Source organism: Pseudomonas sp. SDO524_S393 (assembly GCF_054071875.1).
Genome location: NZ_JBSVVZ010000015.1, coordinates 1 through 57,295, shown reverse-complemented (window position 1 = coordinate 57,295; position 57,295 = coordinate 1). Strand labels below are relative to the sequence as shown.

Genomic DNA, 57,295 nt, shown 5'->3' with positions numbered 1-57,295 from the left:
TGGTGACGTTGACGATATGCCCGGCGTTGTTTTTCTCCATCTCGGCAATGGCCAGCTGCGTGATATAGAAGAAGCCATTGAGGTTCACCGACAGGACGTTGGCGTAATCCTCCGGGGTATAGGCGGTGAAGGGCTTGGCGATGAAGATACCGGCGTTGTTGATCAGGCTGTCGATCCGTCCGAATTTGGCCAGGGTTTCGTGGATCACGCGCCGGGCGGTGGCCGGGTCGGCAATGTCGCCGGCGACGGTGAGGATGTCCGGATCGGTGGACGGCTGGATCGAACGCGAGGTGGCGACCACCCGGTAGTCGAGAGCGCGGTAGGCCTGGACCACAGCGGCGCCGATGCCTTGGGAAGCGCCGGTAATGATGACGACTTTACTCATGATGCTTCTCCGGCAGAGGTTTGGGATTTGCGGTATTCAGTGGTGGTGATGCCGGCGTAGCCCCAGTTATCGGTGTCGACTTCTTCGATGACGATGTGGGTCAGGTCCGGGCGTTTGTTGAGGACGCGCTCGAGGGTTTCGGTGAACTCGGCGATGACCTGGGCTTTTTGCTCCCGGGTAACGCCATCACGGGTGATGCGCAGGCTGACAAAAGGCATGGCGGTGGCTCCAGTGGCCGGCTATCTGGATGATGGCCCGGCGGTGAGGCCAATTTAGAAGTTCACTGGAAGGTGAAAAAGGTGGGGCCAGGTACTTCATTAATAACTTGATGTAATGAGTTTCACGGCGCTTCCACAAGTTTTCACAGCAGCTTCGGATGCTGGCTAAGTAATATCCCCTGGTGTTCCCCACAACCCTCAACACGCGTCTTCATGATGCAAGGAGCTTCAATGTCGTGCGTTCCTCCTTCCTGCGGCGGCGGCAGCAAGCCGCCCGCAGCCAGCGGCTCTGGCAGCACCAACAACGCCGATTCGGCGATTGCCAAGATGGAAGCCACGTTCAACATGGCGATTGAGAAGTCGGCAAAAATCACCGAAATCAGCACGGCCAAAAAAGCCGAGCTGGACGCCACCAAACAGCGTCCGCAGAACTGATGCACCCGGCGGCAGCGCACTTGCGCTGCCCGCCCTTTCCTTTCTATCCCAGCCTCGGTTTTTTTCGGTATAACCGTCACGACTTCGCGTTGTGAACGGATGCCCATGAACGCCCTGAAACTGATCTGCCTGCTGGTGATTGTCCCGCTGCTGTTGACCGCGCTCGGCGGCTGGGAGTACCAGCGCGTGGCCGAGAACAGCGCGCAGCTCAGCGATTACAGCGCCAAGGTCACTATCGCCCAACGCCAATTGCGTGCCGTAGCGGCGAACAACCCCAACGCCTTGATCGACGTGGGCGACGAAAAAATCGGCGTAACCGTGGCGCTCTCGCGGCTGGACAAGATCGAGACCGAACTGCCCATGGCGCGGCAGGTTCAGCAGGTATTACGTGGCCTGGCGCCCTGGGTGATGGGCCTGGGCCTGCTGGCCGCGTTGATTGGCACGGCGGCGCTGGCCGGCACCCAGTGGGCGGGCCGGCGCGCGCAGCAATCGCGGGAAAAGTTGTTGCAGGTGTTTTCCCTGGGCAGCCGATGGCTGCCCTATGTGCTGGTCAGCCATGTGGTAGCGATGGCGACCACCGTGGCACTGGCGTTGAGTTACGAAGGCCTGGCGCTGTGGCATATCGGCCGGCTCGGCAGTGGCGAAATCAAGCTGATGGCGGTGCTGGCGGTGATTGCAGCGTTCTGCCTGTATTCGATCTGGCTGCTGCTCAAACAGCTGCGACCCATGCTGACGATGTTCGAGCCCGAGCCGCTCGAGATGTTCGGGTTGGTTGTCACGCCCGAACAGGCGCCGGGGTTATGGGCGCAAGTCCGAAGCCTGGCCAGTCGGCTGGAGGCATTGGCACCGGACCATATCGTGGTGAGCCTTACCCAGGGGTTTTACGTGACTTCCAGCGAGGCGACTGTATTGCCCGCCGAAACCCGTCTGCGCGGGCGCACCCTGCATGTGCCGTTGTTGCACTTGGGCCTGCTGGATCGTGGAGAGGTCGATGCGGTGATCGGCCATGAACTCGCGCACTTCGCCGGGGACGACACCGAATACAGCCTGCGTTTTCTGCCGATCTACGACGGTATCCAGCGCAGCCTGAATGGCTTGTTCACCACCATGCTGTTCAGCGATGCGCTTCAGTCACGGCTGATGCGTCCCGCCTTTATGCTCGGTCTGTTTTTCATCCAACGCTTCGATCACGCAGTGAACCACTGGAGCCGCGAGCGGGAGCTGCTGGCGGATGCCGCCGGCGCTCGGGTAGCGGGCGCGCAAGCGGCGGCGTCGGCGTTGTTGCGGGTAACGGTGCTGCATCACCCCCTGGAAGAGGCCTTGATAGCCCTGTGTGAGAAGGCCATCGCCGAGGATCTGCCCGATGCCACGCTCACCGCTTTGCAGGATTGCGTACTGCAATTTCCGGCTGAAGCACTGGAGATTCATCAACCCCACCCCACCGATTCCCACCCGTCCAATGGCGAACGCCTCCAGGCATTAAGCGTGCACGTAGAGGATGCCGTGCGCATCGCCACGCGCGCGGTCAATACACACACCGCCAATGCGCAGATCGACGCCTGTTTCAGTGCCCCCCACACCGTGCGCGAGCAGTTGTCCCGCGACCTGATTGCCGCGTCGGAGTCCGCCGATGCGGCGCACACTCAAGCGCTGGAGACCCTGGCTGCGTCCGCGCAGGGCGAGCGCAGCCTGCATGAGGGTTTCGGCTGGCGCGGCATGGTGAAAGCCGTGCTGGCGGTGCCTTTCGTGCTGGTCGGCCTGGGGGTGATGGCCCAGCCCTGGCTGGCCCCGGAACGCTTGAAGGGCACGCCTTTGTCGGCCCTCGGGGCGGGTGCGGCGATTGCCGGCATCGCGTTGATTTTTCTGTGGCTGGGGCTGCGCCAATTCAAACGCGCGCCGCAAACGGCACTGCGTCTGACCCCGGAACATTTTGTGTTTGCCAACCTGACCGAGCCGCTGCCCATCGAGCACATCGCCGATGTGAGCCTGCAATTTGCCCAGGGCATTTGGGTCACCGTGGAACTGACGCCGGAGGCGCCGCTGCCAACGCTGCGCAAAACCCCCTTCGGCGTACCGAATGCGCGGGTCAACAAGAAGAAACGCCAGGTGCTGTTGCAGATGGCTCGGCTGTGCATCGATAACCAGAAAATCGAGCCGTATGACGGGTTGTCGCTGATGCTCGATTACGTGCACGCGTCCGCGGCGCGCAAGCTTCTGCTCAGCCGCGAGGGCTGACGCTCGCCCATAAAAAAGCCCCGAACCGGTCGGGGCTTTCAGTGCCTGGCTTCAGGCGCGACGCGCGATCAATCAGAACACGTTGATCGGGTAGTCGGCGAACAGACGGATTTCGTTACCGCCTACGTTGTAGTTGCTGGCGTTGTTGGACACACGCAACCACGACGCACGAGCACGCAGGCTCAGGTCTTTGGCCGGACCGCTCTGGACCACGTACTTGAACTGGTTCCAGATTTCACGCTCGGTGCCGTCGCCACGGTTGGTACCGTCGTCGATGTTGGTGCCGCGCACGTAGGCGATGTTGTAGGTCAGGCCCGGTACGCCGAAGGTAGCGAAGTCGATACCGTAGCCGGCTTGCCACGAACGCTCGTCCTTGCCGTTGAAGTCGGACCAGTAGGAGTTGGCCAGCAGGATGGTGTTGCCGCCGTCGCCGATACCGCCCGCGTTGCGGTAGCCGCCGTACAGGTAGCCGGTGTCACCGGTGCTGCGCTGGTGAGCGATGGTGAAGCTGTGCGGGCCGACGGCCCAGGTAGCGCCCAGGCTCCAGATCTTGTTGTCGCGAGCGTCCGCGTCACCTTGGTTTTCCAGGGCGAAGCTGCGGTCCAGCTTGGTTTTGTAGCCGTTGAAGTCAAAGGTCAGCGACTGTTTCTCTGGCAGGGCCAGCACGTAGTTGACGTTGACGTATTGCTTCTTCAGCACGTCTTGCATGTCGGATGCGTACAGCGCAGCAGACAGGCTTTCGGTGAATTTGTAGCTGCCGCCGATGTAGTCGATGCTTTTCAGGCGACCGCTGTCGGTGCCTTCCATGCTCTTGCGGGCTTCTTTGGTGAAGTGACCGGCGTCCAGTTGCAGGCCGGCGATCTCTTTGGAAACGATCGAGGCACCGGTGTAGGTTTCCGACAACAGACGGGAGTTGTCGTACTGCAGCACAGGCACGGCCGGGAACTGATCACCGTACTTGAGAACGGTGTTGGAAACGCGGAACTTCACGGCAGCGCCGCCCTTGGCCAGGTCGTGCGGAGCCGAGCCAGGGTTGTTGGCAGTGCCGTTACCCGGTTTGAAGAAGTCGATACCGCCAGCGCCGGCACGGCCTTTACCACCGTCCAGACGGATAGCGTACTGGCCGATCACGTCCACACCCACACCGACGGTGCCCTGGGTGAAGCCGGATTCGAACTTGCCGATGAAGCCCTGACCCCATTCGGCTTTGTCTTGCCTGCCGTTCTTGTAGTCACGGCTGATGTAAGCGTTGCGTGCTGCGATGTTCAGGTGGCTGTCATCAACGAAACCCTTGGATTGCTCCTGGTCGTTTGCCATGACTGTCGATGCGCTCAAAATCCCCAGAGCGATCAGACTCATCCGTTGCTTCAACATTTTTTTGTATTCCTTATCACTGGTTGAGTACGCGCTATGACACCAGGCTCCATGTCGCTTTCTGGTGTCGATCCCTTCCGGAAAAAACAAAGCCTGCGGACGACTTTGCAGGCCGCAGGCCTTTTTATTGGAAGAGTCATGGCGGATAGCCACAGGCGTTGGGCGCATCCTAGTCGTGCGTTGAACGATGTGTCAATTTCGTGAATCGTCTGTATTTAGGCGAAAAAATTCTAAGTCGTGTACCCAGACCATTCTGAAAACGACAAAGATTTTTCCTTACCCATGGTTTAAAACATATCTCGTAACACATTTCAAAGTAGATACGTTTGGCAACAGATAACACGCGCAAATGCAAAGTATTACCATTCGCGCGCTAATTTTCTTCCCAAACCTTCTGGATGCATTTTCACATGCCTGCCCCTCGCCTGACGCCCATCTCCCTTGGGCTTTCCGTACTGCTGTCTGCCGGTTTCGCCTGCGCGGCCACCGTCTTGCCCGAAACCTCAATCAGCGCCGAAGCCGACGAAGACGACCCGCGTATCAAGGAAACCAGCACAGCCACCCGCACGGCAACGCCGGTACGCTACGTGCCCCAGGCCATCGATTCGGTGAAGACCGAAAGCCTGCGCTCCTACGGCACCAATGACCTGGGCCAGGCGTTGAGTGGTATTCCCAACGTCAGCAGCGGCGCCGACACGCGCTTCGACAGCCTGCGTATTCGCGGTTTCGACGCGAGCAATGACTTCTACCTGGACGGGATTCGCGACGACAGCCAGTACGTGCGCGATCTGCACAACATCGAGCGCATTGAAGTGCTCAAAGGCCCGGCGGCCGTACTGTACGGGCGAGGCGGTCAGGGAGGGATCGTCAACCGCGTGAGCAAACTGCCGGTCGCCGGCCACAAGTCGAGCATCGAAGCCCAGGGCGGCAGCGATGACTTGCGCAGCCTGTACGCCGACTTGAGCACCGACCCGAGCGACACCCTCAGCCTGCGTCTGAACATGGGCAACCAGGACAACAACAGCTTCCGCGATGGCGTCAGTGGCAATCGCCAACTGTTCGCGCCGTCCATGAGCTGGCAGCTCACCCCGGACCTGAACTGGCTGGTGCAATACGAATACAGCCGCTACAACCGCACGCCAGACCGGGGTATCCCGGGTGTCAACGGTCGCCCGGCCGACGTGGGCCGAGACACCACCTACGGTGACAGCCGCGACTTCATCGACGACAAATCCCAGTCGCTGCGTTCGAGACTCGCCTACGAACTCAACGAACACTGGCAACTGCGCCATACCCTCGGCGTGTTCAAGCTCGATAGCGATTTCGACAACACCTACCTCACCGGCTACACCGCCGCGACCCACCAGGTGACCCGCCAACGCTGGCAACAAGACCTGAACACCCGCAACGTGTTCAACAACGTCGAACTGGAAGGCGGTTTCGACACCTTCGGCCTGGAACATCGCCTGCTCACCGGCCTGGAGCTCGGCAGCCAGCGTCGCGACCCGAAACTCTACACCGCGGCCACCGTCGCCCAGGGTGGCCAGGCCGTGCCGAGCCTGGACCTCAACCGGCCCAACCGCCACCTCAGCCACACCGGGCGCATGAGCCTGTCGAGCAACAACCACACCGAGGTCGAAAGCCGCGCGCTGTACGTGCAAGACCAACTGCGCCTGAACGATCAGTGGCAAGTGCTGGCGGGCCTGCGCTACGACAACTTCGAGGTGGACACCACCAATAAGGTGACCAACGCCCGGCAAGACGTCGAAAGCCACAGCACCAGCCCCCGCATCGGCCTGGTCTGGACGCCGCTGGAAAACCACTCGTTCTATGCCTCGTGGAGCAAGACTTTCTCCCCGGCGGGCGGCGGCCTGATCGGCATCACCCCCAACGCCACGGGCGGCGTCAACGACCTGAGCCCCGAACTGACCAGGCAGAAAGAAATCGGGGTCAAGAGCGACTGGCTGGATGACCGTCTGAGCACCACCCTGGCCGTGTACGAACTGGAACTCTACAACCGCCGCACCAGCGACCCGCTGGACCGTACCATCACCCTGCTCAGTGGCTTGCAACGCTCTCGCGGCGTGGAACTGACCGCCACCGGCAAAATCGTCGGCAATTGGTCGGTGCGCGGTGGCATCGGCTTACAGGACGCCAAAGTAGAGAAGGACAACAACGGCTTCGAGGGCAAACGCATCAGTGACGTGGCCAAGCGCAATGCCAGCCTGTTCATCACCTGGAAACCGGAAATGGGTTGGTACGCCGAAACCGGCCTGACGCTGGTGGGCGACCGCTACGCCGACAGCCTCAACACCGTGGTGTTGCCCGGCTACGGTCGTTGGGATGCACTGGCCGGGTTCCGGCACAAGGATTGGGACGTGCGGGCGGCGCTGAACAACATCGCCGACAAGACCTACTACGCCTCGGCAACCAGCGTGGCGCAGATCCAGCCGGGAGAGCCGCGCAACCTGGTGGTGACAGGCACTTACAATTTCTGACTCACACGCCTTCTACAGGCATCAGTTCAGCAGTTCGCACAACGCGTGCACTTCATCCTCACTGAACAACCCTTGCGGGTAGCGTTCAGTCATCACACTGCGCAGGTCAGTGCCTTGCCTGACCTGTCGCGAACCGTTTGCCTTCAACCAAAGCGCCAGCGCATGGATCGCGTCGCCGTCAACCCGCAGGGGGTGGAACGTGCGCGTGTACATCAGGTTGATATCGGCATTCATTTTCGCGCTCTCTCCTACTGCGTGAGCGGCTAACTTACTCAAGGTTTATGACAGAACGGCGCAGTCTTCACCTTGGGACACTGTGGCAACACCGATACAAGAGCTATGCCAATGTCCCGTGTTTATAGGCATTCGGACACAAAAAAGCCCGCAACCGTGCTGGGCTGCGGGCTTGCTTCGAGCGCTGAAAACCGCTAGCGCCCGGCGACCTTCAAAACGTTGTTACAACTGCACTCAGTTTTTGTGCGGGGCCGGCTGTTGTTGGGTGAGGCAATGGATATTGCCACCGCCCAGTAACAGTTCGCGGCCCGGCACCATCACCACTTCATGCTGCGGGAACAGCGCCTGCAGAATTTTCCGGGCTTGCTCGTCCAGCGGGTCATCGAAACTTGGCGCAATGATGCCGCCGTTGACGATCAGGAAGTTGACGTAGGAACCGGCCAGACGCACCGTCGGGTTGCGCTCCTGGCTGCCGTCCACCGGGTCCACGCCCGCGCACTCTTCCTCAGTGGCGTACAACGGGCCAGGAATCGGCATTTTGTGCACTGTGAACGAGCGGCCCTTGGCATCGGTGCTGCTTTGCAGCACGTCCATGGCTGCGTGGCAGCGCGCATAGTTGGGGTCTTGCGGGTCGTCAGTCCAGGCCAGCAGCACTTCACCCGGGCGCACGTAGCAGCAGAAGTTATCCACATGGCCGTCGGTTTCATCGTTGAACAGGCCGTCCGGCAGCCAGATGATCTTGTCCACCGCCAGGTTGGCACTGAGCACCGCTTCGATTTCGGCGCGGTCCAGATGCGGATTGCGATTGCGGTTCAACAGGCATTCTTCGGTGGTGATCAGCGTGCCTTCACCGTCGACGTGAATCGAACCGCCCTCCAGCACGAACCCTTCGGTGCGGTAACGCGGCGCGCGCTCGATCTCGAGGATCTTGCCGCCCACCTGTGAGTCGCGGTTCCACGGCGCATACAGGCCACCGTCAAAACCGCCCCAGGCGTTGAAGTCCCAATTCACGCCACGCACTTCACCGCTGTCGTTGATCACGAACGTCGGGCCGGTATCCCGCACCCAGGCATCGTCGCTGGACATTTCCACCACACGGATATTCGGCCCATCCAGGCGGGTACGGGCGTTCTCGTACTGGCCGGCGGACACCGCCACGGTCACCGGCTCAAAACGCGCAATCGCCTTGGCCACCGCTACGTGAGCGGCTTGCGCTGGCTTGCCGCCGAGGCGCCAGTTGTCCGGGCGCTCGGGCCAGATCATCCAGGCTTGCGTCTGTGGCGCCCATTCGGCGGGCATGTGAAAGCCATCGGCGCGGGGGGTGCTGTGCAAGGTGGTCATGGCGTTCAGGACTCCGAATGGGGGTAAAGGCCGACTTTATAACGGATAAAAATCGGCTTTAAAAGCAACAAAAGATCATAAAAGATAAATGTGACAGATTTTAATCGATAACAATCGATTAATCAGAGCTGCTCATCCAGCACCTTCGACAGCATGTCGACAAAGAAATCCACGCTGCGCCGTGAAGTGACCATCGGCGGCTTGATCTTGAGGATGTTCAGGTAGTCACCCGTTGGCTGCATGAAAATGCCCAACTCCCGCAGGCGCTCACACAAGCGCGCGGTCTCTTCGGTGGCCGGCTCCAGGGTGTTACGGTCGCGAACCAGCTCCAGGCCCAGGTAAAAGCCAGAACCATGGACCGCACCCGCCAGCGGATGTCGATCGACCAGCGCTTGCAGACGCGCCTTGAAATGCCCGCCCACCACTTGGGCGTTTTCCCACAGTTTTTCTTCCTCCATGACATCCAGCACAGCCATGCCGATGCGGCAACTCACCGGGCTGCCCCCCGACGACGAGAAGAAATACCCCTCGGCCTCCAGCGCCTCGGCGATTTCCCGGCGGGTGATCACCGCGCCCAACGGCTGGCCATTGCCCATGCCCTTGGCCATGGTGATGATATCCGGCACCACGCCTTGTTCTTCGAACCCCCAAAAGAAATGCCCCATGCGGCCATAACCCACCTGCACTTCATCGGCGATGCACACACCGCCCTGGGCGCGGACCAGACCGTACACCTGCTGCAAATAGCCCGGTGGCAGCGAGATGCCCCCGGCGTTGCCGTATACCGGCTCGCAAATGAAACCGGCCAACTGACGCTTGCTCGCGGCGATTTTCGCCAAGTTGTGTTCCACGCTGCGCACATAATCCGGCGCGCTGTCCGGCCCGCGGAACTCACCGCGATAGGTATTCGGCGCAGTCACCGGGTGCACCCAGTCCGGGCGGCTGCTCAGGGCCTGGGGGTTGTCGGCGATCGAGGTGGACACCGCATCCGCCGCTACCGACCAACCGTGATAAGCCTCCAGCACGCTCAACATGTCGCGGCCGCCGCTGTAGGCCCACGCCAGGCGGATCGCCAGGTCATTGGCCTCGGTGCCGCTGTTGACCAGGAACACGCGGTCCATGGAGTCGGGCGCCAGCGCCAGCAATCGTTCGGAAAACTCGGCAATCGCCGCGTAGTGAAAGCGCGAGTTGGTGTTGAGCAGCGACCACTGCCGCGCCGCCACCGCCGCCATGCGCGGATGGCCATGCCCCAGCACCGCCACGTTATTGAGCATGTCCAGGTAGGAGCGGCCCTGCATATCAATCAGATGGTTGCGCCAGCCGCGCTCGATGCGCGGCGGGTCGACGTAATAATGCTTCTGCGAGCGGGCGAAGCTGGCGTCGCGCCGTGCCAGCAAGGCTTCGGGGTCCAGTTCCGGTTCGGCGTCACACGCCAGCCCCAGCAGCGCGGCAGGCGATGGGCAAAGCGCCTGCCACGCCACGGCACGGGAGGGTGTGCAAAAGAGCGGCGCCGGTAGATCCGTGCGGCACAGCTGCACGGTCAGCGGCCCCTCGACCGCGCCGATCACTTGCCCTTTAAGCACCGCCGCGCCGGCTTTTACAGACGCCGACACGCCCCATAGACGCACCGTCGCCTCGCGGCTGTGCACCCGCAGCTCGCCCGTACTCCCTACGTGCACGGTGCCGGCAAATGGTGCCTCGACCACTGCGCCCTGGGGCACGTGCAACTCAACGTGCAAGGGGAACGTCTCCGGCTCACTGGCGCTGTCAGGACGGGTGCGCGACAAACGGTATTGCCCATAGCGACTTGCCGCCAGGCCGTGCATCGCCGCAGCGTCCCGTAACAAACGCTGATCGATGCCTTCCTGTTCCCAGTTACCCGCCTCGAAATGCGGGCTGAGTACGCCCAGGTCGATCAACGCAAACTCGCGCCCTACCAGCCCCGGCAACAAGGGTGCAAATCCCTCGCTGGCTATCGGTGCCAGGGTTTCGCCCACACAGCCGAGGATCGCCGCTTCCATCAGCTCAAAGGGCACCGACGTGGCCACATGGAAGATTTCCCACTCATGCGCGGCGTTTTTCAGCAGGTAAGTGTTATCCGGGTCCAGGCGCTGCTGCTGTTCGCTGCTGAGCACCAGCACCGCCGCACGGGCGACGATCAGCGGCCACAACGCCTGCAACTCTGCGCGTTGCAAGGGGTTGACCGCATGGAAGGCCTGGATCGCCGGCAGGATCGCAAAAGGGTCGCCTTCGGCATGATGCAACAACGCCGCGCAGGTCACCGACAGGTCGGCAATGCGCCAGGTGTGCACCAGGTCGCCAAAATCGATCACTCCCTGAAGCTGCCATTGGCGCTGGGCATCGCGCTGCCACACCACGTTGTCATCGGTGATGTCCATGTGCACGGCCTGCCAGGGCAAATGGTCGACCCATGGTTGCAAACGGGCCTCGACCTGCCCGGCCACTTGCTCCAGCGCAGCACGATGGGGCAGGTTTTCCAGGGTAGCCAGCAGGTGGGTGATCAGGTCCCGGGCGTAGCGCGGGTCCCATTGCAAGGTGCGCTCCAGGCCCGGGTGGGTAAAGTCGGCCAGGGCCAGGCTCATCCGGCCACACAATTCGCCGAAACCTGCGATTACCTCGCGCCCCAGGTGGGGCAGATGGGTCAGGGGTTGGCCGTCGATATAGTCCAGCACCCGCAGGTGCAGGGTCTGGTCCTCGACCGTGACCGTGAGCAACTCCTCACCGTTCAAGGCCTTGACGACCTTGGGCACCCGCACCGCCTGCAGACTGTTGAGCGCTGCGTGCTGGGCCTGCAACTCCACCACCGCGTAATCGCCCCGGCAGATTTTCAGAACGAACGCGCCGCGCGCACTGTCGACCTTGTAATTGAGGTCTTGCTGGCTGCCCAATGACTGCAAAGTGCCAGTCAGGCCGTAGTGCTGCTCGAGAAGTCGTGCCGCCTGGTCGGGGCCTACTTGGGGGCAAGGCAGACTGGCGCGATGGATCAACGTGGCGAGCAGCATTGTGACGACCTCTGTTTTTTTAGGCGTCTATATCGCCATTGTTATGGGGGGTTAAGCAACCCCCTGCGTATCCCGCGCTTGCACCGACCTGTTTCACAACTCAAGCTATGCTTCATTCGCTCAATGTCCGTCTAAGGAAAAGGCCCTCCGACATGCGCATTCTCATCACTGGCGGCGCTGGATTTATCGGCTCCGCCCTGATCCGCCACCTGATCCAACACACCGAGCACGAAGTGCTCAACCTGGACAAACTCACCTACGCCGGCAACCTGGAATCGCTGACCAGCATCGCGTCCAACAGCCGCTATGAGTTCGTGCAGGCCGACATCATCGACCAGGCCACCGTGAGCGCCGTGCTGGCGCGCTTCGAGCCCCACGCGATCATGCACCTGGCCGCTGAGTCCCATGTCGACCGCTCCATCGACGGCCCGTCGGCGTTCATCCAGACCAATATCGTCGGCACCTACAGCCTGCTGGAGGCCACCCGCGCCTACTGGCTCAAGCTGGACGAACCGGCCCGCCGCGCTTTCCGCTTCCATCACATCTCCACCGATGAGGTGTATGGCGACCTGCACGGTGTGGACGACCTGTTCACCGAAACCACGCCCTATGCCCCCAGCTCACCTTATTCGGCGAGCAAGGCCGCGTCCGACCATCTGGTCCGCGCCTGGCATCGCACCTACGGGCTGCCGGTGTTGCTCACCAATTGCTCGAATAACTACGGGCCGTTCCACTTCCCCGAAAAGCTCATTCCGCTGGTGATCCTCAATGCCCTGGCAGGCAAGGCGCTGCCGGTCTACGGTGACGGTTTGCAGGTGCGCGACTGGCTGTTCGTCGAAGACCATGCCCGCGCGCTGCTCAAGGTGGTGACTGAAGGCGTGGTGGGCGAGACCTACAACATCGGCGGCCACAACGAGCAAAAGAACATCGACGTGGTGCGCGGCATCTGCGGCCTGCTGGAAGAACTGGCGCCGAAGCGTCCGGCCGGCGTCGGGCAATTCACCGACCTGATCACCTTCGTCAAGGATCGTCCGGGCCACGACCAGCGTTACGCGATCGATGCCGGCAAGATCGAACGCGAACTGGGCTGGGTCCCCGAAGAAACCTTCGAAAGTGGCCTGCGCAAGACCGTGCAGTGGTACCTCGATAACCTGGAATGGTGCCGCAGGGTCCAGGACGGCAGTTATCAAGGTGAACGACTCGGCAATACCGACCCAAAGGACTTGATCGCATGATGAAGGGAATCGTACTGGCCGGCGGTTCCGGCACCCGTTTGCACCCTATTACCCTGGGTGTGTCCAAGCAGCTGTTGCCGGTGTATGACAAACCGATGATCTATTACCCGATCTCGGCGCTGATGCTGGCGGGTATCAAGGACATCCTGGTGATTTCCACGCCTGTGGACTTGCCGCAATACCGCAACCTGTTGGGCGATGGCAGCCAGTTCGGCGTGCGCTTCACCTACGCCGAGCAGCCATCGCCGGACGGTCTGGCCCAGGCATTCCTGATCGGTGAGGCGTTTATCGGCGATGACCCGGTGTGCCTGATCCTGGGCGACAACATCTTTCACGGCCAACACTTCGGCGACCAACTGCGCGCCGCCGCTGAACGCCCTTCGGGCGCGACCGTATTCGGTTACTGGGTCAAGGACCCGGAGCGCTTTGGCGTGATCGACTTCGACAAGGACGGTCGCGCGCTGTCCATCGAAGAAAAACCGGCCAAGCCCAAATCGCCCTATGCGGTGACCGGCCTGTATTTCTACGACAACGATGTGATCAGGATCGCCAAGGCGGTCAAGCCGTCGGCCCGTGGCGAGCTGGAAATCACCGACGTCAACAACGCCTACCTCAAGCGCGGCGACCTGCACGTGGAACGCTTTGGCCGGGGCTTTGCCTGGCTCGACACCGGCACCCACGACAGCCTGCTGGAAGCGTCGACCTATGTGCAGACCATCGAACACCGCCAGGGCCTGAAAGTGGCGTGCCTTGAAGAAATTGCCTACGAAAACGGCTGGATCGACCGCGATCATCTGCTGGAGCGCGCCAAGTACTTTGGCAAGACCGGTTATGGTCAATATCTGTATTCGCTGGCGGGAGAGAACAAGTGAATGTCGTTCAAACCTCGTTGCCCGGCGTCCTGATCCTGGAGCCCAAAGTCTTCGGCGACGAACGCGGTTTTTTTTACGAAAGCTTCAACGCCCGGGCCTTTGAAGAGGCCACCGGGCTCAAGCGTGATTTCGTGCAGGACAACCACTCGCGCTCGCAAAAAGGCGTGCTGCGGGGCCTGCATTACCAGCTTGAACATACCCAGGGCAAACTGGTGCGGGTTACCGCCGGTGAAGTGCTGGACGTGGCCGTCGACATCCGTCGCAGCTCGCCGAACTTCGGCCAGTGGGTGGGCGTTCGGCTGTCTGCGCAGAACCGCCGCCAATTGTGGGTGCCGGAAGGCTTCGCCCACGGGTTCGTGGTGCTGAGCGACCACGCCGAATTCCTGTACAAAACCACTGATTACTATCAGCCAAGCGCCGAGCGCAGCATTCTGTGGAATGACCCGACGCTGGCGATCGATTGGGAACTCACAGAACCGCCGCAGTTGTCCGCGAAGGATCAGGCCGGCAAGCACTTGATGGAAGCCGACCTGTTCCCATGAAAATCCTCATCACAGGTCAACACGGCCAAGTCTCCCGGGCGCTGCAAGAACACCTCCAGGGCCTGGGCGAACTCATCGTCCTGGGCCGTGACCAGCTCGACCTGGCCAACCCCGACCAGATCCGCCGGCAGGTGCGCGCCCACCGCCCGGGCCTGATCATCAACGCCGCAGCCCACACGGCGGTGGACCAGGCCGAAAGCGAACCGGACGCCGCGTTTGCCATTAACGCCATCGCCCCCGGCGTGCTGGCCGAAGAGGCCAAGGCGCTGGGCATCCCGCTGATCCACTACTCCACTGACTACGTGTTCGACGGCAGCAAGCCTGCGCCCTACCTCGAAGCCGACAGCCCCAACCCCCTGGGTGTCTACGGTCAGAGCAAGCTGGCCGGCGAACAAGCGATTGCGGCAGTCGGCGGCCAATACCTGATCCTGCGCACCAGTTGGGTCTACTCGCTCCATGGCAAAAACTTCCTGTTGACCATGCAACGTCTGTTACAGGAAAAACCGCACATGCGCATCGTTGCCGACCAGATCGGCGCGCCGACCTGGGCCGGGAGCATTGCCCACAGCACCCGCGCGCTGGTCGAGCGCTGGCAGGCTGGCAAAGCCGGCGAATGGGGCGTGTACCACCTCACAGCCCGGGGCGAGACCTCATGGTTCGGTTTTGCCCAGGCCATTGGCGAACACTTGCGTGCCCAGGGCAAGGCGTGTGCCGAGCTGGAAGCGATCCCGTCCAGCGCCTACCCGACGCCCGCGCGGCGCCCGCTGAACTCGCGCCTCGATTGCAGCCGCCTGCAACAGCAATGGCAGGTCAGCCAGCCGCCGTGGCAAGACGCATTGCGCGAGTGCCTTGCACAGCAGCGCTAGGCATAATGCGCCTGTACCCACAGGCGCACGACTCCCATGACTCCATCCCTTCCGCGAAGACCCCGCTGGCGCAGCCTCGCCCTGTTGGCACTGTGCCTGGCGCCGCTGCTGTGGCCGCTGGAGCATCTGGCCGAGCGCTATTACCGCAACGAACTGGCCGGGCAGAACCGCCAGACCCTCGACCTGTACGTCGCCAACCTGCTGGGCACCCTGCACCGCTATGAGGTGCTGCCGCAGATCCTCGGCGATCTGCCCGCCCTGCGCACCGCGCTCGACGCGCCTCAAGTCAGCACCAACCTGGTCAGCGCCAACCTGCTGCTCAAGGATGTGGCGGCGCAGGCCGGGGTGGAAGTGATGTACCTGATGGACACCACCGGCAAGACGCTGGCCGCCTCCAACTGGGACAAACAGGACAGCTTCGTCGGCCGCAATTTTTCCTTCCGTCCTTACTTCAGCGAAGCCATGGCCGGGCGCCTCGGGCGGTTTTTCGGCCTGGGCACCACCTCGGCCAAGCGCGGTTACTTCTTCGCCGCCGCCGTGCGTGATGGCGACAAGATCATCGGCGTGCTGGTGGTCAAGGTCGACCTGGATCACACCGAAAGCCTGTGGGGCAACACTCCGGAACAGCTGCTGGTCACCGACCACAATGGCGTGGTGATCCTCACCTCGCGCCCGCAATGGCGCTTCCGCGCCACGCGACCGCTGACCACCGAAGAACGCCAGGCCATCATCGCCATCCAGCCTTACCCGACCCGCGACCCGCAGCCACTGGCCCTGAGCGCCACGGCCTGGTTGCGCCAATCCACAGCCATCGCCGAGACCGGCTGGAACGTGGAAATCCTGGCGCCTCGCTCGTTGATCAGCCGCCCGGTACGCACCGTGGTGGCGGTGGGTGGCGCGACACTGCTGGTGCTGATGTTGCTGCTGGGCCTGATGATGCAGCGCCGGCGGCACTACCTGGAGCGCATCGCGTTCGAAGCCAAGGCGCGCCGCGAGCTGGAAGCGCGGGTGGTCGAACGCACCAGCGACCTGGAAGGCCTCAACCGGCGACTCAAACAGGAAGTACTGGAGCGTGAACACGCGCAGCAAGAACTGGTGCGCGCCCAGGACGACCTGGTGCAGGCGGGCAAGCTGTCGGCGCTGGGCACCATGTCGGCGAGCATCAGCCACGAACTCAACCAGCCACTGGCGGCGATTCGCAGCTACGCGGAAAACGCCGAGATCCTGCTCGATCACGAGCGCACCGGCGACGCCCGTGGCAACCTCAAGCTGATCAGCGAGCTGACTGGCCGCATGGCCTCGATCATTGCCCACCTGCGCGCATTCGCCCGGCGCGACCGTCATGCCCCGGAGAGCGTCGCCTTGCAACCGGCGCTGGACGATGCACTGGCGCTGCTGGCCAAGCGTCGACGTTCGATGGAAGTCGAGCTGATCCGCGACTTGCCGGAAGCCACGTTGTGGGTACAGGCCGGTGAAACCCGCCTGCGCCAGGTACTGGGCAATCTATTGGCCAACGCCCTCGACGCCCTCACCGAAAAAGGCCCGCCGCGCAAACTCTGGTTGAGTGCCCAAACCACCGAACAGGGCGTCAACCTGTACATTCGCGACAACGGCCCGGGGTTCTGCATGGAAGCCCTGGGACGTGCCAGCGAGCCGTTCTACACCACCAAGACCCGCACTCAGGGCCTGGGGTTGGGGCTGGCGATTTGTGACACCCTGATGCGTGCCTTTGGCGGCGAACTGCTGTTCGCCAACCACAAGGAAGGCGGCGCACTGTTAACCCTGAAACTGCGTGCCGGCTCGCCGGGCGTCAGTCTGCAACCGTCCGAGGACCGCAGTGTATGAGTATCGATAACCAGATTCAGGTGGTGTTGATCGACGACGATCCACACCTGCGTCAGGCCCTGTGCCAGACCCTGGACCTGGCCGGGCTGAAAGTCCTGCCGCTGGGCGAAGCCGCCGGCCTCACCGCGCGCCTGTCACGGGATTGGGCGGGGGTGGTGGTCAGCGATATCCGCATGCCCGGCATGGACGGCCTGGAATTGCTGGCCGAGCTGCACGGCCAGGATCCCGAGCTGCCGGTGTTGCTCATCACCGGCCACGGCGATGTGCCGCTGGCGGTGCAGGCCATGCGTGCCGGCGCCTATGACTTCCTTGAAAAACCCTTCGCCAGCGATGCCCTGCTCGACAGCGTGCGCCGCGCCCTGGCCTTGCGTCGCCTGGTGCTGGACAACCGCAGCCTGCGCCTGGCCCTCAGCGACCGCCAGCAACTGAGCACGCGACTGGTGGGGCACTCACCGCAAATGCTGCGTCTGCGCGAGCAGATCGGCGCCCTGGCCGCCACCAAGGCCGACGTACTGATCCTCGGCGAGACCGGCGCCGGCAAAGAGGTGGTCGCCCGGGCGCTGCACGATCTGTCGAGCCGGCGCAGCGGCCCGTTCGTGGCGATCAACGCCGGGGCACTGGCCGAATCGGTGGTCGAGAGCGAATTGTTCGGCCACGAGCCCGGCGCGTTTACCGGCGCGCAGAAGCGGCGCATCGGCAAGTTCGAGTTCGCCAACGGCGGCACGCTGTTTCTGGATGAAATCGAAAGCATGAGCCTGGATGTACAGGTCAAGCTGCTGCGCCTGTTGCAGGAGCGGGTGGTGGAACGCCTGGGCGGCAATCAGTTGATCCCGCTGGATATCCGTATCGTCGCGGCCACCAAGGAAGACCTGCGTCAGTCCGCCGATCAGGGCCGCTTCCGTGCAGACTTGTATTACCGCCTCAACGTCGCGCCGCTGCGCATACCGCCGCTGCGCGAGCGCGGTGAGGACGCGCTGATGCTGTTCCAGCACTTCGCCGACGAAGCCAGCAGCCGCCACGGCCTGCCGCTGCATGAGCTGCAACCGGGTCAGCGCGCCTTGCTGCTGCGCCACAGCTGGCCGGGCAATGTGCGTGAACTGCAAAACGCCGCCGAACGTTTTGCCCTGGGCCTGGAATTGGCGCTCGACAGCTCGCCGGACAATGCCGGTGCAACCGTCCTGACTTCCACCCCGGGTGGTTTGAGCGAACAGGTGGAGCAGTTCGAAAAAAGCCTGATCGCCGCCGAACTGACCCGCCCCCACAGCTCCCTGCGCAGCCTTGCCGAAGCGCTGGGCGTACCGCGCAAGACCCTGCACGACAAACTGCGCAAGCACGGCCTGAACTTTGCCGACAGCGCCAGCCACACCACTGACGACGACCAAGAGCGCCCATGAACCGCGACAGCCGTTACCTGGAATCCATCCTGCACCACGACATCCCCCTCACCCGGGAAATGGGCCTCAAGGTGCGCGACTGGCAGCACGGCCAACTGCAATTGCAGTTGCCGCTGCAAGCCAATATCAACCACAAGAGCACCATGTTCGGTGGCAGCCTCTATTGCGGCGCGGTACTGGCCGGGTGGGGCTGGCTGCACCTGCAACTGCGCGACGAAGGGATTGAAGACGGGCACATCGTGATTCAGGAAGGCCAGATCAGCTACCCGCTGCCCGTCACCCGCGATGCGACGGTGCTATGCCAGGCACCGGAGGAGAAGGTGTGGAAGCGCTTTGTGGCGACCTACAAGCGTTATGGTCGTGCGCGGCTGACGCTGGAGACCTGGATTGTGAATGAGGGCAGTGAGGAGCATGCCGTAGCGTTTACCGGCCAGTACGTCCTGCACCGCTAGAAGCCAAAACAAAAACCCCCAGTGGGAGCTGGCTGCTCCCACTGGGGGTTTGCTCTGACCTCAGGATCTGGCCAGGTTCAACAACCGCTCACGCCATGCAGCCTTGGCCGGCAACGCCAAAAAGAACGGGTTCAACAACGACGCCCGCGCCGGGTAGCTGAACGGCTCGCCGCTCAACTCCAACACTTCGCCCCCTGCTCCCTCCAGCACGCCTTGGGCAGCAGCGGTGTCCCATTGCGAAGTCGGCGCCAGGCGCGGATAACAATCGGCGCTGCCTTCGGCCAGCAGGCAGAACTTCAACGAACTGCCGATATTCGCCAGCTTCAGCGCGCCCAGGCCCGCGCTCAAACCGTCCAGTAACCGCTCCTGCTCGGGGCTGGAATGGCGACGGCTGGCCACCACGGTAAAGGACTCGCCCGCTGCCGGCGCCTCGCGTACCTGAATCTGCCTGGGCGCCTCGTTCACATCGGAGCGCCACGCCCCCAGGCCCGCGCCGCCAAAATAGCAACGCCCGCTGGTGGGCATCGACACCACGCCAAACACCACATGCCCCTGTTCGATCAAGGCGATATTGACCGTGAACTCCTCGCTGCCGGAAATGAACTCCTTGGTGCCGTCCAGCGGATCCACCAGCCACCAGCGCTGCCAACCGGCCCGCACGCTTTGGTCGATATCGGCGTCCTCTTCAGACAGTACCGGAATGCTCGGGTCCAGCGCGGTCAGGCCGGCCAGGATCAAGTGATGGGCCGCCAGGTCCGCCGCCGTGACCGGCGAATCATCGGACTTGGCGGTCACCGCCACATCGGCACGCCAGTAAGGCAGGATGACTTCCCCGGCCTGGCGCGCCAGTTCGATGACAGGGGCAATAAACGGGTGGCCTAAAAACAGTTCGCTCATGCGATAAACGCTCCACGCTGGGTCAGCAGGTCTCGTACCAGGTACAACGCAGCCAGTGCGCGGCCTTCGCTGAATTGCTCGTTTTGCGCAAGCGTCGACAGCTCGCGCAGGTTGACCCTGTCCACACGCATCGGCTCGGGCTCATCGCCTTCAAGGCGTTCTTCATAGAGGTCGGTGGCCAGCACCACCTGGATCTTCTGGCTCATGTAGCCGGGTGACAGCGAAAGCTCGGTGATATGTTCCAACTGCCGTGCGCCATAACCCGCCTCTTCCTTGAGTTCACGGTTGGCCGCCGCCAGCACGTCCTCACCGGGCTCGATCAAGCCTTTGGGCAAGGACAGCTCATATTCGTCGGTGCCGCCGCAGTATTCCTCCACCAATACGGCGTGGTCTGCGTCGATCATCGCCACGATCATCACCGCACCGTAACCGGCACCACGGCCCACCAGGCGCTCGTAGGTCCGTTCAACGCCATTGGAAAAGCGCAATTGCACTTCCTCCACGCGGAACAAACGGCTACTGGCGACGATTTCGCGGGCGAGGACAGTGGGTTTCTGGCGCATAAACGGCTCCTTGGCGTGATCGGGTTACTATACCGTGGCTTTTCCGATTGTCTGTGTCGGATATTTTTACTTATACGAGAACCCGCCATGCCCTCTCTGCCCTGGCACGCCATCGACACCGTCCTGCTGGACATGGACGGCACCCTGCTCGACCTGCATTTCGACAATCATTTCTGGATGGAACACCTGCCCCAGCGCTACGCCGAACTGCACGGCGTGAGCAGGGCCATGGCCGAAATGGAGTTGCTGCCGCTGTTCGAGCGTAACGCCGGACAGTTGCAATGGTATTGCCTGGACTTCTGGAGCCGGGAACTGGCGATCCCGGTACGTGAGCTCAAACTGGAAACCGCCCACCTGATCGCCTTGCGCCCGGATGCGGACACGTTTCTGGCGGCGATCAAGCAAGCCGGCAAGCGCGTGATCCTGATCACCAACGCCCATCGTGATTCGCTGTCATTGAAGTTGGAGCGCGTTGAGCTGGCGCCGTATTTCGAGCGGTTGATCAGCTCCCACGATTACGGGTTCGCCAAGGAAGACCCGCAGTTCTGGGACGCCCTGCAAGCCGACATCGCTTTTAACCCGGCGCGCAGCCTGTTTATCGACGACACGTTGCCGATTTTGCGCAGTGCACGGGCGTTTGGTGTGGGGCATTTGTTGGCGGTAAGAGAACCGGACAGCAAGAAAGGGCCCAAGGACACAGCTGAATTCGAAGCAGTTGAGGACTACCGAGATCTCATTGCCGGACTCTAATCAAAAGTGGGAGCGGGCTTGCTCGCGAAAGCAGGGTGTCAGTCAATATATTGAGTGACTGATCCACCGCATTCGCGAGCAAGCCCGCTCCCACACTCAGGTCTTCGTATTACTTGGGAATACGCAGCGTCTGGCCTGGATAGATCTTGTCCGGATGAGACAATAATGGCTTGTTGGCCTCGAAGATCTTGTTGTATTTGTTAGCGTCGCCGTATTCGGCCTTGGCAATCGCACTCAGGGTGTCGCCCTTTTTCACCACAACGAAGCGGGCCGCTTCCGCCGCCGGCCCGGCTAAGGTGGTCTGGTCATCCACACTGGCCACGCCGGCGATATTGCCCAATGCCAGCAGAATCTTCTCTTTCTCTTCCTGGGTGGCGACTTCACCGGTCACCGTCACCTTGTCACCCTCGACCGTGGTGTGCACGTTCGGATTGCCCAGCCCCACTTTGGCCACATGCTCTTTCAACTGCTCACTCGCGTTGGCATTACCGGGCGTCAAAAGGTCGATCAGCTTTTCGCCGGCCTCTTTTACAAAACTGAAAATACTCATGGTGTGCTCTCCTTGGATTTAAGTGCCAGATGCCCAAGACTAGACCAGCCCTTAATATCCGGGTTCCAGCCCGACCAATGACCAGATAATCCCTACAGAATCTGGCTCTGCGCCCAAACGCGCTAGAATCCCTGCGCCACTGAAACACGCTCGGAGCGAAGATGGACATCAAACAGCTGAAATTCCTCATCGCCCTGGACGAGACCCGTCACTTCGGCCAGGCGGCGGCGCGCTGCCACATCACCCAGCCGACCCTGTCGATGCGCCTTCGCAACCTTGAAGAAGAACTGGACCTGCCGCTGGTCAATCGTGGCCAGCGCTTCGAAGGTTTTACCGCCCCCGGCGAGCGGGTGCTGGCTTGGGCGCGTACGGTGTTGGCGGCCTATGACGGCTTGCAGGCGGAAGCCGCCGCCTGTCGGGGCAACCTGGTCGGGACCTTGCGCCTGGGCGTGGTGCCCTTGTCCAGTTTTGACCCGCTGGCCTTGATGCAACAGTTGCATAAGGAACACCCAAGCCTGCGCTTCGAGCTGTCGGCGCTCAGTTCGGAGCAGATCCTGGAGCAATTGGCGAGCAATCGCCTGGACCTGGGCGTGTCTTACCTGGAACGCCTGGACAATGAACGCTTCGACTCGCTGGCCTTGGGCGAAACCCGCATGGGCCTGTTGTATGACCAACGGTTCTTCAGCTTCGGCGACACGCCCCTCAGCTGGGAGGCCCTGATTGAACTGCCGCTGGGCATGCTCACCAGCGGCATGCATTTTCGCCAATCCATCGACCACAATTTCCATAGCCGCGGGCTCAACCCACAACCCCTGCTGCAAACCGATGCCGTCCATCAGTTGTTACAAGCTGTGCACGGCGGCCTGTGTTGCGCGGTGATGCCACTGGACGGCGGTCTTGACGCACTCACCGAGCATTTGCGCCTGCAACCTATCGAAGATGCCCACACCCTCGCGCGCCTGGGGCTCATCATGCGCCGCAGCGCGCCTCGCTCGGCGTTGGCCGAGGCATGTTTCGCGCTGTTTCAGAAATCGCAAAACGGGTCTTGATCGACGTCATCTATCGGTAGATCAGTACTGGCAATTAGACGCGACGCTTTGTCGCGCCTAGTCTAAACACTGATCAATCCGTCGGTGGTATGCCCCATGAACGCCAAGCGCCCAGTCTGCGCGGCGCCCGCCCCTGAAGTGCCTGCGCCGGCCGCCAGCCAGAGCTATCAGTTTTGCAATCTGGAACACACGGAAGCCGCCAGCACTGCGTTGGCGGAAGAAGTGGCGTTGGCGATTGCCTATAACGACATCAGCCAGGCGGTGATGCTGGTGACGCCGACGGACCTTGAAGACTTTATCGTCGGCTTCAGTATCGGCAGCGGCATTATCGCCGACGTTAGCGACATTTATGACCTGAAGCTCAGCGGGTCGGGCTCAGCCCAATACGCTCAGGTGCAGATCTCCAGCCGTGCGTTCTGGAACCTCAAGCAGCAGCGCCGCCAATTGGCCGGCACCAGCGGCTGCGGCCTGTGCGGCGTGGAAGCGGTGGAACAGGCGTTGCCGGACCTGCAAGTGCTGCCGGGTGCGCCCTTGCCGCCCGCCGCATGGCTCGACGGCTTGCGCCAACGAATCAGCGCATTTCAGCCGTTGGGCCAGTACAGCGGCGCCGTACACGCGGCAGTGTTCATGAACAGCCAGGGCGAATTGCTGCTGGGCCGCGAGGACATTGGCCGACATAACGCCCTCGACAAGCTGATCGGCGCACTGATTCGGCAAAAGATTCCTACCGACGGCGGCCTGGCAATTGTTACCAGCCGTTGCAGCCTTGAGCTGATCCAGAAGGTACTGCGCGCCGGCATCCAGACCCTGGTCAGCCTCTCGTCGCCTACCGGACTGGCCCTGCAATGGGCTCGCCGACACAACCTCAATCTCATCCACCTGCCGCAGAAAAGTGCGCCGCGGGTCTATAGCCCTGCGATGGAGAACCAGCCGTGAGCAATCATCATCAAGCCGACCAAACCCCGACTCCGCGCTACAAGCCCTACAAGGGCCCGGCGGGCGGCTGGGGTGCACTGATCAGCGTGGCCCAGGCCTGGCTGACCAGCGACAACGCGCTGAAAAACATCCGCATGATGCTCAAGACCAACCAGAACGGCGGCTTCGACTGCCCGGGCTGCGCCTGGGGCGACTCGCCGGAAAGCGGCATGGTCAAATTCTGCGAGAACGGCGCCAAGGCCGTGAACTGGGAAGCCACCAAGCGCCGGGTCGACGGGGCCTTTTTTGCCAAACACAGCGTCACTGCGCTGCTGGAGCAGAGCGACTACTGGCTGGAGTACCAGGGCCGGCTGACCGAGCCGATGCGCTACGACGCCGAGACCGATCGCTACAAGCCCATCAGTTGGGAAGCGGCGTTCGACCTGATCGGCAAACACCTCAACGCGTTGCCAAGCCCGGACATGGCCGAGTTCTACACCTCGGGCCGCGCCAGCAACGAAGCCGCGTATCTGTACCAGCTGTTCGTGCGCGCCTACGGCACCAACAACTTCCCGGACTGCTCGAACATGTGCCACGAGGCCAGCGGCGTCGCCCTGGCACAGAGCGTGGGCGTGGGTAAAGGTACCGTGACCTTCGACGACTTCGAACATGCCGACGCGATTTTCGTGTGGGGTCAGAACCCGGGCACCAACCACCCGCGCATGCTCGAACCGCTGCGCGAAGCGGTAAAGCGCGGCGCCCAGGTGGTGTGTATCAACCCGCTCAAAGAGCGTGGCCTGGAGCGCTTCCAGCATCCGCAGCACCCACTGGAAATGCTCACCAACGGCGACAAGCCAACCAACACGGCGTACTTCCGCCCGGCGCTCGGTGGCGACATGGCCATCCTGCGCGGCATGGCCAAGTTCCTGCTGCTGTGGGAACGCCAGGCCCAGGCCGAAGGCAAGGAAGCGGTGTTCGACCACGACTTCCTCAACGAACACACCGCCAACGTGCTGGATTACCTGGGCAAGATCGACGATACCTCGTGGGATGAAATCGTCGAGCAATCCGGGCTGACCCTGGTGGAGATCGAGCAGGCGGCGCGCATGTACGCCAAAGGCAAGAACGTGATCATGTGCTGGGCCATGGGGATCACTCAGCATCGCCACTCGGTACCGACCATCCAGGAAATCGCCAACCTGATGCTGCTGCGCGGCAACATCGGCCGCCCAGGCGCCGGCCTGTGCCCGGTGCGTGGCCACAGCAACGTGCAGGGCGACCGCACCATGGGCATCAACGAGCGTCCACCGGTGGCGTTTCTCGATTCGCTGGAGCGCCGCTTCCAGTTCCAGGTACCGCGCGATAACGGCCACAACGTGGTGGAAGCGATCCACGCCATGCTCGAAGGCCGCTCCAAAGTGTTTATCGGCCTGGGCGGCAACTTCGCTCAAGCCACCCCGGACAGCCCGCGCACCTTCCAGGCCCTGCGTAACTGCGACCTGACCGTGCAGATCAGTACCAAGCTCAACCGCAGCCACCTGACTCACGGCAAGGACGCGCTGATCCTGCCGTGCCTGGGCCGCACCGATATCGACCTGCAAGCCGAAGGCGCGCAAGCGGTGACCGTGGAAGACTCGTTCAGCATGGTCCACGCCTCTTACGGCCAACTGCAACCGCTGTCCAAATTCATGAAGTCGGAGCCTGCGATTCTGGCCGGTATAGCGGCCGCGACCGTCGGCAGCAAACCGGTGGACTGGAACTGGCTGGTGGCCGACTACAGCCGCATCCGCGACTTGATCGCCGATACCATTCCGGCCTTCAAGGACTTCAACGAACGCGTGAAAAACCCGGGCGGGTTCTACCTCGGCAACAGCGCCGGCGCACGTCGCTGGAACACGCCGTCGGGTCGCGCCAACTTCCGCCCGAACGTACTGCCCAAGGACTTGATCCACGAGCGCACCCACGCCACAGGCAAGGTGCCGGACCTGATCATGCAATCGATGCGCTCCCACGATCAGTACAACACCACGATTTATGGGTTGGACGACCGTTATCGCGGGGTGAAGGGCCAGCGTGACGTGCTGTTCGTCAACGAAGCCGACATCATTCGCCTGGGCTTCAAGCCAGGGCAGAAGGCCGACATCGTGTCGTTGTGGGAAGACGGCCGTGAACGCCGCGTAAAAGGTTTTACCCTGCTGGCATTCGACATTCCCGCCGGCCAGGCGGCAGCCTACTACCCGGAAGTGAACCCACTGGTGCCACTGGAAAGCACCGGCGACGGCAGCCATACGCCCACGTCGAAATTCGTCGCAATCCGACTGGAAGCAGCGAGTGACAACGGCCTGATCATGGCGCGCTCGGCCTGAGCCCCTTCCAACTGTCGGAGCCGGCCAAATCCCGGGCACAAAAAAAGGCCGCTTTTGCATAAAAGCGGCCGTTCCCAAGTAGCTGAAGACCCGCAAAAAAGACTTAAGTTCCCCAACAAAAACAGTAACTTAGAGAATTGTGTACAACTCGTGTTACTGGTCGGATTTCTATTGTCACACTCCCGATACAGCCTCAGGATCGCGCCGTCATCCTCTTGAGGTCTCTCTATGAAGTTCTCCTCGATTCTCTTGTTGTCCCTTGGCCTGGTCAGTGGCGCAGCCATGGCCGGTGGCACCACCGAAGCCGGTGTGGGCGGCGCATTGGGCGGGGTTCTGGGTTCGGTGGTCGGCCAGCAGATCGGCGGCAACACCGGTTCGGCCATTGGCGCGGCGCTGGGTGGCGCGGGCGGTAGTGCGGTCGGCGCCGACAAGCGCAGCCGTGGCGAAGCCGCCATCGGTGGCGCGCTGGGCGCAGCGGGTGGCAACGTGGTCGGTCGCAGCGTGGGCGGCAGCACCGGCAGCCTGATCGGCGCAGCCGCCGGCGGTGGCGCAGGTGGCGCCCTGGGTAACTACATGGGCAACCAGAGCAATGACGATGACCGTCGTTACCGTGATGACCGTCGTGGTCGCGGCCATGCCCATGGGCATCACAAGAACAAGCACCATTACCGTCACCGGTAAACTCGTCACATAAGCAACACCGCAGCCCGCTGCGCAAGCCGGGTTTGCCCGCGATGAGGCAGTTTCAGGTCCCCCTGGTCAGCCTGACCTACCGCTATCGCAGGCAAGCCCGGTTCCCACATTGGGGTTCATCGCAGGCAGAAGTGCGTCAAGCCGCCAACCGCTGCAATGCCTCGCGCAATCTCCCCGGGATGCTCACCGGCTGGTTCGACGTCCTATCCACGAACACATGCACAAAGCGCCCCGCCGCACAGGCCTCGTCCTCATCGGCCTTGAACACCGCCAACTCATACTGCACCGAGCTGTTGCCCAACTTGCCGACGCGCAAGCCAATCTCGATGCGGTCGGGAAACGCGATGGACGCAAAGTAATCGCACGCCGAGCTCACTACGAACCCCACTACCTCGCCGTCATGAATATCCAGGCCGCCTTGCTCGATCAAATAGGTATTCACTGCGGTGTCGAAAAAGCTGTAGTAGGTCACGTTGTTCACATGCCCATATACATCGTTGTCATGCCAGCGCGTGATGATCGGCTGGAAGTGAGGGTAGTCGGCACGTTGTGGCATGGCGTCAGGCATTGGCAGGGCTCATGAAAGTGGGTTACAGGCGATTCAGATGGGCTTCGGCCCACTCGCGCACCTCGGCATAGGGATAGTCTTCCAGCGCGGCAAAACCTGGAATGCCTCGCGCCTTCAACTGAGTGAACAACGGCACGCTGATACCGCCGAGAAACCGCGTGAGCCGTTCCGCTGCGGGCAGTTCCCCGGTGAACTGATGATGCCTGTGGATAAAATCCCCGCACAAGCCCATGAAGTCTTTATCCACAAGCGGCGGCAAATTCGGCGGTGGCGGCAGGCAGGCCACGTGGCCATGGCATACCGAGCAATGGCCGCAATGCGCGGGTGCGTTTTCATCGCCAAAATACCGGGCCAGGCGCTGGCCCAGGCAGTGGTCGGTGGCGAACAGGTCGAGCATGGCGTGAATCCGCGCCACCTCCGTGACCTCGTGCTGCTTGAAGCCTGTGTATAACTCGGCACCCAATACCTGAGGGTCGAAATCGACATCAAGCAGGCTGTAGACCTCGGTCATCTGCTTGCTTTCCATCTCGATCAGGCCCTGCTCCTGGAAATAGTCCAACGCCTTGACCACTCGACTGCGCTCGGCATTGTGCTGTTGATACAGTGCATCGAAATCCACCGTTGCCCAGGTTCGCGCGCGCTTGCATACCTGGATGATCGCCGCGACGAACTGTTGCCGCTCACCGGAAAATCGCGCCAGCAAGGCGTCGGGCTCAATCAGGTACTTGAAGCGATACTCGGCGTAAAACGCATAGCGCGGCGCTATCACGCCTCGAAGCTCAAGCTGCACCAGCAAGGTCTTGAGCGGCAGTTCGCGGATGTTGCTCTGCTCCGATAACGAACGAAGCACAAACTCCCACTGCCCATCGCCGCGCGACGCCCGCAACTGCTCCAGCACCCGGCGAATACCGGCTTGCTCGGGCGTGTCGCCGTACACGAAGTTTTCCAGCACGGTGAGGCTGTCGCGATTGGCCAGTACCAGGCAATCGGAGGCTTGTCCGTCACGCCCCGCGCGGCCGATTTCCTGGCTGTAGTTTTCTATGGATTTGGGCAGATCGAAGTGCACTACGTTGCGGATGTCACTCTTGTCGATGCCCATGCCGAACGCGATGGTGGCCACGATGCAAGTGGAGCGACCGCCCATGAAGCGCTGTTGGATGCCGTCGCGCTTATCGTGGGGCAGACCGGCATGATAGGCCTCAGCCTGGATGCCGTTGCGGTTCAAGTGCTCGGCAATCTGCTCGGCAGTCTTTTGCAACGTGACGTAGACGATGCTGGGCTGACCGACCCGCTCGCTCATCCACTCGACCAGACGGCGACGTTTGTCGGTACCGCTGACCGGTTCCACCAACAAGTTCAGGTTAGGCCGGTAGAAGCCCGTAGTGACCACGTCGTGGGGCGCGATGGCGAATTTGGCCTGCATGTCGGCAATCACCTTGGGTGTGGCCGTAGCGGTCAAGAGCAGCGCTTGCGGGATATTGAACTGACGCTGGTATGCCGGCAGTTTCAAATAGTCCGGACGGAAGTTGTGGCCCCACTCGGAAATACAGTGCGCCTCGTCCACCACCAGCAACGAGATCCGCACACTTTGCAGGAAGTTGCGGAAGCGCTCGTTCTTCAAACGCTCCACGGAGATCATCAGGATTTTCAGCTCGCCTGAACGCGCACGGGCCATGACATCATTGGCCTCATCGCGACTCTGCGCCGAATCGATACTGCCCGCCGAAATGCCATGGCGCTGTAAAAAGCCAAGCTGGTCCTGCATCAACGCCAGCAAAGGTGAAACCACCAGCGTCAGGTGCGGCAGCAATACCGCAGACAGCTGATAGCACAGGGACTTGCCGGAACCGGTGGGGAAAATCGCCGCCGCCGAGCGACCGGCCAGTACGGCACTCACCGTTGCCTCCTGGCCGGGACGAAACTGTGGATAACCAAAGACCTGTTGGAGGGTGTCGTGCATAGGCTGTCACTCCGTTGACCGCTGAAGGAGTCAAAAACATAGATCAGCGGCCGAAGAAAGGTCATGGATAAACGCTACAAACTGATACAGAGAAAACCTGCAAGCCCGCGCAAAAACAACGACAGTAGCACGCCAGATCGCCTACCCCGACATGGAGTCGTGAATGTTTCGATGCACACTGTTTTCACCGCAACACCTCGTCATGTTCACGCTGTCGTTGTTACTGCTGGGCTGTGCAAACGCCCCCGCCCCAATGCCTGCCGAGGAGGACACACAGCGTTTCGAGACGCCCGAATACCTCGCGCAAAAAGCTCTGCCGATCGTTAACGCATCCTCTCTCTACGCACGGGGCGGCACCGGCCAGGGCGTCAACGTTGCGCTGATCGACTCAGGCCTCAACCAGGCGCTACCCGAGTTTCACGGGCGTGTGGCCGACCCGGGATACGACTTCGTGAGACAGCAGCCAGGTACCCTCGATAGCAAGGGCCACGGCACCCAGATGGCCGGTATTCTCGCCGCGAACAAGAACGACCAGGGTATCCATGGCATCGCCTTCAACACCAAGCTGATACCCATGCGCTTCGGTGATGACAGGGAGCCGTTCTACTTCGACAATGAAATCGCCAAGGCCTGGGAGCTCGCCTATACCCGAGGCGCACGCATTTTCAGTAACTCTTGGGCAAATCCCATTGAAGCCAACACCAACGAGGTTCCCGTCTATGAGCGCCTGATGGGTGACTCATTGGGCGTGGCAAGAAAACTGGTGGCCGAAGGCGCGGTATTCGTTTTTTCAACGGGTAACGAGGTCAAGCGTGAACCGCTCGCCGAACCAGGCCTTCCTGCGCTGGTGCCCGAACTGGAGAAAGGCTGGATTGCCGTCATGGCCCTCAAGAGCGACGGCACGGCCATCAATCTCAAATCCAATTATTGCGGCCTCGCCGCACGCTGGTGCATCGCGGTGCCTGGGGGCGATGGTGGCGCAGGGTTGTTGACCACCAACAAGGATGGCAGCTACGGACCAACCGCTGGCACCTCGCCAGCCGCTGCGCTGGTCAGTGGTGCCTTGGCGGCATTGCAAAGCCGCTTTCCAGAAATGACGCCGCAACAAGTGCGCGAGCGCCTACTCAGCACGGCGAATCGAACGGGTATCTATGCCAACAGCGAAGCCTATGGCCGAGGGTTGATGGACCTCGACGCAGCCTCACGCCAGTAGCCAGTGCCCAAACAAACAACGCGCCACTGGGGCGCGTTGTCGGTAACGTGTTTCGCTATTGATCAGCGGTTCTGCACCCGTTCAATCGCGGTGTCATAGACCGGGTTGGCCTTTTGCTCCTTGGCCAATTGATAGTGGCGCAAGGCGTCGGAGAACTGCCCGGCCGCTTCGTAGATCCGCGCAATGTTGTAGTAGGCACCGGCACGTACCGTCGCAGCGTTCGCGCCGGTCGCCAGAGCGATGGCCTTGCGGTTGGCCCAGATCGATTCAGCAGTGTTACCGGCCTTCTGATAAGCCAGACCGAGGTTGCCGTAAGCCTTGCCGAAACCGTTATCCAGATCGATGGCCTGACGGAACAGATCGATGGCCTGATCCAGATTACCAGCCTGGTAGGCCGCTTCGCCCTGCACGTTCAGACGCTTCGCATCGGTTTGTGCAGAAGAGCTGACCGCCACCGCCGTGACCGCCACGCTGTCGTCCAGCAACGGTTTGACTTCGTTGAGCACGTCCTTGGCTTCCACGTTCACACCGCTGAAGGTGTTGATGTCCTGGAAGTCGCCGCTGCCGGTCATGCGGAACACCGTCCAGAGGTTGCCGCTACGATTTTTCGGCACATAGTAGGTGCGCACCAGGGACTGGCCCATATAGACGAACACCTTGGCCTCGCTGTTGGACAACTGCCGCGAGCCCGGATTGCCGATATTGGTGAAGTCATGCACGGCGTAGACGTAGCTCTCGCCGTAGTGTTTTTTCTGCAGGGTGATGGTTTCCGGGCCGTAGCTGTCGACATCATCCACGTCCAGCTCGGCATCGGTGCCGTTCTTGTTCTCGAAGTAGATGTTGTTGCCCGGGAAAATCATGTGGGAATCGAGGTCTTCCGGGGTTTTGCCCCAGGTCAGTACCACGCGCAGACCGTCGAGGTTTTCCATCACCGGGCTGATGGCGTACGTCATGCCCTTGCACGGGCATTTGACCACCAGGTTGGAGTAACCGGGTTTCTTGATGATCAACAGGCTGGTGGCGTCGTCGGCGGCTTCGCTGGTGAGGGTCACCTGGCCCTGGGCATTGGTGCGCCCCACGACGTTCTGGGCGCCGTTGCGTTGCAGCAACACTTCAGCGTCGGCGATTTTCTGGTCCTTGACCACGGCGCTGAGCACTTCGATCGGCAACTGCTCGGCCTGGATGGAAAACGCCACCGCACACAATGACATCGCCGAGGCGACACGAAGCAAACCCATGCTTAACTCCCTTTAAGTAACGGGCGGAATCGCCCACAAGATTTTGCGGTGAAACATACGCCGAATTCAGCGCACCGGCAGACTTTTTGTACAGAATGTGACGTGGTTTTTATCCCGCCTGCCCGCCGTAGCATTGCGCTACAATCAAGCCGTACCTCCCAGGAGTGCGCTGCGATGAGCGAACCGACGTTTGAGCAAAAACAGGATCATTACCACAAGATCCGCCGTTCCAACTACCTGGCCAGCCTGCGCCTGGAAGGGTTCGATACCCAACCGGCCGACGTCGACAAACCCCTGCCGTAGGCTGAACACGCTTCGAACACCGATATTTCAAGCACAAAAAAGCCGCCCATTCGGGCGGCTTTCTTATAGCAGGCACATCTTACAGCTGTGGACCCGCCGCCTTGATTGCATCGCTCACTTCAAACTTCTTGAAGTTCTCGATGAACAGGCCAGCCAGCGCCTTCGCTGCTTCGTCATACGCAGCCTTGTCAGCCCAGGTGTTGCGTGGGTTCAACAGGCCAGTCTCAACACCCGGTACGGCCAGTGGCACGTCGAGGTTGATGGTGTCGAGGTGTTCGGTTTCGGCACCAACCAGGGTACCGCCCTGGATCGCCGCGATCACCGCGCGAGTGGTCGGGATGTTGAAACGCTTGCCGACGCCGTAGCCACCGCCAGTCCAGCCGGTGTTGACCAGGTAGACCTTGGAACCGAAGCCGCGGATGCGCTTGATCAGCAGCTCAGCATATTCGCCAGCCGGACGCGGGAAGAACGGTGCGCCGAAGCAGGTGGAGAAGGTCGACTTGATGCCGCCACCGGAACCCATTTCGGTCGAGCCCACCAGCGCGGTGTAGCCGGACAGGAAGTGGTAGGCCGCTTGTTCTTCGCTGAGGATCGACACAGGCGGCAGTACGCCGGTCAGGTCGCAGGTCAGGAAGATCACCGCGTTTGGCTCGCCACCCAGGTTCTTCTCGGAACGCTTGGCAACGTGCTCCAGCGGGTAGGCGGCACGGCTGTTCTGGGTCAGGCTGACGTTGGTGTAGTCGGCGTGCTTGGCCTCGTCGATCACCACGTTTTCCAGCACGGCGCCGTGCTTGATGGCTTTCCAGATGACCGGCTCGTTCTTCTCGGACAGGTCGATGCACTTGGCATAGCAACCGCCTTCGATGTTGAACACCACGCCTTCGCCCCAACCGTGTTCGTCGTCACCGATCAGGTAACGGCTTTCGTCGGCGGACAGGGTGGTTTTACCAGTGCCCGACAGACCGAAGAACAGGGTCACGTCGCCCGCTTCGCCAATGTTGGCGGCGCAGTGCATCGGCAGTACGTCGGAAGCCGGCAGCAGGAAGTTCTGCACCGAGAACATGGCTTTTTTCATTTCACCGGCGTAGCGCATGCCGGCGATCAGCACTTTCTTCTGGGCGAAGTTGAGGATCACGCAACCATCGGAGTTGGTGCCGTCACGCTCTGGCACGCACTCGAAGTTGGCCACGTTGAGCACTTGCCACTCTTCACGACCGGCCGGGTTGTACTGGGCCGGGTTGATGAACAGGCAACGACCGAACAGATTCTGCCAGGCCGTCTGGGTGGTCATTTTCACGGCCAGGTAGTGGTCTGCGGCAGCGCCTACGTGAACGTGGGAAACGAAATGCTCTTGCGCATTGTTGAACGCCTCGACGCGAGCCCACAGGGCATCGAACTTGTCGGCCGGGAACTTGCGGTTGATCGGGCCCCAGGCAATGGAGTCCTGGGTGGAAGGCTCTTCAACGATGAAACGGTCGACTGGCGAACGGCCGGTACGGTGACCGGTTTCGACAACCAGCGCGCCAGTATCGGCAAGCACGCCTTCACCGCGCTGCAGGGCTTCTTTGACCAGATCGTCAACACTCAGATCGGTGTATACGGCGTTATTGGCTTGCGTCATGAGGTTCCCCGTCGGCCTAAGGCCGAGTGCTCCAAACGTTTTGTAGTAGAAAGTTGCGCACTACTACCGCGAAAAAAGTGGGCCGGATTATGCCAGAAAAGCCCAAAAAGAGTAGGGCCCTCCCGTCAGAACTGCGCTAATCCGGCGTTTGTCAGGTGATTTACCTGTGCTTAAACGTTTTAGTGGTGGGTGCCCGAAGGGGTGTCTACACCGGCGCCGGCGAATAATTGGGCAATGTCGGCGGCGTCGAACAGGTATTGCTGGTTGCAGAACTGGCAGTCGATCTCGATTTGACCGCCCTGCTCCTGTGCAAGGTTCAAGGCATCTTCCAGCCCAAGGCTGACCAATGCATTGGCCGAGCGCTCCCGTGAGCAACTGCAATGGAAGCGCAGCGGGTGTTCATCGAACAGGCGCACGGCCTCTTCGTGGTAGAGGCGGTGCAGGATGGTTGCGTTGTCCAGGCCCAGCAGCTCTTCGGCCTTGAGGGTGTTGGCCAGGGCGATGATGTGCTGCCAGCTGGCGGCACGGTCATCTTCGTCCTTGATACGGTCCGCCGGCAGTTGCTGCACCAGCAGGCCACGGGCACGCTTGCCGTCGGCGTTGAGCCAGAAGCGCGTGTTCACTTGCTGGGACATCACAAAATAGTTGGTGAAGCAGTCGGAAAGGGTCGCACCATCCAAGTCCACGATGCCCTGGTAACGCTGGCCTTCGGTCGGGTCGACGGTCAGAGCCAATACGCCATTGGGCATCAGGTCGGACAGGCTGGCATCCGCCGCGATCTGGTCCGCCTCGTAACGGGCCAGACCTCGGATTTCGCGCTCGCTGGAACACTCGATCATCAGCAGTGGCACCGGGCCCTCGGAACGTGCTTGCAGGATCAGCAAACCGTCGAACTTCATGGTACCCACCAGCAACGCAGCCGCCGCCATGAACTCGCCGAGCAATTGCGCGACCGGCTCCGGATAGGGGTGCTTGGCAAGCACTTCGGCATAGCTACGCTCCAGCGAGACCAGCTCGCCACGGGCATCGCTCTCATCGAAGATGAAGCGTTGGGTGAAGTCGGTATCCGGTAAATCAGTCATAGGTCTGGGTATCTGAATGGATGACAAATTGATTACAAGGTTTATAAAATCAAACCCTTTGGCACCAAACTGGTGCACTTTTCTCCGGGATGTGTGGAGAGATTTAGAGCGAAGAGGGACAGTTTATGAACAATCCGGGTTTGTTCCAAGCCAAGTGGAACCTCGGGCGATGGGCCGCTTGTAACCTTCTGGCTATCGGGCTGCTGTGTTTTTGGCTGTGGCCCACGGGCCAGATGCTGTGTGTGATTTTCGACGAATGGCTGTTTCACCTGCTCAATGACCCCTTGGCAAGCAACGCGACCTGGCTACATATGTGGGCCATCGCCAGCTTGCGGCCATTCGACGCAGTGGTCGGTTTGATCCTGCTCACGCTGCTGATTCGCGGCGACTGGGTATTCAAGGCCGTGCAGGTACGCCAGGCATTCTTCGGTTTCCTCGGCATTCTGCTACTGCTGTTGTTTATCCGCATGCTGTTTTCCAAACTCGCGGCGCAGATGGGCTGGCAACATAGCAGCCCGTCGATGGTGATCAGCGGAGCAATTCAGATGAGTGACTTTTTCCCGGGACTGGAAAAAACCTGGGAACTGAAAGACCGCTCGAGCCAAAGCTTCCCGGGGGATCACGCTTCGGTGCTGTTGATCTGGGGAATGTTCATGACGGTGTTCGCCAAACGTATGGGCCAGGTACTGGTGATCTGGGGCCTGGCGCTGCTGTTCATGCTGCCGCGCCTGGTGGCGGGTGCGCACTGGGGGCAGGACGATTACATCGGCGGCGTATTACTGGCACTGCTGGCATTGGGCTGGGGGTATTACACGCCATTTGCGGCGAAGGTGTCGGGCGGTCTGGTGCGGGTGACGGCGCCGGCATTCGGGCTGTTGAGCAAGCTGCCGCTGGTGGGGCGATTGAGCGTCATGCGCACAAGCACGTAACACCGTGAGCCCTGTGATGGGGGCTGCTCCGCAGCCCAGCGCAGGACAAGCCTGCTCACCACACCAAGCCAGCTCAACCCGAGAAGCTGTTTGCACAAGCTTCTAGTCGTCGTTGCCACTGCCGCGGAACTTGAACAGATCGCGGCGCTGCTTCTTGCTCGGTTTGCCGTCGGTGCTCAAGCCCATGGCCCCCGCCTTGCGCATTGCCGCGGCGTTCTCCCGCTTGGCGATGCTGGCTTCGGTCTCGACATACAGCGTCTGCGCTTCGGGCGCACCACGGCGCACGATGGAAAGCGCCTGCACCACGACGGTCTTTTCATCGAAGCCGGTGCGAATCTGCAATTCATCCCCAATCCGCGGTTCCTTTCCCGGCTTGCAGCGTTCGCCGCGATGATGCACTTTGCCGCTTTCGATGGCAGCCTTGGCCAGGGCACGGGTCTTGTAGAAGCGCGCAGCCCACAACCACTTGTCCAACCGAACCTTTTCTTCCTCTTCCTGCTTTTGAGCCACTTGAATTCCTCGCTCTGAAAAATGTCGCAACTGTACCGTTGAAACCCTTCGACGCATAAACCACAAGGCTCACCTAAGATACGCCAGGCACCGCGCGTTTTGCGTGATTTCCCTGTGCCTCGATCAATGACGGAAACCTGAGCGATATCTGTCGCCATTTGCCGAATATTCTGCGTGAATACCGCGAATCGAGGGTCGGATCCTCAGTGAGGGTTCGGGATTGTCACAATCCATGCGCAGTGGGACGTTACTGTCCTCGACAACCACAAAACATTTCTGAATGGCCGGTTACCCATATTGAAGACATTTGACCATTTGACCGTTGTGGGTCTGCGTGAGTGGGTGGCACTGCCCGACTTGGGAGTGGCAGGCTTGCGCGCCAAGATCGACACCGGCGCCAGCACCTCCAGCCTGCATGCCACCGACATCGAGCCGTTTGAGCGCGACGGTGAGAAATGGGTGCGCTTTACCGCACACCTGGGCAGCGTGGTGCAACTGCGTCACCGTCGCTGTGAAGCGCCGCTGGTGACGATGAAAACCATCAAGAGCTCCAACGGCCATGCACAGGTGCGCTATGTGATCAGCACTACCCTGGCCCTGGGCGATGGTGTGTGGCGTGTGGAATTCACCCTCGCCTGTCGCAAGGCCATGCGTTACCGCCTGCTGCTGGGCTCCAAGGCGCTGGTCGATGGCCAGTTGGTCGTCAACCCCGGCACCAAATACGTTCAAGACAAGCCGGTGTTCCCGGTCTCTACCCTTTCTGTCCCAGGTGTTGCATGAAGATTGCCGTGCTTTCGCGAAACCCGCGTCTGTATTCCACCCGCCGCCTGGTTGAGGCCGGCATTGAGCGTGGCCACGAAATGGTGGTGATCGACACGTTGCGTGCCTATATGAACATCGCAAGCCACAAGCCGCAGATCCATTACCGGGGCAAGCCGCTGGAGGGTTTTGATGCGGTGATCCCGCGAATCGGCGCTTCGGTGACCTTTTACGGCTGCGCGGTACTACGTCAGTTCGAGATGATGGGAGTGTTCCCCCTCAATGAATCGGTTGCCATCGCCCGCTCGCGGGACAAGCTGCGCTCGCTGCAACTGCTGTCACGCCGTGGCATCGGCCTGCCGGTCACCGGCTTTGCCCACTCCCCGGACGACATCCCTGACCTGATCGCCATGGTCAACGGCGCGCCGCTGGTGATCAAGGTGCTCGAAGGCACCCAGGGCATCGGCGTGGTGTTATGCGAGACTGCAACGGCGGCCGAATCGGTGATCGAGGCCTTCATGGGCCTCAAGCAGAACATCATGGTTCAGGAATACATCAAGGAAGCCGGTGGTGCGGACATCCGTTGCTTCGTGGTGGGCGACAAGGTGATTGCTGCGATGAAGCGCCAAGCCAGGCCAGGTGAGTTCCGCTCCAACCTGCACCGAGGCGGCAGCGCCAGTCTGATCAAGATCACCCCCGAAGAACGCATGACCGCACTGCGGGCCGCCAAGGTGATGGGGTTGAGTGTGGCGGGAGTGGATATCCTGCGCTCCAACCACGGGCCGCTGGTGATGGAAGTCAATTCGTCGCCAGGCCTGGAAGGCATCGAGACCACCACCGGCAAGGATGTGGCGGGAATTATCATCCAGCACCTGGAGAAGAATGGCGGGCCGAATATGACCCGGACCAAGGGCAAGGGTTGATTAGACAGACGCCACAAAAAACTGTGGGAGCTGGCTTGCCTGCTCCCACATTTGATTTGCTGTGATTGTTAGACCGCGTCTCTGGGCAACATCAGCCCGAGCGGCAAACGTACCCTCGCCTCCAGGCCACCTTCTTCGCGATTGCGCAACTCGACATTGCCGCCATGCATCGAAGCGATCCGCCGCACAATCGCCAACCCCAGGCCAGTGCCCTTGCCACCCCGGGCTCGATCACCCCGGGTAAAGGGGTTGAAGATGCCTTCCAACTCGGCAGGGTCAATGCCGGCGCCCCGGTCCATCACACTCAACACCACGTACGGCGCAGCACTGTCGCCAGACACATACGCCGCCACCTCCACATCGGAGCCGGCATGGTGCAGGGCATTTCCAATCAGGTTATTGAGCAGGCGCTTCATCGATACCCGGCGCAAGGCAAACGGCTGGATTGGCTCCAGGCGCATGCGCACCTGTTCGCCGCCCTGGTTGTAGGGCGCTACCACTTCACGCACCAGGTCCGTGAGATCGACCTCCTCCACCACTTCGTCACGACCATCGCGGATAAACGCCAGGAACTGGTCGAGAATTGCATCCATGTCCTCGATGTCGCGAACCATGTCGTCGGTCAGGTCAGTGTGATTGCCCATCAACTCCAGGGACAGACGCAGGCGCGTCAACGGCGTACGCAGGTCGTGGGAAACTCCCGCCAGCATCAACTCCCGCTCGCGACCGGCCTGTTCGACGTCTTCCGCCATCTGGTTGAATGCGCCATACACTTCGGTCATCTCACTGGGCGTATCGCTGATCGGCAGGCGCACGCTGCGCCCCTGCCCCAGCTGGCGGGCGGCAAACACCAGGCGCTTGAGCGGCTGGTTGAGCTGACGCACGAAGATCCACGCCGACGCCGTCGACAGCAACCCGATCGCCAGGAACCAGCCCAGCACGTTCCAGATCTTCTGTCCTCGCAACGGGTGCGGGTACAACGGCACTTTCAGCCAGTCTTCACCCAGGCTCGGTGCCCGCACCCACAGGGCAGGTGACACATGCATGCGCAACCGCACCTCGGTGTCTTCACCCAGCTCGGCCTGCATCTGGCGTTGGTAGATTTCGCTGTAGGGCCAGTGCTGTTCGCCCTCGGGCACGCCTGCGCCCGCCACCCGCACCAGCGTGGCGGCCTTGGCGATCTTCTCGCGGTTCTCGGGGTCGGCCGCCCAATAGGCGCGCAGCGTCAATGCGACGCCGTGACTGTATTGCCGGTCCACCAGCACGTCTTCGTTCATCAACAGATAAACCAGGGTCAGCGCCTTGGAAAACAGAACGACGATCAGCACCAGCCAAAGGGTGCGTGAGAAAAAGCTTTGAGGGAACCACAGCGGGGTTTTCATAGAAGACAACTAGACACCTGGCAGGAACGAGCGGCGCTCGCAGGATTGCAGACGCCGGACATCCCGTCGACCCTTATGGGGCGCGACCCAAGGATGTCCGCTCCTGCCAATCATCGGTCACTTGGTGGCAGTGCCATCCGGCACGAACACATAACCCACGCCCCATACGGTCTGGATGTACCGTGGCTTGGACGGATCCGGTTCGATCATCCGGCGCAGACGGGAGATCTGCACATCGATGGAACGCTCCAGCGCATCCCACTCACGACCACGGGCCAGGTTCATCAGCTTGTCGCGGGTCAGCGGCTGGCGAGCGTTCATCACCAGGGCCTTGAGTACCGCGAACTCGCCGGTGGTCAGCATGTGCACTTCATCGCCACGCTTGAGTTCACGGGTGGCCAACGACAGCTCGTAGTCGCCGAAGGTGACGCTTTCATCTTCGCTGCCAGGTGCGCCCGGTACCGGCGGTGCCTGGCGACGCAGTACCGCCTTGACCCGTGCCATCAACTCGTCCGGGTTGAACGGTTTGGCCAGGTAGTCGTCAGCACCCAGCTCGAGGCCCTTGATGCGGCTCAGCTCATCGCCCTTGGCGGTCAGCATGATGATGGGAATCTGGTTGTTTGCGCCACGCAGGCGTTTGCAGGCGGTCAGGCCGTCTTCGCCGGGCAGCATCAGGTCGAGCACGACCAGATTGAAGACTTCACGCCCCAACAGGCGGTCCATCTGCTCGGTATTCGGCACCGCGCGGGCACGGTAGCCCTTGGAGTTGAAAAAACGCTCCAGCAGGCTGCTCAGCCCCGGATCGTCATCAACGATGAGAATTTTTTCGCCTTCAGCAGTTTGTGCAGTGCTGCTCATTGGATGCTCCTCTTATCTCGGCGCGCATTATGGCGTAGCTGCCGTTATACGCACCGTGTGCATTGTTAGCAGATTTTTCCTCTACTGCCAGCGAACCCGCGTCCCGCAACCTCTGGCGCAGTACCCCTCAAGGGCAGAACGCTGGTTATAATGCGGCGCCTTCGTGCAGGGCAACGCCAGTTCGTTACCGTTTACTGCCAGGCTTTTTTCACCCGCTTGTCGTGATTTTTTCTATTTCGAGGGTCAATAGGCTGCCTCTTGACCCAGGCAGCGGCGCCAGTCGGGCCGCTCAACCAGCCTTGCCGGGCCTTGTTTTCCGGGCCTGCGAGCTGCTTTCAAGAATTTCAGGTGGTTTTATGGACAGCATCAACAGCCGCATCGCCGAGGAACTCGGTGTACGCCCACAACAGGTCGAAGCGGCCGTCGCTCTACTGGATGAAGGCTCCACGGTGCCCTTCATCGCCCGTTACCGAAAAGAAGTGACCGGCAGCCTCGACGACACCCAACTGCGTCACCTGGAAGAGCGCCTGCGCTACCTGCGAGAACTCGACGAACGGCGCATCAGCATCCTCGCCAGCATCGAGGAACAGGGCAAGCTGACCCCGGCACTCGAACGCGACATCAAGCTCGCCGATACCAAGACGCGCCTCGAAGACCTCTACCTGCCGTACAAACAGAAGCGTCGCACCAAGGGCCAGATCGCCCTGGAAGCCGGCCTCGGCGAGCTGGCCGATGGCCTGTTCAACGATCCTTCGCTGGCCCCGGAAACCGAAGCCGCACGCTTCATCGATGCCGAAAAAGGCGTCGCCGATGTCAAGGCCGCCCTCGAAGGCGCCAAGTACATCCTCATGGAGCGCTTCGCCGAAGACGCCAGCCTGCTGGAAAAACTGCGCACCTACCTCAAGCACGAAGCCACCCTCAGCGCCCGCGTCATCGCCGGCAAAGAGGAAGAAGGCGCCAAGTTCCGTGATTACTTCGAGCACGACGAACCGCTCAAGAGCATGCCGTCCCACCGCGCGCTCGCCATTTTCCGTGGCCGCAACGAAGGCATTCTCAGCTCCGCGCTGAAGGTTGGCGATGAACTGCCGGGCACCCTGCACCCGTGCGAAGGCATGATCGGCCAGCACGTCGGCATCCAGAACCAGAACCGCCCTGCGGACAAGTGGCTGGGCGAAGTGGTGCGCTGGACCTGGAAGGTCAAGCTCTACACCCACCTGGAAACCGACCTGCTTGGCGAGCTGCGCGACGGCGCCGAAACCGAGGCGATCAACGTGTTCGCCCACAACCTGCACGACCTGCTGCTGGCCGCCCCGGCCGGTCCGCGTGCGACCCTGGGTCTCGACCCGGGCCTGCGCACCGGCTGCAAAGTCGCCGTGGTCGACGCCACCGGCAAGCTGCTGGACCACGCCACCGTGTACCCCCACGTGCCGCACAACAAGTGGGACCAGACCCTCGCGATCCTGGCCGCGTTGTGCGCCAAGCACGCCGTGGACCTGATCGCCATCGGCAACGGCACCGCCAGCCGCGAGACCGACAAGCTGGCCGCCGAACTGATCAAGAAATACCCCGCCATGAAAATGACCAAGGTCATGGTCTCCGAAGCTGGCGCATCGGTGTACTCGGCGTCGGAACTGGCCTCCAAGGAGTTCCCGGACCTCGACGTGTCGATCCGTGGCGCGGTGTCCATTGCCCGCCGCCTGCAGGACCCGCTGGCCGAGCTGGTGAAGATCGATCCGAAATCCATCGGTGTCGGCCAGTACCAGCACGACGTGTCGCAACTGAAGCTGGCACGCGGCCTGGATGCGGTGGTGGAAGACTGCGTGAACGCCGTGGGCGTGGACGTGAACACCGCCTCCGTGGCGCTGCTGGCGCGTATCTCCGGCCTCAACGCCACCCTGGCGCAGAACATCGTTACCCACCGTGACGAAAACGGCGCCTTCAAAACCCGCGCCGCGCTGAAAAAAGTCGCACGCCTGGGTGAAAAAACCTTCGAACAGGCCGCCGGCTTCCTGCGGGTGATGAACGGCGACAACCCGCTGGACGCTTCGGCGGTTCACCCGGAAGCCTACCCGCTGGTGCAGCGCATCGCCGCCGAGACCGACCGGGACATTCGCTCGCTGATTGGCGATGCCGCGTTCCTCAAGCGCCTGGACCCAAAGAAGTACACCGACGAAACCTTCGGCGTGCCGACCATCACCGACATTCTTCAAGAACTTGAAAAACCCGGCCGCGACCCGCGCCCCGAGTTCAAGACCGCCGAGTTCCAGGAAGGCGTCGAAGACCTCAAGGACCTGCAACCGGGCATGATCCTCGAAGGCGTGGTCACCAACGTGACCAACTTCGGCGCTTTTGTGGACATCGGCGTGCATCAGGACGGTCTGGTGCACATCTCCGCGCTATCGGAGAAGTTCATCAAAGATCCTCGCGAAGCGGTGAAAGCCGGTGACGTGGTCAAGGTCAAGGTCATGGAAGTCGATATTCCGCGCAAACGCGTCGGCCTGTCGATGCGCATGAGCGATACGCCCGGTGAAAAAATCGACGGCGCGCGCGGTGCACGTCCAGGCTCGGCGCCCCGCCAGTCCCAGGGCAATGCGCCGCGCAAGGAGACCACCACCGCAGCACCGAGCAACAACGCCATGGCGTCGTTGTTCGCCAACGCCAAACAGTTGAAGAAACGCTGATGGAAATGCCGGCCGGCTTGACCCAGAGCGCGTTCAGCGAATTGATCGGCTGCCGCCTGCAGCGCCTGGAAGAAGGCGTTGCCGAGGTGGCCCTCACCCTGGAGCCGAAGCTGCGCAACCGCGCGGGCAAGCTCCACGGCGGGGCGATTTTCAGCCTGGTGGACATCACGATGGGGCTGGCCTGTTCCAGTTCCCACGGGTTTGACCAGCAGAGCGCGACCATCGAGTGCAAAATCAACTACATCCGCGCCGTGCAAGACGGCGAGGTGTTGTGCACCAGCCGAGTGGTTCACGCCGGCAGGCGCACGCTGGTGGTCGAAGCGGACGTGTACCAGGACGAAAAACTGGTCGCAAAAGCACAAGGCACCTTCGCTGTCCTATAGCTCCCCGCCCTCGATTTGAGTTAATTTCGGCGCTGCGAAAGCGGCGTCGGAAATTTCTTCCAGCGCGATAGCCAGATTCAGGGACTGAAGTCGGCACTTTCAGAGCCAGACAAACCGGCTCGAAAACCAGGCGATAACGCCAGTTTCAACTTCACCCTTGTAGACCGTCCTGCCCACCCCCATATTGGGGCGACTGACGCGTGAAGGAATCCAACTTGAGCGAACTTCTCAACCGCCGCCTGGCCCTGCTCGGCAAGCGCGAACACCTCTCCCTGCTGGAGCAGTGCCTGCACGGCATCGAGCGTGAATGCCTGCGTGTCACCGGCGAAGGTCGGCTGGCGCAAACGCCGCACCCTGAAGCCCTGGGCGCCGCGTTGACCCATGAACAGATCACCACCGACTACTCGGAATCGCTGCTGGAGTTCATCACTCCCGCCCTGCCCAACCCGGCCGATACCCTGAGCAGCCTGGACAAGATCCATCGCTTTGCCTACACCAAACTGGGCAGCGAGTACCTCTGGAGCCCCTCGATGCCGTGCCCGTTGCCGGCCGAGGAAGACATCCCGATCGCCTACTACGGCACCTCCAACATCGGGCAGCTCAAGTATGTGTATCGCAAGGGCCTCGCCCTGCGTTACGGCAAGACCATGCAGTGCATCGCCGGGATCCACTACAACTTCTCGTTGCCGGAAGAGCTGTGGCCATTGCTCAAGGAGACGGAAGGGTTCGTCGGCACTGACCGCGACTACCAGTCCAATGCCTACATCGCGCTGATCCGCAACTTCCGCCGCTACAGCTGGTTGCTCATGTACCTGTTCGGTGCCTCGCCGGCCCTGGACGCGGGCTTCCTGCGCGGTCGCGCGCATCAGCTCGACACGCTGGACGCCGACACCCTGTATCTGCCGTACGCCACCAGCCTGCGCATGAGCGACCTGGGTTACCAGAGCAACGCCCAGGCCGGCCTCACGCCGTGCTACAACGATTTGAACAGCTATACCGACAGCCTGCGCAAAGCGGTGGCAACGCCCTACGCGCCTTACGTCGAAGTCGGCACGCACAAGGACGGCGAGTGGGTACAGCTCAACACCAACATCCTGCAGATCGAAAACGAGTACTACTCGAACATCCGCCCCAAACGTGTGACTTACACCGGCGAGCGGCCCATCCAGGCGCTGATGGCCCGTGGCATTCAGTACATCGAAGTGCGTTGCCTGGACATCAACCCGTTCCTGCCGATGGGCATCGACCTGACGGAGTCACGCTTCCTCGACGCCTTCCTGCTGTACTGCGCGCTGAACGACAGCCCATTGTTCGCCGACAACGAATGCGGCAATGCCACCTCCAACTTCCTCAGTGTGGTCAAGGAAGGTCGCCGCCCCGGCCTGCAATTGCAACGCAACGGCCAGCCGGTGGACATGAAGGAATGGGCCACCGAGCTGCTGGAACGGATTGCCCCGCTGGCCGCCCTGCTGGATGAAAGTCACGGCATCACCGAACACAGCCAGGCCCTGGATGCCCAGCTGGCGAAGGTCAAGGATGCGTCCCTGACCCCGTCGGCCCAGGTGCTGGCGGCGATGGCCGAGCGCAAACAGAGTTTTGCGCAGTTTTCCCTGCACCAGAGCCAAGTGCACGCCGAGCATTTCCGCAAGGAACCACTGGCGGCCGAAGAGCAGGCGCGCTTTGAAGCCTTGGCGCGCACGTCACTGGCGCAACAGGCGGAGCTGGAGCAGAACGAAGTCGGTGATTTCGATGTGTTTGTCGGGTCGTACCAGGCCAGCATCCTGGCCATCAGCAACTAAAGCCTGACGCCCGCTGTGAGGCTTGGCTTGTGTGGGAGCTGGCTTGCCTGCGATGCAAACAACTCGGTGTATCTGTGATACCCCGGTGATGCTATCGCAGGCAAGCCAGCTCCCACATTTGCTCTCCCGGCCTGAAGATCAGCTTTCACTGTTCTCCTCATAAGCTAATTCGAAAATGTTATTTATTTTCGAATTCTTAGATCATTTAGTCTCCTCACACGCCGATCCTCGGCCGCCTGATTGAGGAGCTTCCCCTTGAAACTGTTAACCCCTCTGCGCCTGCTGGCCGCATTGTCCCTGGCCGGTGCCAGCCTGTTTGCCCAGGCGGCGGATGTGACCATCGCTTACCAGACCACCGTGGACCCGGCCAAAGTGGCCCAGGCCGACGGGGCCTACGAAAAAGCGACCAACGCCAAGATCGACTGGCGCAAATTCGACAACGGCGCCGACATCATCGCCGCCATCGCGTCCGGTGATGTGCAGATCGGCTACCTCGGCTCCAGCCCGCTGACCGCTGCCATTACCCGCAAGGTACCGGTGGAAACCTTCCTCGTCGCTACCCAGATCGGCGGCGCCGAAGCCCTGGTGGCGCGCAACGGTTCCGGCATCAACAGCCCGCAGGACCTGATCGGCAAGAAAGTCGCGGTACCGTTCGTCTCCACCGGCCACTACAGCCTGCTGGCCGCGCTGAAACACTGGAACATCGACCCGTCGAAAGTGACCATCCTCAACCTCGCGCCACCGGCCATCATCGCCGCCTGGAAGCGCGGTGATATCGATGCCACTTACGTGTGGGATCCGGCTTTGGGCGTCGCCAAGGAAAACGGCAAAGTGCTGATCACTTCCGGCGAACTGGCCAAGTTCGGCGCGCCGACCTTCGACGCCTGGATCGTGCGTAAGGATTTCGCCGAGAAACACCCGGAAATCGTCACCGCCTTCGCCAAAGTCACCCTGGACGCCTACGCCGCCTATCGCAAAGACCCACAGGCCTGGATCGCCGACAAAGGCAACGTCGACAAACTGGTGAAACTCTCCGGCGCCAAGGCCAGCGACATCCCGTTGCTGCTGCAAGGCAACGTCTACCCGCTGGCCGCAGACCAGGTGACCCTGCTGGGTGCACCCACCACCAAGGCCGTGACCGATACCGCTGCGTTCCTCAAGGAACAAGGCAAGGTCGAAGCCGTTCTGCCGGACTACGCCCCTTACGTCAGCGCCAAGTTCATTACTAACTGATCAGGAGTTCATCGCGATGGCCTTGCTACAGCTGGAGCGCATCAGCGCACAGTACCCAGGCGCCACAGAACCGGTACTGTCAGACATTTCACTCGACCTGGGGCCCCAGCAATTGCTGGTGGCCCTCGGCCCGTCCGGCAGTGGCAAGACTTCGCTGTTGAACCTGATTGCCGGCTTTGTCGAACCCTCTGCCGGGCGCATCACACTTGATGGCGTGCCGGTCAAAGGCCCCAGCGCCGAACGCGGCGTGGTGTTCCAGGACGATGCGCTGCTGCCCTGGCAGGACGTATTGGCCAATGTCGCCTTCGGCCTTGAGCTGGCTGGCGTGACCAAGGCGCAACGTGACGTGCGCGCCCGGGAAATGCTCGCGCTGGTCGACCTGGCCGGCTTCGACAGCCGTCGCATCTGGCAACTTTCCGGCGGCCAGAAGCAACGTGTCGGCCTGGCTCGCGCCCTGGCGGCCGACCCTCGCGTACTGCTGATGGACGAACCCTTCGGCGCCCTCGATGCGTTTACCCGCGAGCAGATGCAGGAGCTGTTGCTGCAAGTCTGGCGGCGCACGGCCAAGCCGGTGTTCCTGATTACCCACGACATCGAAGAAGCGGTGTTCCTCGCCACCGACCTGATTCTGCTGGCGCCCAACCCGGGCCAGATCGTCGAGCGCCTGAGCCTGGACTTCGGCCAACGCTACGCCGCCGGCGAGTCGGCGCGAGCGATCAAGTCCGACCCGCGCTTTATCGAAACCCGTGAACACGTGCTGGGCAAAGTGTTCTCCCAACGGCAGGTGTCCGCATGAGCAGCTACGAACTCCCCGCCACCGTCGCCAAGCCGGTGGCATACGCAGTGATCCCGGTGCGTCGCAGCCTGAGCACGCGCTGGATCAGCGTGCTGACCTTGATCGCACTGCTGGCCCTCTGGTGGGCCGTGACCGCCACCGGTCTGATCGAACCGCTGTTCCTGCCGCCGCCCGCCGCCGTGCTGCAAAAAGGCTGGTTGCTGGCGACTTCGGGTTATATGGACTCCACCCTGTGGCAACACCTGGGCGCCAGCCTTGGCCGCATCGGCCTGGGCCTGGGCTTTGCAGTGCTGACCGCCGTACCCGTCGGCATTGCCATCGGCTCCAACCGTGTCGCCCGGGGCATTCTCGACCCGCTGATCGAGTTCTACCGCCCGATCCCGCCGCTGGCCTATCTGCCGCTGATCGTGATCTGGTGTGGCATCGGCGAGCTGTCCAAAGTGCTGCTGATCTACCTCGCGATCTTCGCGCCGATCGCCATCGCCACCGCGACCGGCGTGCGCACGGTCGACCCCGCCAAGCTGCGCGCGGCGCAATCGCTGGGGGCCACCCGCGCCCAGTTGATTCGCCATGTGATCCTGCCGAGCGCCCTGCCCGACATCCTCACCGGTATCCGTATCGGCCTGGGAGTGGGCTGGTCGACACTGGTCGCCGCCGAGCTGATCGCCGCCACCAGCGGTCTGGGCTTTATGGTGCAGTCGGCAGCGCAGTTTCTGGTCACCGACGTGGTCGTGCTGGGGATCCTGGTGATCGCCCTGATCGCCTTCGCCATGGAAATGGGCCTGCGCGCCCTGCAGCGCAAACTGGTGCCGTGGCATGGCCAGGCACACTGAGTGAGAACCGCATGAACAGCTTGATCGTTACCCCAATAAGCACCGCCCTGGGCGCCCAGATCAGTGGCGTCGACATCACGCAAGCGCTGAACACCGAGGAGCGCGACGCCATCGAACAGGCGCTGCTGACACACTCGGTGCTGTTCTTCCGCGGCCAGGCCATCAACCCGCAGCAACAGGCGCGGTTTGCGGCGAACTTCGGTGATCTGCACATTCACCCGATCTACCCCAACGTGCCGGAACAGCCCGAAGTACTGATCCTCGACACCGCCGTCACCGACGTGCGCGACAACGCCGTGTGGCACACCGACGTGACGTTCCTGCCCACCCCGGCCCTCGGCGCGGTGCTCAGCGCCAAGCTGCTGCCGGCGTTTGGCGGCGACACCTTGTGGGCCAGCGGGATCGCGGCCTATGAGGCACTGTCCGAGCCGTTGAAACGCTTGCTCGAGGGTTTGACGGCGACCCACGACTTCACCAAGTCGTTCCCGCTGGAACGCTTTGGCAACACCGCCGAAGACCTGGCGCGCTGGGAAGAGACCCGCAAAAAGAACCCACCGCTCTCACACCCGGTGGTGCGCACCCATCCGGTGAGTGGGCGTAAATCGTTGTTCGTCAGCGATGGTTTCACCACCAAGATCAACGAACTGGAACCGGCGGAAAGCGAGGCGATTCTCAAATTGCTGTTCGCCCACGCGACCCGACCGGAATTCACCATTCGCTGGCGCTGGCAGGAAAACGACGTGGCGTTCTGGGACAACCGCGTGACCCAGCACTACGCGGTGGATGACTACCGGCCGCAACGGCGGGTGATGCACCGGGCGACCATCTTGGGCGACGTACCCTTCTAAGCCACACAGAAAATCAACTGTAGGAGCCGGCTTGTGTGGGAGCTGGCTTGCCTGCGATAGCATCACCACGGTCTAACTGCCACACCGAGGCGCCCGCATCGCGGGCAAGTCGAATCGTCGCACCGCCGCTCCCACATTGACCGCGTACGCCCTTTTTATTCAGCCGTAGACGGCTTTTCCCACAAGTTGATCCCGCCTTCCTTCGCGTACCCATCGATTTCCGCCAGTTCTTCTGCGCTGAAGCTCAAGTTCTTCAGGGCTCCGACGTTTTCGATGATCTGCTCGGGCCGGCTCGCGCCGATCAGTGCGCTGGTTACCCGTGGGTCACGCAGGGTCCAGGCCAGGGCCAGTTGGGCCAGGCTTTGGCCGCGACGCTTGGCGATTTCGTTCAGCGCGCGAGCGTGGGCGATGTTGGCCTCGGACAGGTGCTTGGCCTGCAACGAGCCACCCCCCGGGCGATTCACTCGCGAGTCGGCTGGTACGCCGTTGAGGTACTTGTCGGTCAGCACGCCCTGAGCCAGCGGCGTAAAGGCGATCACCCCGGCACCGAGTTCGTCGGTGGTGTCCAGCAGGTCTTTCTCCACCCAACGGTTGAGCAGGTTGTAGGCCGGCTGATGGATCAGCAACGGTACTTTCCACTCCTGGAGCAGCGCAGCGATTTCGCGGGTTTTCACCCCCGAATACGACGAGATCCCGATGTACAACGCCTTGCCCTGTTGCACGGCAGTGGCGAGGGCACCGGCGGTTTCCTCCAGTGGAGTGTCGGGGTCAAACCGGTGCGAATAGAAAATATCCACATAGTCCAGGCCCATGCGTTGCAAGCTCTGATCCAGGCTCGCCAGGATGTATTTGCGCGAACCGCCGCCCTGGCCATAAGGGCCCGGCCACATGTCCCAGCCGGCTTTGCTGGAGATGATCAGTTCGTCGCGGTAGTGCTTGAAGTCCTCGCGCAGCAGGCGACCGAAATTGGTCTCGGCGCTGCCGTAGGGCGGGCCGTAGTTGTTGGCCAGGTCGAAGTGGTTGATTCCCAGATCAAACGCCGTGCGCAACAGCGCGCGCTGGGTGTCGATCGGAGTGCTGTCGCCAAAGTTGTGCCACAGGCCCAGGGACAGTGCGGGTAGCACCAGCCCACTGCGGCCTACGCGGCGGTAAGGAATAGATTCATAGCGGTTTTCGGCAGCAATGTAAGTCATCGAATCCTCTCTTGAACTTAGGGCAAATAAGGCCCGGAAATAAGCTTATTCCCGGGCCTTTCAAGCAGCTGAATCGCTTAAGTATGCCGTTCCGTTCTACAGCAATTTCCTACCAGAGTGGAACGACATAGCTGACATAGAGGCGATTTTCGTCTTGTACGGTGGCACCGGTGATGTCCGGGCTCGCATGGGCATTTTTCCAGGTCACGCCCAGGCCTTTGAGACTGCCGGTCGGTACCTGATACGCCACGGCAATGTTGCGTTCCCACTCGCTGGTGGTGCCCTGCGCGGTGCGGATGTCATCACCGTGGGCATAGGCCGCCGAGAACGACAGGCCCGTGAGCCCCAGCTTACCGAAGTCATACTTGTACTGTGCAAGCCATGTGCGCTCACCGGCGTGTTGAAATTTATTCAACTGCATGTTGGTCAGCGCTGGAGTGTCGGCGCCCGACCCCGGGCCCTGGCGGTTATCGCCGCTGTTCAAGCCAGAATCCAGGTACGGGAAGTCGCTGTCGCCGCTGTTTTTCTGGATGCCAAGGCCGATGGTGTGACCGTCCAGGCTGTAGCTCTCGAGCAAACTCGCGGTGGTCTGGTTGATGCGGCCTTTGCCCGTGCCGTCGCCGTACAAGCCGGCCGCCGCGAAGTCTTTGTCGCCGTCGGCGTTGCCGCCCACACCCAGGCTGCGGAACACCCGGATATCGGTGTCGAGGGCGCCGACCGGCAAGGCGTCATGGTGTTTGGCCCCCAGGAAGAACTGCTGGTAATAATCTTCGAGGTTGGAGTACCACAGGCTCACGGTAGTGTTCTGGATACCGGTGTAATCCGCCCCGCCGAACAGGAAGCGATCGCTCTCTTTGGTGCCGCCGGCGGTGATCATGCCCTGGTCGCCGGTTTCGTTGCGAATCTTGGTCTTGAAGATATCGCCACCGGTGAAGGTGAAGTCGGTGAGGTCCTTGGACACCAGTTGCACACCGGTGTTGGTCTGCTGGTACAGGCGGCCATCGGTGTTGGCCAGCACCGGGTTATTGCCGTAGAGCGTGCCGACGCGCAACTCGTCCTGGGCGAAGTGCATCTTGAAGGTCGGGCTCAGCACGCCGAACTGATCGACCGACTTGCCGTTGTGCAGCGGGAACATGCTGCCGGGGTAGCGGCCCTGGTGATCGTGGTCGTTGAGATCGCCGCCGGAATCCAGTTTCAAACCGTAGAACGCTTGCAGGTCCAAGCCAAAACCGACGGGCCCCTCGGTGTAGCCGGACTTGAAGTTGAACTCGAACCCCTGGCCCCAATCCCGAATGCTGTGGGCCTTGGCATTGCTGTTCACCACATCACGCCCCTGCTGGTTGAGATAGCGATTGAGCAGGGTCACATCGGCGTGGCTGTCGTCGATAAAATCGGCGTGGGCAGACAGCATAAAGCTCGCCATGGCGGCACCCACCACGGGGCTTAAAAACGTCTTCATTGGTACCGGTCTCCGTCACTGTTCTGAAATGAAAGCGTCAAACGCTTCACACAATTACGCAGTGGCCAGATGACAGTTGCGCGTCAAAACGGCGCCCCACCGAATGAAATTAACTTTAAGAAAGCCTTTAACTACGCGGGTTAGCGGGCTTTTTCGAAGACTTCGGCCAGCCAATCGACAAACACCCGCACCCTCGGCGACATGTGTCGGTTGTGCGGGTAAAGCACCGACACCGGCATGGGCGGCGGCGGTGTATCGGTGAGGATTTCGCGCATCACACCCTGCTCGATCAACTCGGCCATGCGGTAATGCGGGCACTGGATAATCCCCAATCCGGCGACTGCGCTGGCGGAGTAAATCTGCGCGCCAAATACCGACAACGCACCCGGAATACTCATCTCGCGCAACTGCCCGTCCACCATGAACTCGAACGGAAACAGCTTGGTGGCCGTGCGCGAAACGTAATTCACCGCACGGTGCCCACTCAGCTCCGCCAGGCTTTTGGGCTCGCCGTATTTGCGCAGGTAAGAGGCGCTGGCGCAGGTCACTTGGCGCAAGGTCGCCACGCGCCGACCGATCAACGTGGAGTCGCCCAGGCTGCCTGCGCGCAATACACAATCGACCCCTTCGGCAATCAGGTCGACAAAACGGTCGGCTTCGCTGATCGACAACTCGATCTCCGGGAAACGCGCCATGAATTCCGGCAGCGCCGGGATCAGAAAATACCGGGCCAGCGCGCCATGCACGTCCACCCGCAGACGGCCCTTGGGCGCGACCGTGCGAAACGCCAGTTCGGCCTCTTCCAATTCCGCCAACAATTGCACACATCGCTGGTAATACGCCTCGCCATCCAGGGTCGGGCGCACGCGGCGGGTGCTGCGCTCCAGCAAACGCGTGCCCAGCCAGGCTTCGAACTGGTTGAGGGTATGGGTGAGCGTCGCGCGCGGCAGGTTCAGGTCATCCGCAGCTAGAGTGAAGCTTGAGCGCTCGTAAATGCGCACAAACACCTTCATCGCTTTGACTTGATCCACGCTGCACTCCTTCCCTTTGATTGTTGGCGATTATTGAACAGTCAAGGCAACTCTGGCGCATTTATCGGCCTGGGTAAACATGTGAATCTGCTTCCACACCCAGTCACTACCCCCGAGGACTTCACACCATGACTCGTCAAGTCGCAATTATCACTGGCGCTTCCCGCGGTATCGGCGCTGTGATCGCCAAACAACTGGCCGCCGACGGTTACGCCGTGGCCATCAACTACGCCAGCAGCGCCACTGAAGCGTCGAAACTGGTGGTGGAACTGCGTCAGGCCGGCCACCAAGCCATAGCGATTCAAGGCGACGTCGCCAAACCCGCCGATATCAAGCGTCTGTTCGACGAGACCGAAACCCAGCTGGGCAAGGTCGACGTGCTGATCAACAACGCCGGCATCCTCAAGGCGCTGCCCCTGGCCCAGCACAGCGACGAACTCTACGACCAGAATTTCGAGATCCACACCCGTGGCACATTCAACGCCCTGCGCGAAGCCGCCACTCGCCTGAATGACGGCGGGCGCATCGTCAACTTCTCCAGCAGCACCGTGGGCCTGAACTTCCCCGGCTACGCCGTGTACATCGCCAGCAAGGCAGCGGTGGAATCCCTGACCCAGGTGTTTTCCAAAGAGATGCGTGGCCGTCGCATTACCGTCAACGCCGTCGCCCCGGGCCCTGTCGCCACCGAGCTGTTCCTGCATGGCAAAAGCGAAGAACAGATCCAGACCATGGCCAAGATGCCGCCCCTGGAGCGCCTGGGCCAACCTGAAGATATCGCTCGTGTGGTGTCGTTCCTGGTGAGCCCGGCCGGTAGCTGGATCAACGGGCAAATCCTGCGCGCGAACGGCGGCCTGGTCTGAAACCCCTTGGAGGACAACCCCATGAAATCGATCGTCTTGATTACCGGCGCATCCAGTGGTTTTGGTGCACTCACTGCCCGTGCCCTGGCCAATGCCGGCCACACGGTATACGCCAGCATGCGTGAAACCGAAGGGCGCAACGCGCCGCAGGTGGCCGAGGTGCAGCGCTATGCCGAAGAACATCAAGTGGACCTGCGCAGCGTCGAGCTGGACGTCGCTTCCAGCGAGTCCGTGGACGCCGGCGTGGCCAAGGTGGTCGCCGAGTGCGGACGCCTGGATGTGATCATCCACAATGCCGGGCACATGTCCTTCGGCCCGGCCGAAGCTTTCACACCCGAGCAGTTCGCCCAGCTGTACGACATCAACGTATTGAGTACCCAACGGGTCAACCGCGCGGCGCTGCCGTACCTGCGCAAGCAGGGCAAGGGCCTGGTGGTGTGGGTGTCTTCGAGCAGTGCCCGGGGCGGCACCCCGCCGTTTCTGGCACCGTACTTCGCGGCCAAGGCGGCGATGGATTCCCTGGCAGTGTCCTATGCCAGTGAGCTGACGCGCTGGGGCATCGAAACCTCGATCATCGTGCCGGGCGCGTTCACCAAAGGCACCAACCACTTCGCCCACTCCGGCAAACCTGCCGACCAGCCGCGCGTGAGCGAGTACCAGGACGGCCCTTACGCCGGCGTGGCGGACGCCGCGCTGCAAGGTCTTGCGGCCCTGGAACCGGCCGATGCGGATGTGGGTGAAGTGGCCAAGGCCATCGTCGAGATCGTCGACCTGCCGTTCGGCACCCGGCCTTTCCGGCGGCATATCGACCCCTCTGAAGACGGCTGCGAAATCGTCAACGGCGTGGCCGACCGCGTGCGTGCCGAGCTGTTCTGGAAAGTCGGCCTGCAAGACTTGCTCAAGCCGGTCACTCAGTGATCAATGGAGGCGTGCGATGAAGCTGCTGATCCCTGCACTCGCTCCGCTCTACCGCCTCGCCGAGCCCCTGGCCTTCGCGCTGTTGCGCGCAGGCTTCGGGGTGATCATGGTGACCCACGGCCTGCCCAAGCTGCTGGGCACCGCCCACGGGTCGATGGCGGATCCCATGGCGGCCTCGATCAACCTGATCCAGAACCGCCTGCATCTACCGGAGCCCGAGCTGATCGGGCTGCTGGTGGCCTTGCTCGAAGCCGGCGGCGGGCTGCTGTTGATCATCGGCCTGGGCACACGCCTGATCGCCGCGCTGATCACCGTGCAGATGCTGACCATCGCCTGGTTGCTGGGCCCGACCTGGCCGTGGATCGACCGTGGCATCGAATACCCGGTGTTGATGGCGCTGCTATCGTTCTACCTGGCGTTTCGTGGCGCGGAGCGTTATTCGCTCGACCGGGCATTAGGGTCTGTATGAAAAGTCTTGAGACGAAGGTCAGGCAAGGCGAAAGCAGCCGAGGAAGCGGAGTTTACGGATTGTAAATGAGCATTCCGAGGCTGCTTTCAACGCAGCATCACCGAGTATCAAGGCTTTTCGTACAGAGCCTAGGCAAGGAGCTTTGAAAATGCACACAACCCTGGTGATCACCGCAGGCCTGATCCTGCTGACGCTGATGCTGTTTATCGGGCAGAAGCTCGGCGTGAGCCGCAATGGGCTGGCCTATAGTTTTGTCGGCATCTGGCTGGTGGCGGCGGTGGTCAACGGCGCGGTGGGCGTGATCACCGCCGGCCAGCCCCTGATGACGGAGTTGGTGATCGGCAGCGTGGTGTTCGGCACGCCACTGGTGGCGCTGGCCCTGTTCATCAGGGCCTGAGCCTCACCGCACCAGGTGCAGAAACTGCAAGTGCCGCTCGTACTGATCGAGGATGTCGTTGATGATCTGCTCCTTGGTGTAGCCCACCAGGTCATAGTCCTGGCTGCCCTCGCTCAAGTGCACTTCCGCACGGTAGTAACGGCGGTTGTTGATCTCTTTGGAACCCATGCCGCCCCGGGCGAACGACGGCGTGAAGTAACCGCGCATTTGCACCTGATACACGAACGGATGCTCCTCGCCGTGGCCGATTTCCAGGCTGACGCTGTCATTGGCCGGGTCGGGCTGTGTGATCACATTCAGGCCCTTCTCGACAAACACCGCCGTCACCTCTTCGATTGCCGGACGCACCGTCGAATCGAGGAAACGGTACACCTCATCCCGCGACGGAAAATGCACTGCCTGGCTCAGACGCTGACGCCAGCCACCACGCCCCTTGCGCGCCGCAGAAATCGGCGCCAGCGAATGCAATTGGGCAATCTGCTTCTGCGACTCCAGATAGAACGCCTTGTGCAGTCCCCACATCATCAGCAGCAGAATCATCGAGAACGGAAGCGAAGTCAGCACCACCGCAGACTTGAGCGAGTCGATGCTGCCCGCGAACAACAGCGCACTGGTGACCAGCGCGGTCATCGCGCCCCAGAACACCCGCAACCACTTCGGCCCGTCTTCGTCGGCGTTGCCGCCCTTCGACGATAGCGTCGACAGCACCACGGTGCCGGAGTCGGCCGACGTCACGAAAAACACGAAGCTGATAAACACTGTGACGGCGATGACCGTCTTGCTCCACGGGTAGGTTTCCAGCAGCAGATAAAGACTCATCGACGGATCGTCAATGGCCGATTGGCCCAGCGCGACCAGGCCATGGTTGAGCACCTGATCGATGGCGCTGTTGCCGAAGATCGACATCCACGCCAGGGTGAAACCCAACGGGATCAGCAACACGCCGAACACAAACTCGCGGATGGTCCGGCCTCGGGAAATACGCGCGATGAACAGGCCCACGAACGGCGACCACGCGATCCACCAGGCCCAGTAGAACACCGTCCAACTGCCCAGCCAGTCGCTGGGTTTGTCATAGGCGTAGACGTCGAAGCTTTTGGTCGGCAGCGCGCCGAGGTAGTCGCCCAGGTTTTGGATCAGGGTGTTGAGCAAATGCTGGGTGGGCCCGGCGAACAGCACGAACAGCAACAACGCGCAGGCCAGCAGCATGTTGATGTCGGACATCACCCGTACGCCCTTGTCGACCCCGGAAACGGCCACCAGGATCGCCGCGCCCATCATCAGCGTGATCAGGCCGACCTGAATCCACTGGGTGTGCGCCACGCCGAACAGGTAATCGAGACCGGAGTTGAGGTGCAGCACGCCGAAGCCCATGTCGGCCCCCAGACCGAACACCGTGGCAATGATGCCGAAGCCATCCACCGCATAACCGATGGGCCCGTTGATGCGCTTGCCGATCAGCGGGTACAACGCCGAACGCAACGCCAGCGGCAGATTATGCCGGTAGGCGAAATACGCCAGGGCCATGCCGACAAACGCAAACACACCCCAGCCATGCAGGCCCCAGTGCAGAAACAGAATCTGCATGCCCTGGCGCGCCGCTTCGGCGGTCATCGGCGCACCTTGGGGCGGCTGCACCAGGTGGGTCAAAGGCTCGGACACGCAAAAGAAAAACAGCGTGATGCTGATCCCGGCGGCGAACAGCATGCCGGCCCAGGACAGGTAACTGAATTCGGGCTCGTCGTGGTCGGCACCGAGTTTTATCTTGCCGTAGCCCGATAACGCGGTGACCACCACGAAGACCAGATACAGGGTCATCGCCAGCATGTAGTACCAGCCGACCGTGTTGGCCGCCCAGTTTTGCGCGGCCAACAGCCAGGCACCGGCCTGCTGTGGAATCGCGATGACCGTAACGCCGAACAGCAGAATCAGCGTGGCGGCGAAGTAAAACACCGGTGCATTCATGCGCACCAGGCCGCTGGAAGGGGTAGACGATGCACTCATGAACGATGCACCCCGGGGGTGGGAAATGGGGCTGTAAATAACGGACTCAGCAAAGGTAAGCCTCCTGTTGTGAGCGGGCAGCGAACCACCGATTTAACTTGAACGAGCATTCAAGTTAAACATGGATGGGCGGTTTTGGACTAATCGCAGGGCTGAGTGGTAGGTAATTCCTACACTAGCTCAAGGAAGGGTATGACGGATCAGGATGGCAAATCGTTCAGCGACTTCGGTGTGAAACGCTCACAAACTTGTGGGAGCTGGCTTGCCTGCGATAGCGCTGGATCAGTCAGCACATCACTGGCTGAAAGACCGC

52 protein-coding genes (1 of these 52 cut by a window edge) are annotated in these 57,295 nt (G+C 61.5%); 31 read left to right on the top strand and 21 right to left on the bottom strand.

Annotation, left to right across the window (positions count from 1 at the left end):
* Both ACW9IB_RS09245 and ACW9IB_RS09240 read right to left on the bottom strand, forming a co-directional pair.
* A protein-coding gene (locus ACW9IB_RS09245) for an SDR family NAD(P)-dependent oxidoreductase (RefSeq protein ID WP_457413339.1) crosses the window boundary here: on the bottom strand, positions 1-385 show its 5' portion. Its footprint begins 317 nt before the window's first position; 385 of the gene's 702 nt are visible here — the first part of the coding sequence; the start codon lies at positions 383-385; its stop codon lies off the left edge, out of view.
* On the bottom strand, positions 382-603 hold the full coding sequence (locus tag ACW9IB_RS09240; protein WP_457366352.1) for a tautomerase family protein: 222 nt from the start codon (positions 601-603) through the stop codon (positions 382-384). Before ACW9IB_RS09240 ends, ACW9IB_RS09245 begins: the two co-directional genes overlap by 4 nt.
* Positions 604-834: 231 nt before the next feature.
* On the opposite strand from ACW9IB_RS09240, the gene ACW9IB_RS09235 reads away from it, so the two are divergent.
* Positions 835-1,038, top strand: a complete 204-nt coding sequence (locus ACW9IB_RS09235; RefSeq protein WP_457366351.1) for a hypothetical protein — start codon at positions 835-837, stop codon at positions 1,036-1,038.
* A gap of 105 nt (positions 1,039-1,143) precedes the next feature.
* A complete protein-coding gene (locus ACW9IB_RS09230; RefSeq protein ID WP_457413337.1) occupies positions 1,144-3,273 on the top strand; it encodes a M48 family metalloprotease in 2,130 nt (709 codons plus the stop codon).
* A 72-nt stretch (positions 3,274-3,345) separates the two neighbouring features.
* Here ACW9IB_RS09230 and ACW9IB_RS09225 read toward each other — a convergent pair whose 3' ends face one another.
* Positions 3,346-4,647 (bottom strand): OprD family porin, encoded by a 1,302-nt coding sequence (locus ACW9IB_RS09225; RefSeq protein WP_457366349.1) that lies wholly within the window; start codon positions 4,645-4,647, stop codon positions 3,346-3,348.
* A 410-nt stretch (positions 4,648-5,057) separates the two neighbouring features.
* Between ACW9IB_RS09225 and ACW9IB_RS09220 the strand changes: the two genes are divergently transcribed.
* The gene (locus ACW9IB_RS09220; protein WP_457413336.1) at positions 5,058-7,145 is read left to right on the top strand and encodes a TonB-dependent receptor; all 2,088 of its coding nucleotides are present in this window, start codon (positions 5,058-5,060) and stop codon (positions 7,143-7,145) included.
* A gap of 21 nt (positions 7,146-7,166) precedes the next feature.
* On the opposite strand, the gene ACW9IB_RS09215 is transcribed toward ACW9IB_RS09220, so the two are convergent.
* From ACW9IB_RS09215 to ACW9IB_RS09205, 3 genes are all read right to left on the bottom strand, one after another.
* Positions 7,167-7,379 carry a hypothetical protein gene (locus ACW9IB_RS09215; protein ID WP_457366347.1) on the bottom strand — a complete coding sequence of 71 codons (213 nt, stop codon included), beginning with the start codon at positions 7,377-7,379 and terminating at the stop codon, positions 7,167-7,169.
* A 234-nt stretch (positions 7,380-7,613) separates the two neighbouring features.
* Positions 7,614-8,720: an agmatine deiminase gene (gene aguA / locus ACW9IB_RS09210; RefSeq protein ID WP_457413335.1), complete on the bottom strand. Its 1,107-nt coding sequence runs from the start codon at positions 8,718-8,720 to the stop codon at positions 7,614-7,616.
* 122 nt (positions 8,721-8,842) lie between these two features.
* Positions 8,843-11,743, bottom strand: coding sequence for an aminotransferase (locus tag ACW9IB_RS09205; protein WP_457413334.1), 2,901 nt, complete (start codon positions 11,741-11,743; stop codon positions 8,843-8,845).
* Between the two features lie 152 nt (positions 11,744-11,895).
* Between ACW9IB_RS09205 and rfbB the strand changes: the two genes are divergently transcribed.
* Genes rfbB through ACW9IB_RS09170 form a run of 7 tightly spaced genes read left to right on the top strand, consistent with a single transcriptional unit; the run spans position 11,896 to position 18,949 of the window.
* Complete coding sequence (rfbB, locus tag ACW9IB_RS09200) at positions 11,896-12,978, top strand: dTDP-glucose 4,6-dehydratase (RefSeq protein WP_457413332.1); 1,083 nt, start codon at positions 11,896-11,898, stop codon at positions 12,976-12,978.
* Entirely contained in the window at positions 12,975-13,850 is an 876-nt protein-coding gene (rfbA, locus tag ACW9IB_RS09195) for a glucose-1-phosphate thymidylyltransferase RfbA (protein WP_457413331.1), read from the top strand. The genes rfbB and rfbA overlap by 4 nt, the downstream gene beginning before the upstream one ends.
* Complete coding sequence (gene rfbC / locus ACW9IB_RS09190) at positions 13,847-14,392, top strand: dTDP-4-dehydrorhamnose 3,5-epimerase (protein ID WP_457413330.1); 546 nt, start codon at positions 13,847-13,849, stop codon at positions 14,390-14,392. Before rfbA ends, rfbC begins: the two co-directional genes overlap by 4 nt.
* The gene (gene rfbD / locus ACW9IB_RS09185; protein ID WP_457413329.1) at positions 14,389-15,258 is read left to right on the top strand and encodes a dTDP-4-dehydrorhamnose reductase; all 870 of its coding nucleotides are present in this window, start codon (positions 14,389-14,391) and stop codon (positions 15,256-15,258) included. Before rfbC ends, rfbD begins: the two co-directional genes overlap by 4 nt.
* A 36-nt stretch (positions 15,259-15,294) precedes the next feature.
* Positions 15,295-17,103, top strand: coding sequence for a sensor histidine kinase (locus tag ACW9IB_RS09180; protein WP_457366340.1), 1,809 nt, complete (start codon positions 15,295-15,297; stop codon positions 17,101-17,103).
* Positions 17,100-18,497, top strand: a complete 1,398-nt coding sequence (locus ACW9IB_RS09175) for a sigma-54-dependent transcriptional regulator (protein ID WP_457413328.1) — start codon at positions 17,100-17,102, stop codon at positions 18,495-18,497. The genes ACW9IB_RS09180 and ACW9IB_RS09175 overlap by 4 nt, the downstream gene beginning before the upstream one ends.
* The gene (locus ACW9IB_RS09170; RefSeq protein WP_457366338.1) at positions 18,494-18,949 is read left to right on the top strand and encodes a YiiD C-terminal domain-containing protein; all 456 of its coding nucleotides are present in this window, start codon (positions 18,494-18,496) and stop codon (positions 18,947-18,949) included. Before ACW9IB_RS09175 ends, ACW9IB_RS09170 begins: the two co-directional genes overlap by 4 nt.
* Positions 18,950-19,009: 60 nt before the next feature.
* Here ACW9IB_RS09170 and cysQ read toward each other — a convergent pair whose 3' ends face one another.
* Both cysQ and nudE read right to left on the bottom strand, forming a co-directional pair.
* Positions 19,010-19,846 (bottom strand): 3'(2'),5'-bisphosphate nucleotidase CysQ, encoded by an 837-nt coding sequence (cysQ, locus tag ACW9IB_RS09165; protein ID WP_457413327.1) that lies wholly within the window; start codon positions 19,844-19,846, stop codon positions 19,010-19,012.
* The gene (gene nudE, locus ACW9IB_RS09160; RefSeq protein ID WP_457366336.1) at positions 19,843-20,409 is read right to left on the bottom strand and encodes an ADP compounds hydrolase NudE; all 567 of its coding nucleotides are present in this window, start codon (positions 20,407-20,409) and stop codon (positions 19,843-19,845) included. Before nudE ends, cysQ begins: the two co-directional genes overlap by 4 nt.
* A gap of 87 nt (positions 20,410-20,496) precedes the next feature.
* Between nudE and yrfG the strand changes: the two genes are divergently transcribed.
* Entirely contained in the window at positions 20,497-21,159 is a 663-nt protein-coding gene (yrfG, locus tag ACW9IB_RS09155) for a GMP/IMP nucleotidase (protein WP_457413325.1), read from the top strand.
* Between the two features lie 109 nt (positions 21,160-21,268).
* Here yrfG and lysM read toward each other — a convergent pair whose 3' ends face one another.
* Positions 21,269-21,709 (bottom strand): peptidoglycan-binding protein LysM, encoded by a 441-nt coding sequence (gene lysM, locus ACW9IB_RS09150; protein ID WP_457413324.1) that lies wholly within the window; start codon positions 21,707-21,709, stop codon positions 21,269-21,271.
* Between the two features lie 161 nt (positions 21,710-21,870).
* Between lysM and ACW9IB_RS09145 the strand changes: the two genes are divergently transcribed.
* The 4 genes from ACW9IB_RS09145 to ACW9IB_RS09130 all read left to right on the top strand — a co-directional run bounded on the left by ACW9IB_RS09145 (position 21,871) and on the right by ACW9IB_RS09130 (position 26,720).
* Entirely contained in the window at positions 21,871-22,758 is an 888-nt protein-coding gene (locus ACW9IB_RS09145) for a LysR family transcriptional regulator (RefSeq protein ID WP_457413323.1), read from the top strand.
* A gap of 96 nt (positions 22,759-22,854) precedes the next feature.
* Positions 22,855-23,694, top strand: coding sequence for a formate dehydrogenase accessory sulfurtransferase FdhD (gene fdhD / locus ACW9IB_RS09140; RefSeq protein ID WP_457413322.1), 840 nt, complete (start codon positions 22,855-22,857; stop codon positions 23,692-23,694).
* Entirely contained in the window at positions 23,691-26,039 is a 2,349-nt protein-coding gene (locus ACW9IB_RS09135) for an FdhF/YdeP family oxidoreductase (RefSeq protein ID WP_457366331.1), read from the top strand. The genes fdhD and ACW9IB_RS09135 overlap by 4 nt, the downstream gene beginning before the upstream one ends.
* Positions 26,040-26,267: 228 nt before the next feature.
* Complete coding sequence (locus ACW9IB_RS09130) at positions 26,268-26,720, top strand: glycine zipper domain-containing protein (RefSeq protein ID WP_457366330.1); 453 nt, start codon at positions 26,268-26,270, stop codon at positions 26,718-26,720.
* 148 nt (positions 26,721-26,868) lie between these two features.
* On the opposite strand, the gene ACW9IB_RS09125 is transcribed toward ACW9IB_RS09130, so the two are convergent.
* Entirely contained in the window at positions 26,869-27,300 is a 432-nt protein-coding gene (locus tag ACW9IB_RS09125; protein ID WP_457413320.1) for an acyl-CoA thioesterase, read from the bottom strand.
* Positions 27,301-27,322: 22 nt separating this feature from the next.
* Positions 27,323-29,260, bottom strand: coding sequence for a RecQ family ATP-dependent DNA helicase (locus ACW9IB_RS09120; RefSeq protein ID WP_457413319.1), 1,938 nt, complete (start codon positions 29,258-29,260; stop codon positions 27,323-27,325).
* Positions 29,261-29,462: 202 nt separating this feature from the next.
* Between ACW9IB_RS09120 and ACW9IB_RS09115 the strand changes: the two genes are divergently transcribed.
* Positions 29,463-30,473, top strand: a complete 1,011-nt coding sequence (locus tag ACW9IB_RS09115; protein ID WP_457413318.1) for a S8 family peptidase — start codon at positions 29,463-29,465, stop codon at positions 30,471-30,473.
* Between the two features lie 62 nt (positions 30,474-30,535).
* Here ACW9IB_RS09115 and ACW9IB_RS09110 read toward each other — a convergent pair whose 3' ends face one another.
* Entirely contained in the window at positions 30,536-31,711 is a 1,176-nt protein-coding gene (locus ACW9IB_RS09110) for a tetratricopeptide repeat protein (protein WP_457413316.1), read from the bottom strand.
* 174 nt (positions 31,712-31,885) lie between these two features.
* Between ACW9IB_RS09110 and ACW9IB_RS09105 the strand changes: the two genes are divergently transcribed.
* Positions 31,886-32,014, top strand: a complete 129-nt coding sequence (locus ACW9IB_RS09105) for a YhfG family protein (RefSeq protein ID WP_457366326.1) — start codon at positions 31,886-31,888, stop codon at positions 32,012-32,014.
* Positions 32,015-32,093: 79 nt separating this feature from the next.
* Here the strand turns inward: ACW9IB_RS09105 and ACW9IB_RS09100 are convergent, their stop codons facing one another.
* Both ACW9IB_RS09100 and hslO read right to left on the bottom strand, forming a co-directional pair.
* Positions 32,094-33,635 carry a phosphoenolpyruvate carboxykinase gene (locus tag ACW9IB_RS09100; RefSeq protein ID WP_457413314.1) on the bottom strand — a complete coding sequence of 514 codons (1,542 nt, stop codon included), beginning with the start codon at positions 33,633-33,635 and terminating at the stop codon, positions 32,094-32,096.
* Positions 33,636-33,814: 179 nt separating this feature from the next.
* A complete protein-coding gene (gene hslO, locus ACW9IB_RS09095; protein ID WP_457413313.1) occupies positions 33,815-34,717 on the bottom strand; it encodes an Hsp33 family molecular chaperone HslO in 903 nt (300 codons plus the stop codon).
* A 125-nt stretch (positions 34,718-34,842) separates the two neighbouring features.
* Here hslO and ACW9IB_RS09090 point away from each other — a divergent pair, with 125 nt between their 5' ends.
* Entirely contained in the window at positions 34,843-35,646 is an 804-nt protein-coding gene (locus ACW9IB_RS09090; protein ID WP_457413312.1) for a phosphatase PAP2 family protein, read from the top strand.
* Positions 35,647-35,748: 102 nt separating this feature from the next.
* Here the strand turns inward: ACW9IB_RS09090 and ACW9IB_RS09085 are convergent, their stop codons facing one another.
* Entirely contained in the window at positions 35,749-36,156 is a 408-nt protein-coding gene (locus ACW9IB_RS09085) for an RNA-binding S4 domain-containing protein (RefSeq protein WP_457413311.1), read from the bottom strand.
* A 297-nt stretch (positions 36,157-36,453) separates the two neighbouring features.
* Between ACW9IB_RS09085 and rimB the strand changes: the two genes are divergently transcribed.
* Complete coding sequence (gene rimB / locus ACW9IB_RS09080) at positions 36,454-36,936, top strand: retropepsin-like aspartic endopeptidase RimB (RefSeq protein WP_457366321.1); 483 nt, start codon at positions 36,454-36,456, stop codon at positions 36,934-36,936.
* Positions 36,933-37,838, top strand: a complete 906-nt coding sequence (rimK, locus tag ACW9IB_RS09075; RefSeq protein ID WP_457366320.1) for a 30S ribosomal protein S6--L-glutamate ligase — start codon at positions 36,933-36,935, stop codon at positions 37,836-37,838. The genes rimB and rimK overlap by 4 nt, the downstream gene beginning before the upstream one ends.
* Before the next feature lie 68 nt (positions 37,839-37,906).
* Here the strand turns inward: rimK and ACW9IB_RS09070 are convergent, their stop codons facing one another.
* Positions 37,907-39,220: an ATP-binding protein gene (locus ACW9IB_RS09070; protein WP_457366399.1), complete on the bottom strand. Its 1,314-nt coding sequence runs from the start codon at positions 39,218-39,220 to the stop codon at positions 37,907-37,909.
* A gap of 117 nt (positions 39,221-39,337) precedes the next feature.
* On the bottom strand, positions 39,338-40,078 hold the full coding sequence (gene ompR, locus ACW9IB_RS09065; protein WP_015373500.1) for an osmolarity response regulator transcription factor OmpR: 741 nt from the start codon (positions 40,076-40,078) through the stop codon (positions 39,338-39,340).
* A 356-nt stretch (positions 40,079-40,434) separates the two neighbouring features.
* Here ompR and ACW9IB_RS09060 point away from each other — a divergent pair, with 356 nt between their 5' ends.
* From ACW9IB_RS09060 to tauD, 7 genes are all read left to right on the top strand, one after another.
* Complete coding sequence (locus tag ACW9IB_RS09060; RefSeq protein ID WP_457413309.1) at positions 40,435-42,759, top strand: Tex family protein; 2,325 nt, start codon at positions 40,435-40,437, stop codon at positions 42,757-42,759.
* Positions 42,759-43,142 carry a PaaI family thioesterase gene (locus ACW9IB_RS09055; protein ID WP_457366318.1) on the top strand — a complete coding sequence of 128 codons (384 nt, stop codon included), beginning with the start codon at positions 42,759-42,761 and terminating at the stop codon, positions 43,140-43,142. The genes ACW9IB_RS09060 and ACW9IB_RS09055 overlap by 1 nt, the downstream gene beginning before the upstream one ends.
* 215 nt (positions 43,143-43,357) lie before the next feature.
* A complete protein-coding gene (gshA, locus tag ACW9IB_RS09050; protein WP_457366317.1) occupies positions 43,358-44,941 on the top strand; it encodes a glutamate--cysteine ligase in 1,584 nt (527 codons plus the stop codon).
* A gap of 255 nt (positions 44,942-45,196) precedes the next feature.
* Complete coding sequence (gene tauA, locus ACW9IB_RS09045; protein WP_457366316.1) at positions 45,197-46,174, top strand: taurine ABC transporter substrate-binding protein; 978 nt, start codon at positions 45,197-45,199, stop codon at positions 46,172-46,174.
* A 16-nt stretch (positions 46,175-46,190) separates the two neighbouring features.
* Positions 46,191-46,970, top strand: coding sequence for a taurine ABC transporter ATP-binding subunit (gene tauB, locus ACW9IB_RS09040; RefSeq protein WP_457413307.1), 780 nt, complete (start codon positions 46,191-46,193; stop codon positions 46,968-46,970).
* The gene (gene tauC, locus ACW9IB_RS09035; protein ID WP_457413305.1) at positions 46,967-47,803 is read left to right on the top strand and encodes a taurine ABC transporter permease TauC; all 837 of its coding nucleotides are present in this window, start codon (positions 46,967-46,969) and stop codon (positions 47,801-47,803) included. The genes tauB and tauC overlap by 4 nt, the downstream gene beginning before the upstream one ends.
* A gap of 11 nt (positions 47,804-47,814) precedes the next feature.
* Positions 47,815-48,651 (top strand): taurine dioxygenase, encoded by an 837-nt coding sequence (gene tauD, locus ACW9IB_RS09030; RefSeq protein ID WP_457413304.1) that lies wholly within the window; start codon positions 47,815-47,817, stop codon positions 48,649-48,651.
* Positions 48,652-48,806: 155 nt separating this feature from the next.
* Here tauD and mgrA read toward each other — a convergent pair whose 3' ends face one another.
* The 3 genes from mgrA to ACW9IB_RS09015 form a co-directional block, all read right to left on the bottom strand.
* Positions 48,807-49,844, bottom strand: a complete 1,038-nt coding sequence (mgrA, locus tag ACW9IB_RS09025; protein ID WP_457366312.1) for an L-glyceraldehyde 3-phosphate reductase — start codon at positions 49,842-49,844, stop codon at positions 48,807-48,809.
* Positions 49,845-49,953: 109 nt separating this feature from the next.
* A complete protein-coding gene (locus ACW9IB_RS09020) occupies positions 49,954-51,303 on the bottom strand; it encodes an OprD family outer membrane porin (protein ID WP_457366311.1) in 1,350 nt (449 codons plus the stop codon).
* Positions 51,304-51,443: 140 nt separating this feature from the next.
* Positions 51,444-52,334 (bottom strand): LysR family transcriptional regulator, encoded by an 891-nt coding sequence (locus ACW9IB_RS09015; RefSeq protein WP_457366310.1) that lies wholly within the window; start codon positions 52,332-52,334, stop codon positions 51,444-51,446.
* A gap of 128 nt (positions 52,335-52,462) precedes the next feature.
* Between ACW9IB_RS09015 and ACW9IB_RS09010 the strand changes: the two genes are divergently transcribed.
* From ACW9IB_RS09010 to ACW9IB_RS08995, 4 genes are all read left to right on the top strand, one after another.
* On the top strand, positions 52,463-53,194 hold the full coding sequence (locus ACW9IB_RS09010; RefSeq protein ID WP_457366309.1) for an SDR family oxidoreductase: 732 nt from the start codon (positions 52,463-52,465) through the stop codon (positions 53,192-53,194).
* A gap of 21 nt (positions 53,195-53,215) precedes the next feature.
* Positions 53,216-54,112 carry an SDR family oxidoreductase gene (locus ACW9IB_RS09005; RefSeq protein ID WP_457413302.1) on the top strand — a complete coding sequence of 299 codons (897 nt, stop codon included), beginning with the start codon at positions 53,216-53,218 and terminating at the stop codon, positions 54,110-54,112.
* Between the two features lie 16 nt (positions 54,113-54,128).
* Entirely contained in the window at positions 54,129-54,581 is a 453-nt protein-coding gene (locus ACW9IB_RS09000; protein ID WP_457413300.1) for a DoxX family protein, read from the top strand.
* 148 nt (positions 54,582-54,729) lie between these two features.
* Complete coding sequence (locus ACW9IB_RS08995) at positions 54,730-54,978, top strand: hypothetical protein (RefSeq protein ID WP_457413298.1); 249 nt, start codon at positions 54,730-54,732, stop codon at positions 54,976-54,978.
* A gap of 3 nt (positions 54,979-54,981) precedes the next feature.
* On the opposite strand, the gene betT is transcribed toward ACW9IB_RS08995, so the two are convergent.
* Positions 54,982-56,943: a choline transporter BetT gene (gene betT, locus ACW9IB_RS08990; protein ID WP_457366398.1), complete on the bottom strand. Its 1,962-nt coding sequence runs from the start codon at positions 56,941-56,943 to the stop codon at positions 54,982-54,984.
* Between the last annotated feature and the right edge of the window lie 352 nt (positions 56,944-57,295).

Coding starts and splice junctions, on each gene's coding strand:
- aguA (WP_457413335.1), bottom strand. CDS start 8,720: ATGACCACCTTGCACAGCACCCCCCGCGCCGATGGCTTTCACATGCCC.
- ACW9IB_RS09010 (WP_457366309.1), top strand. CDS start 52,463: ATGACTCGTCAAGTCGCAATTATCACTGGCGCTTCCCGCGGTATCGGC.
- ACW9IB_RS09105 (WP_457366326.1), top strand. CDS start 31,886: ATGAGCGAACCGACGTTTGAGCAAAAACAGGATCATTACCACAAGATC.
- ompR (WP_015373500.1), bottom strand. CDS start 40,078: ATGAGCAGCACTGCACAAACTGCTGAAGGCGAAAAAATTCTCATCGTT.
- fdhD (WP_457413322.1), top strand. CDS start 22,855: ATGAACGCCAAGCGCCCAGTCTGCGCGGCGCCCGCCCCTGAAGTGCCT.
- ACW9IB_RS09205 (WP_457413334.1), bottom strand. CDS start 11,743: ATGCTGCTCGCCACGTTGATCCATCGCGCCAGTCTGCCTTGCCCCCAA.
- lysM (WP_457413324.1), bottom strand. CDS start 21,709: ATGAGTATTTTCAGTTTTGTAAAAGAGGCCGGCGAAAAGCTGATCGAC.
- rfbB (WP_457413332.1), top strand. CDS start 11,896: ATGCGCATTCTCATCACTGGCGGCGCTGGATTTATCGGCTCCGCCCTG.
- ACW9IB_RS09180 (WP_457366340.1), top strand. CDS start 15,295: ATGACTCCATCCCTTCCGCGAAGACCCCGCTGGCGCAGCCTCGCCCTG.
- ACW9IB_RS09220 (WP_457413336.1), top strand. CDS start 5,058: ATGCCTGCCCCTCGCCTGACGCCCATCTCCCTTGGGCTTTCCGTACTG.
- yrfG (WP_457413325.1), top strand. CDS start 20,497: ATGCCCTCTCTGCCCTGGCACGCCATCGACACCGTCCTGCTGGACATG.
- mgrA (WP_457366312.1), bottom strand. CDS start 49,844: ATGACTTACATTGCTGCCGAAAACCGCTATGAATCTATTCCTTACCGC.
- ACW9IB_RS09230 (WP_457413337.1), top strand. CDS start 1,144: ATGAACGCCCTGAAACTGATCTGCCTGCTGGTGATTGTCCCGCTGCTG.
- ACW9IB_RS09020 (WP_457366311.1), bottom strand. CDS start 51,303: ATGAAGACGTTTTTAAGCCCCGTGGTGGGTGCCGCCATGGCGAGCTTT.
- hslO (WP_457413313.1), bottom strand. CDS start 34,717: ATGACTGATTTACCGGATACCGACTTCACCCAACGCTTCATCTTCGAT.
- ACW9IB_RS09090 (WP_457413312.1), top strand. CDS start 34,843: ATGAACAATCCGGGTTTGTTCCAAGCCAAGTGGAACCTCGGGCGATGG.
- rfbA (WP_457413331.1), top strand. CDS start 12,975: ATGATGAAGGGAATCGTACTGGCCGGCGGTTCCGGCACCCGTTTGCAC.
- nudE (WP_457366336.1), bottom strand. CDS start 20,409: ATGCGCCAGAAACCCACTGTCCTCGCCCGCGAAATCGTCGCCAGTAGC.
- ACW9IB_RS09060 (WP_457413309.1), top strand. CDS start 40,435: ATGGACAGCATCAACAGCCGCATCGCCGAGGAACTCGGTGTACGCCCA.
- ACW9IB_RS09100 (WP_457413314.1), bottom strand. CDS start 33,635: ATGACGCAAGCCAATAACGCCGTATACACCGATCTGAGTGTTGACGAT.
- ACW9IB_RS09055 (WP_457366318.1), top strand. CDS start 42,759: ATGGAAATGCCGGCCGGCTTGACCCAGAGCGCGTTCAGCGAATTGATC.
- ACW9IB_RS09170 (WP_457366338.1), top strand. CDS start 18,494: ATGAACCGCGACAGCCGTTACCTGGAATCCATCCTGCACCACGACATC.
- ACW9IB_RS09125 (WP_457413320.1), bottom strand. CDS start 27,300: ATGCCTGACGCCATGCCACAACGTGCCGACTACCCTCACTTCCAGCCG.
- tauB (WP_457413307.1), top strand. CDS start 46,191: ATGGCCTTGCTACAGCTGGAGCGCATCAGCGCACAGTACCCAGGCGCC.
- ACW9IB_RS09145 (WP_457413323.1), top strand. CDS start 21,871: ATGGACATCAAACAGCTGAAATTCCTCATCGCCCTGGACGAGACCCGT.
- ACW9IB_RS09120 (WP_457413319.1), bottom strand. CDS start 29,260: ATGCACGACACCCTCCAACAGGTCTTTGGTTATCCACAGTTTCGTCCC.
- cysQ (WP_457413327.1), bottom strand. CDS start 19,846: ATGAGCGAACTGTTTTTAGGCCACCCGTTTATTGCCCCTGTCATCGAA.
- ACW9IB_RS09225 (WP_457366349.1), bottom strand. CDS start 4,647: ATGTTGAAGCAACGGATGAGTCTGATCGCTCTGGGGATTTTGAGCGCA.
- betT (WP_457366398.1), bottom strand. CDS start 56,943: ATGAATGCACCGGTGTTTTACTTCGCCGCCACGCTGATTCTGCTGTTC.
- rimK (WP_457366320.1), top strand. CDS start 36,933: ATGAAGATTGCCGTGCTTTCGCGAAACCCGCGTCTGTATTCCACCCGC.
- ACW9IB_RS09110 (WP_457413316.1), bottom strand. CDS start 31,711: ATGGGTTTGCTTCGTGTCGCCTCGGCGATGTCATTGTGTGCGGTGGCG.
- ACW9IB_RS09240 (WP_457366352.1), bottom strand. CDS start 603: ATGCCTTTTGTCAGCCTGCGCATCACCCGTGATGGCGTTACCCGGGAG.
- ACW9IB_RS08995 (WP_457413298.1), top strand. CDS start 54,730: ATGCACACAACCCTGGTGATCACCGCAGGCCTGATCCTGCTGACGCTG.
- ACW9IB_RS09005 (WP_457413302.1), top strand. CDS start 53,216: ATGAAATCGATCGTCTTGATTACCGGCGCATCCAGTGGTTTTGGTGCA.
- ACW9IB_RS09215 (WP_457366347.1), bottom strand. CDS start 7,379: ATGAATGCCGATATCAACCTGATGTACACGCGCACGTTCCACCCCCTG.
- rfbD (WP_457413329.1), top strand. CDS start 14,389: ATGAAAATCCTCATCACAGGTCAACACGGCCAAGTCTCCCGGGCGCTG.
- ACW9IB_RS09070 (WP_457366399.1), bottom strand. CDS start 39,220: ATGAAAACCCCGCTGTGGTTCCCTCAAAGCTTTTTCTCACGCACCCTT.
- tauC (WP_457413305.1), top strand. CDS start 46,967: ATGAGCAGCTACGAACTCCCCGCCACCGTCGCCAAGCCGGTGGCATAC.
- ACW9IB_RS09235 (WP_457366351.1), top strand. CDS start 835: ATGTCGTGCGTTCCTCCTTCCTGCGGCGGCGGCAGCAAGCCGCCCGCA.
- ACW9IB_RS09130 (WP_457366330.1), top strand. CDS start 26,268: ATGAAGTTCTCCTCGATTCTCTTGTTGTCCCTTGGCCTGGTCAGTGGC.
- ACW9IB_RS09115 (WP_457413318.1), top strand. CDS start 29,463: ATGTTCACGCTGTCGTTGTTACTGCTGGGCTGTGCAAACGCCCCCGCC.
- ACW9IB_RS09175 (WP_457413328.1), top strand. CDS start 17,100: ATGAGTATCGATAACCAGATTCAGGTGGTGTTGATCGACGACGATCCA.
- ACW9IB_RS09000 (WP_457413300.1), top strand. CDS start 54,129: ATGAAGCTGCTGATCCCTGCACTCGCTCCGCTCTACCGCCTCGCCGAG.
- tauD (WP_457413304.1), top strand. CDS start 47,815: ATGAACAGCTTGATCGTTACCCCAATAAGCACCGCCCTGGGCGCCCAG.